The 57191-nt window shown below is 69.0% G+C and carries 45 protein-coding genes and 13 pseudogenes; 31 read left to right on the top strand and 27 right to left on the bottom strand.

What is annotated here, in order from left to right; translation table 11 throughout:
* Positions 1-301: 301 nt before the first annotated feature.
* Positions 302-664: a transposase gene (locus ACH4NX_RS36555; protein ID WP_398130181.1), complete on the top strand. Its 363-nt coding sequence runs from the start codon at positions 302-304 to the stop codon at positions 662-664.
* A 25-nt stretch (positions 665-689) separates the two neighbouring features.
* On the opposite strand, the pseudogene ACH4NX_RS36550 reads toward ACH4NX_RS36555, so the two are convergent.
* A pseudogene (locus tag ACH4NX_RS36550) lies at positions 690-1016 on the bottom strand (hypothetical protein); the annotation flags it as partial.
* Positions 1017-1152: 136 nt separating this feature from the next.
* Positions 1153-2436, bottom strand: coding sequence for an MFS transporter (locus ACH4NX_RS36545; RefSeq protein ID WP_398130180.1), 1284 nt, complete (start codon positions 2434-2436; stop codon positions 1153-1155).
* Positions 2437-2834: 398 nt separating this feature from the next.
* Here ACH4NX_RS36545 and ACH4NX_RS36540 point away from each other — a divergent pair, with 398 nt between their 5' ends.
* The 4 genes from ACH4NX_RS36540 to ACH4NX_RS36525 all read left to right on the top strand — a co-directional run bounded on the left by ACH4NX_RS36540 (position 2835) and on the right by ACH4NX_RS36525 (position 7688).
* On the top strand, positions 2835-3887 hold the full coding sequence (locus ACH4NX_RS36540) for a FecCD family ABC transporter permease (RefSeq protein WP_398130190.1): 1053 nt from the start codon (positions 2835-2837) through the stop codon (positions 3885-3887).
* 1 nt (position 3888) lies between these two features.
* Positions 3889-4662: an ABC transporter ATP-binding protein gene (locus ACH4NX_RS36535; protein ID WP_351400314.1), complete on the top strand. Its 774-nt coding sequence runs from the start codon at positions 3889-3891 to the stop codon at positions 4660-4662.
* 14 nt (positions 4663-4676) lie between these two features.
* Positions 4677-5687, top strand: coding sequence for an ABC transporter substrate-binding protein (locus ACH4NX_RS36530; protein WP_351400315.1), 1011 nt, complete (start codon positions 4677-4679; stop codon positions 5685-5687).
* Positions 5688-6461: 774 nt separating this feature from the next.
* Entirely contained in the window at positions 6462-7688 is a 1227-nt protein-coding gene (locus ACH4NX_RS36525; RefSeq protein WP_398130179.1) for a condensation protein, read from the top strand.
* Positions 7689-7995: 307 nt separating this feature from the next.
* Here ACH4NX_RS36525 and ACH4NX_RS36520 read toward each other — a convergent pair.
* Positions 7996-8291: pseudogene (locus tag ACH4NX_RS36520) on the bottom strand (XRE family transcriptional regulator); the annotation flags it as partial.
* An 88-nt stretch (positions 8292-8379) separates the two neighbouring features.
* Here ACH4NX_RS36520 and ACH4NX_RS36515 point away from each other — a divergent pair.
* The 3 genes and pseudogenes from ACH4NX_RS36515 (at position 8380) to ACH4NX_RS36505 (ending at position 10162) form a co-directional block, all read left to right on the top strand.
* Positions 8380-9013: pseudogene (locus ACH4NX_RS36515) on the top strand (SAM-dependent methyltransferase).
* Positions 9010-9087 carry a DUF664 domain-containing protein gene (locus tag ACH4NX_RS36510; RefSeq protein ID WP_398130189.1) on the top strand — a complete coding sequence of 26 codons (78 nt, stop codon included), beginning with the start codon at positions 9010-9012 and terminating at the stop codon, positions 9085-9087. Before ACH4NX_RS36515 ends, ACH4NX_RS36510 begins: the two are co-directional and overlap by 4 nt.
* A gap of 25 nt (positions 9088-9112) precedes the next feature.
* Positions 9113-10162 carry an alpha/beta fold hydrolase gene (locus ACH4NX_RS36505; protein ID WP_398130178.1) on the top strand — a complete coding sequence of 350 codons (1050 nt, stop codon included), beginning with the start codon at positions 9113-9115 and terminating at the stop codon, positions 10160-10162.
* A gap of 185 nt (positions 10163-10347) precedes the next feature.
* Here the strand turns inward: ACH4NX_RS36505 and ACH4NX_RS36500 are convergent, their stop codons facing one another.
* On the bottom strand, positions 10348-10674 hold the full coding sequence (locus ACH4NX_RS36500) for a hypothetical protein (protein ID WP_398130177.1): 327 nt from the start codon (positions 10672-10674) through the stop codon (positions 10348-10350).
* A gap of 99 nt (positions 10675-10773) precedes the next feature.
* Here ACH4NX_RS36500 and ACH4NX_RS36495 point away from each other — a divergent pair, with 99 nt between their 5' ends.
* Positions 10774-11562: an FHA domain-containing protein gene (locus tag ACH4NX_RS36495; RefSeq protein ID WP_351400319.1), complete on the top strand. Its 789-nt coding sequence runs from the start codon at positions 10774-10776 to the stop codon at positions 11560-11562.
* 67 nt (positions 11563-11629) lie between these two features.
* Here ACH4NX_RS36495 and ACH4NX_RS36490 read toward each other — a convergent pair whose 3' ends face one another.
* The gene (locus ACH4NX_RS36490) at positions 11630-13588 is read right to left on the bottom strand and encodes a serine/threonine-protein kinase (RefSeq protein WP_398130176.1); all 1959 of its coding nucleotides are present in this window, start codon (positions 13586-13588) and stop codon (positions 11630-11632) included.
* A gap of 1043 nt (positions 13589-14631) precedes the next feature.
* Between ACH4NX_RS36490 and ACH4NX_RS36485 the strand changes: the two genes are divergently transcribed.
* Positions 14632-18369 carry a chondroitinase-B domain-containing protein gene (locus ACH4NX_RS36485; protein ID WP_398130175.1) on the top strand — a complete coding sequence of 1246 codons (3738 nt, stop codon included), beginning with the start codon at positions 14632-14634 and terminating at the stop codon, positions 18367-18369.
* A gap of 48 nt (positions 18370-18417) precedes the next feature.
* Here ACH4NX_RS36485 and ACH4NX_RS36480 read toward each other — a convergent pair whose 3' ends face one another.
* Positions 18418-18744, bottom strand: a complete 327-nt coding sequence (locus ACH4NX_RS36480) for a hypothetical protein (RefSeq protein WP_351400322.1) — start codon at positions 18742-18744, stop codon at positions 18418-18420.
* A 541-nt stretch (positions 18745-19285) separates the two neighbouring features.
* Positions 19286-19450 (bottom strand): PAS domain-containing protein, encoded by a 165-nt coding sequence (locus ACH4NX_RS36475; protein ID WP_351400323.1) that lies wholly within the window; start codon positions 19448-19450, stop codon positions 19286-19288.
* Between the two features lie 119 nt (positions 19451-19569).
* Between ACH4NX_RS36475 and ACH4NX_RS36470 the strand changes: the two genes are divergently transcribed.
* On the top strand, positions 19570-21114 hold the full coding sequence (locus ACH4NX_RS36470; protein ID WP_398130174.1) for a fused MFS/spermidine synthase: 1545 nt from the start codon (positions 19570-19572) through the stop codon (positions 21112-21114).
* Between the two features lie 1051 nt (positions 21115-22165).
* Here ACH4NX_RS36470 and ACH4NX_RS36465 read toward each other — a convergent pair.
* Together ACH4NX_RS36465 and ACH4NX_RS36460 are read right to left on the bottom strand one after the other, a co-directional pair.
* Positions 22166-22750 (bottom strand): annotated as a pseudogene (locus ACH4NX_RS36465) (N-acetylmuramoyl-L-alanine amidase); the annotation flags it as partial.
* Positions 22750-23028 (bottom strand): hypothetical protein, encoded by a 279-nt coding sequence (locus tag ACH4NX_RS36460; protein ID WP_398130173.1) that lies wholly within the window; start codon positions 23026-23028, stop codon positions 22750-22752. The gene ACH4NX_RS36460 and the pseudogene ACH4NX_RS36465, both read right to left, overlap by 1 nt.
* A gap of 504 nt (positions 23029-23532) precedes the next feature.
* Between ACH4NX_RS36460 and ACH4NX_RS36455 the strand changes: the two are divergent.
* Positions 23533-23724: pseudogene (locus ACH4NX_RS36455) on the top strand (transposase); the annotation flags it as partial.
* A gap of 4 nt (positions 23725-23728) precedes the next feature.
* Here ACH4NX_RS36455 and ACH4NX_RS36450 read toward each other — a convergent pair.
* Both ACH4NX_RS36450 and ACH4NX_RS36445 read right to left on the bottom strand, forming a co-directional pair.
* A pseudogene (locus ACH4NX_RS36450) lies at positions 23729-24106 on the bottom strand (helix-turn-helix domain-containing protein); the annotation flags it as partial.
* Between the two features lie 236 nt (positions 24107-24342).
* Complete coding sequence (locus ACH4NX_RS36445; protein WP_351400326.1) at positions 24343-25338, bottom strand: aldo/keto reductase; 996 nt, start codon at positions 25336-25338, stop codon at positions 24343-24345.
* A gap of 593 nt (positions 25339-25931) precedes the next feature.
* On the opposite strand from ACH4NX_RS36445, the gene ACH4NX_RS36440 reads away from it, so the two are divergent.
* From ACH4NX_RS36440 to ACH4NX_RS36410, 7 genes are all read left to right on the top strand, one after another.
* On the top strand, positions 25932-26969 hold the full coding sequence (locus ACH4NX_RS36440; protein ID WP_351400327.1) for an NAD-dependent epimerase/dehydratase family protein: 1038 nt from the start codon (positions 25932-25934) through the stop codon (positions 26967-26969).
* 248 nt (positions 26970-27217) lie between these two features.
* Positions 27218-28081 carry a UbiA prenyltransferase family protein gene (locus ACH4NX_RS36435; RefSeq protein WP_398130172.1) on the top strand — a complete coding sequence of 288 codons (864 nt, stop codon included), beginning with the start codon at positions 27218-27220 and terminating at the stop codon, positions 28079-28081.
* A gap of 270 nt (positions 28082-28351) precedes the next feature.
* A complete protein-coding gene (locus ACH4NX_RS36430) occupies positions 28352-29380 on the top strand; it encodes a glycosyltransferase family 2 protein (protein ID WP_398130171.1) in 1029 nt (342 codons plus the stop codon).
* A 146-nt stretch (positions 29381-29526) separates the two neighbouring features.
* Positions 29527-30711 (top strand): endonuclease/exonuclease/phosphatase family protein, encoded by a 1185-nt coding sequence (locus tag ACH4NX_RS36425; protein ID WP_351400330.1) that lies wholly within the window; start codon positions 29527-29529, stop codon positions 30709-30711.
* Positions 30708-31841 (top strand): glycosyltransferase family 2 protein, encoded by a 1134-nt coding sequence (locus ACH4NX_RS36420; protein WP_398130170.1) that lies wholly within the window; start codon positions 30708-30710, stop codon positions 31839-31841. Before ACH4NX_RS36425 ends, ACH4NX_RS36420 begins: the two co-directional genes overlap by 4 nt.
* A complete protein-coding gene (locus ACH4NX_RS36415; RefSeq protein WP_398130169.1) occupies positions 31838-33055 on the top strand; it encodes a lysylphosphatidylglycerol synthase domain-containing protein in 1218 nt (405 codons plus the stop codon). The genes ACH4NX_RS36420 and ACH4NX_RS36415 overlap by 4 nt, the downstream gene beginning before the upstream one ends.
* A complete protein-coding gene (locus tag ACH4NX_RS36410; RefSeq protein ID WP_351400333.1) occupies positions 33045-33830 on the top strand; it encodes a polysaccharide deacetylase family protein in 786 nt (261 codons plus the stop codon). The genes ACH4NX_RS36415 and ACH4NX_RS36410 overlap by 11 nt, the downstream gene beginning before the upstream one ends.
* Positions 33831-33992: 162 nt before the next feature.
* Here the strand turns inward: ACH4NX_RS36410 and ACH4NX_RS36405 are convergent, their stop codons facing one another.
* From ACH4NX_RS36405 to ACH4NX_RS36390, 4 genes and pseudogenes are all read right to left on the bottom strand, one after another.
* Complete coding sequence (locus ACH4NX_RS36405; RefSeq protein WP_398130168.1) at positions 33993-34238, bottom strand: hypothetical protein; 246 nt, start codon at positions 34236-34238, stop codon at positions 33993-33995.
* 113 nt (positions 34239-34351) lie between these two features.
* Positions 34352-34489, bottom strand: a pseudogene (locus tag ACH4NX_RS36400) (transposase); the annotation flags it as partial.
* A 68-nt stretch (positions 34490-34557) separates the two neighbouring features.
* A pseudogene (locus ACH4NX_RS36395) lies at positions 34558-35751 on the bottom strand (IS256 family transposase).
* A gap of 245 nt (positions 35752-35996) precedes the next feature.
* Positions 35997-36596 (bottom strand): NAD(P)H-dependent oxidoreductase, encoded by a 600-nt coding sequence (locus ACH4NX_RS36390; protein WP_351400335.1) that lies wholly within the window; start codon positions 36594-36596, stop codon positions 35997-35999.
* Positions 36597-37049: 453 nt separating this feature from the next.
* Between ACH4NX_RS36390 and ACH4NX_RS36385 the strand changes: the two genes are divergently transcribed.
* Positions 37050-37544 carry a hypothetical protein gene (locus ACH4NX_RS36385; protein WP_398130167.1) on the top strand — a complete coding sequence of 165 codons (495 nt, stop codon included), beginning with the start codon at positions 37050-37052 and terminating at the stop codon, positions 37542-37544.
* Positions 37545-37817: 273 nt separating this feature from the next.
* Here ACH4NX_RS36385 and ACH4NX_RS36380 read toward each other — a convergent pair.
* Positions 37818-38036 (bottom strand): annotated as a pseudogene (locus ACH4NX_RS36380) (helix-turn-helix domain-containing protein); the annotation flags it as partial.
* Positions 38037-38197: 161 nt separating this feature from the next.
* Here ACH4NX_RS36380 and ACH4NX_RS36375 point away from each other — a divergent pair.
* The gene (locus tag ACH4NX_RS36375; protein WP_398130166.1) at positions 38198-38929 is read left to right on the top strand and encodes an alpha/beta fold hydrolase; all 732 of its coding nucleotides are present in this window, start codon (positions 38198-38200) and stop codon (positions 38927-38929) included.
* 315 nt (positions 38930-39244) lie between these two features.
* On the opposite strand, the gene ACH4NX_RS36370 is transcribed toward ACH4NX_RS36375, so the two are convergent.
* Together ACH4NX_RS36370 and ACH4NX_RS36365 are read right to left on the bottom strand one after the other, a co-directional pair.
* Positions 39245-39622, bottom strand: coding sequence for an ASCH domain-containing protein (locus ACH4NX_RS36370; protein WP_398130165.1), 378 nt, complete (start codon positions 39620-39622; stop codon positions 39245-39247).
* A gap of 390 nt (positions 39623-40012) precedes the next feature.
* Complete coding sequence (locus ACH4NX_RS36365; protein ID WP_351400340.1) at positions 40013-40591, bottom strand: phosphopantetheine-binding protein; 579 nt, start codon at positions 40589-40591, stop codon at positions 40013-40015.
* Positions 40592-40747: 156 nt separating this feature from the next.
* Between ACH4NX_RS36365 and ACH4NX_RS36360 the strand changes: the two are divergent.
* A pseudogene (locus ACH4NX_RS36360) lies at positions 40748-41213 on the top strand (ATP-binding cassette domain-containing protein); the annotation flags it as partial.
* Positions 41214-41750: 537 nt separating this feature from the next.
* Here ACH4NX_RS36360 and ACH4NX_RS36355 read toward each other — a convergent pair.
* Positions 41751-41912, bottom strand: coding sequence for a fumarylacetoacetate hydrolase family protein (locus tag ACH4NX_RS36355; protein ID WP_351400358.1), 162 nt, complete (start codon positions 41910-41912; stop codon positions 41751-41753).
* Between the two features lie 48 nt (positions 41913-41960).
* Here ACH4NX_RS36355 and ACH4NX_RS36350 point away from each other — a divergent pair, with 48 nt between their 5' ends.
* Positions 41961-42428 (top strand): hypothetical protein, encoded by a 468-nt coding sequence (locus ACH4NX_RS36350; protein ID WP_398130164.1) that lies wholly within the window; start codon positions 41961-41963, stop codon positions 42426-42428.
* A gap of 75 nt (positions 42429-42503) precedes the next feature.
* Here ACH4NX_RS36350 and ACH4NX_RS36345 read toward each other — a convergent pair whose 3' ends face one another.
* From ACH4NX_RS36345 to ACH4NX_RS36335, 3 genes and pseudogenes are all read right to left on the bottom strand, one after another.
* Complete coding sequence (locus tag ACH4NX_RS36345; protein ID WP_351400341.1) at positions 42504-43169, bottom strand: hypothetical protein; 666 nt, start codon at positions 43167-43169, stop codon at positions 42504-42506.
* A gap of 10 nt (positions 43170-43179) precedes the next feature.
* The gene (locus ACH4NX_RS36340) at positions 43180-43623 is read right to left on the bottom strand and encodes a hypothetical protein (protein ID WP_398130163.1); all 444 of its coding nucleotides are present in this window, start codon (positions 43621-43623) and stop codon (positions 43180-43182) included.
* 360 nt (positions 43624-43983) lie between these two features.
* A pseudogene (locus tag ACH4NX_RS36335) lies at positions 43984-44127 on the bottom strand (IS110 family transposase); the annotation flags it as partial.
* A gap of 246 nt (positions 44128-44373) precedes the next feature.
* Here ACH4NX_RS36335 and ACH4NX_RS36330 point away from each other — a divergent pair.
* Both ACH4NX_RS36330 and ACH4NX_RS36325 read left to right on the top strand, forming a co-directional pair.
* On the top strand, positions 44374-44556 hold the full coding sequence (locus tag ACH4NX_RS36330; RefSeq protein ID WP_398130162.1) for a hypothetical protein: 183 nt from the start codon (positions 44374-44376) through the stop codon (positions 44554-44556).
* A 44-nt stretch (positions 44557-44600) separates the two neighbouring features.
* Positions 44601-44993 carry a DUF6415 family natural product biosynthesis protein gene (locus tag ACH4NX_RS36325; protein WP_398130161.1) on the top strand — a complete coding sequence of 131 codons (393 nt, stop codon included), beginning with the start codon at positions 44601-44603 and terminating at the stop codon, positions 44991-44993.
* Between the two features lie 165 nt (positions 44994-45158).
* Here ACH4NX_RS36325 and ACH4NX_RS36320 read toward each other — a convergent pair whose 3' ends face one another.
* Positions 45159-45845, bottom strand: coding sequence for an alpha/beta hydrolase (locus ACH4NX_RS36320; RefSeq protein ID WP_351402367.1), 687 nt, complete (start codon positions 45843-45845; stop codon positions 45159-45161).
* 147 nt (positions 45846-45992) lie between these two features.
* Here ACH4NX_RS36320 and ACH4NX_RS36315 point away from each other — a divergent pair.
* The 3 genes and pseudogenes from ACH4NX_RS36315 to ACH4NX_RS36305 form a co-directional block, all read left to right on the top strand.
* Positions 45993-46439 (top strand): annotated as a pseudogene (locus tag ACH4NX_RS36315) (transposase); the annotation flags it as partial.
* Positions 46426-46665, top strand: a pseudogene (locus tag ACH4NX_RS36310) (transposase); the annotation flags it as partial. The pseudogenes ACH4NX_RS36315 and ACH4NX_RS36310, both read left to right, overlap by 14 nt.
* Before the next feature lie 116 nt (positions 46666-46781).
* Complete coding sequence (locus ACH4NX_RS36305) at positions 46782-46934, top strand: hypothetical protein (protein ID WP_351402369.1); 153 nt, start codon at positions 46782-46784, stop codon at positions 46932-46934.
* A gap of 9 nt (positions 46935-46943) precedes the next feature.
* Here ACH4NX_RS36305 and ACH4NX_RS36300 read toward each other — a convergent pair whose 3' ends face one another.
* Both ACH4NX_RS36300 and ACH4NX_RS36295 read right to left on the bottom strand, forming a co-directional pair.
* Entirely contained in the window at positions 46944-48038 is a 1095-nt protein-coding gene (locus ACH4NX_RS36300; protein WP_398130160.1) for a hypothetical protein, read from the bottom strand.
* A 101-nt stretch (positions 48039-48139) separates the two neighbouring features.
* On the bottom strand, positions 48140-48670 hold the full coding sequence (locus ACH4NX_RS36295) for a transposase (protein WP_398130188.1): 531 nt from the start codon (positions 48668-48670) through the stop codon (positions 48140-48142).
* Positions 48671-49006: 336 nt separating this feature from the next.
* Here ACH4NX_RS36295 and ACH4NX_RS36290 point away from each other — a divergent pair, with 336 nt between their 5' ends.
* Entirely contained in the window at positions 49007-49843 is an 837-nt protein-coding gene (locus tag ACH4NX_RS36290; protein ID WP_351402374.1) for an alpha/beta hydrolase, read from the top strand.
* 154 nt (positions 49844-49997) lie between these two features.
* Positions 49998-51437, top strand: coding sequence for an NF041680 family putative transposase (locus ACH4NX_RS36285; RefSeq protein ID WP_398130159.1), 1440 nt, complete (start codon positions 49998-50000; stop codon positions 51435-51437).
* A 31-nt stretch (positions 51438-51468) separates the two neighbouring features.
* Here the strand turns inward: ACH4NX_RS36285 and ACH4NX_RS36280 are convergent, their stop codons facing one another.
* Together ACH4NX_RS36280 and ACH4NX_RS36275 are read right to left on the bottom strand one after the other, a co-directional pair.
* Positions 51469-52359: an NAD(P)-dependent oxidoreductase gene (locus ACH4NX_RS36280; RefSeq protein ID WP_398130158.1), complete on the bottom strand. Its 891-nt coding sequence runs from the start codon at positions 52357-52359 to the stop codon at positions 51469-51471.
* The gene (locus ACH4NX_RS36275) at positions 52352-53248 is read right to left on the bottom strand and encodes an NAD(P)-dependent oxidoreductase (protein ID WP_398130157.1); all 897 of its coding nucleotides are present in this window, start codon (positions 53246-53248) and stop codon (positions 52352-52354) included. The genes ACH4NX_RS36280 and ACH4NX_RS36275 overlap by 8 nt, the downstream gene beginning before the upstream one ends.
* Before the next feature lie 152 nt (positions 53249-53400).
* Between ACH4NX_RS36275 and ACH4NX_RS36270 the strand changes: the two genes are divergently transcribed.
* Positions 53401-56514 (top strand): BTAD domain-containing putative transcriptional regulator, encoded by a 3114-nt coding sequence (locus ACH4NX_RS36270; RefSeq protein ID WP_398130156.1) that lies wholly within the window; start codon positions 53401-53403, stop codon positions 56512-56514.
* Positions 56515-57191: the final 677 nt, after the last annotated feature.

The following is a 57191-nucleotide window of genomic DNA, read 5'->3' as shown; positions in this document are numbered from 1 at the left end:
TCATCTGCACGGACGGCAGCACCTGCGAGGGCTTGTACCGCCTGGCAACCACGCTGCTGGGTGCCGCCGCGACCGCGTAGTGCACCTCTGCCACGAGCGTTGGGAACACGGGAGCGCACAACGCGCTCCGTCACACCATCCCCTGAGGTGGCACGGGACATGCGACCCAGCCGCTGGTGGGCGGGAGGCTTCGCGGGGCCCGGTCGTCCCGGCGAAGCCGGGGCACCGCCGGCAGCCGCTCCGGCGAAGGCTCGTACCCAGCGCGTGAGGCGGCTGATCGCACAGCCGAGGCGGTGCCGATGTGGTTCCAGGCGCCGCACCGGCTGGTCGTGCGGACCGCGGCCATGTGCGTACGTCCTGCGTTCGAACGGTTCGCCGACACGTGGGGCCGGACGCGTCCCGCGATCGTCAGACTCTGGGAGAACGCCTGGGAGGAGTTCATTCCCTTCCTCCGCTTCGTCACCGAGCGATCCGCCGCACCGTCTGCACCACCAACGCGATCGAGTCCGTCGACGCCCGCGTCCGGAGGGCGGTGAAAGCCCGTGGACACGTCCCCAACGAGACCGCAGCCCTGGAGTGCGTCCACATGGCCCGATCCGGGGACTCGCCGGTAGCCCGCGCAGGTCCGCCCACGCGCCGTACAGATCGACGTCGGAGTCGGTGAGGAAGCGATGGAGAGCGGGGTCGGTGGAGGAGAGGCCGTCGACGAAGGCATAGGCGTCCAGCGCGAAGGAGTCACCTCCGCGAGGTGCCGGCCGGACGCACTGGACGAGGACGAGAACCTCGGCGGGGTGTCGACGCCGGTGGGGCACTCCGCCGATGTCGACGACGATGTCGAGGCTGTCCGCGTGCAGGTGGACGGGAGTGCCTTCGCGTGAGGTGCGGACGCGGTGCTGGTACAGCTCACGGAGGCGGTCGCCGTTGATCTGGGCCGCCGCGACCACCAGGGCGTCGGAGGTGTTCTCGTGTCCGGTGAGCACCACCGCCCCGTCGCGGCCGAGCAGTTCGCGTGCCACCCGAGCGCGTTCACGAGGGACGCGGGTGAGGGAGACGCCCGGTCCGGAAGCGAGTTTCTCCCCTCGGCGGCTGGATTGCGCGTGTGTGCATGACGTCAGTCCGTTCCCGTCAGGGGTGGATTCTTCGCTGTGTCCGTCAGTGGGCGTCGCTGGACTGCCGTGCGGTTGAGAAGGTGCGGGCGCTGGGGGCGAGGGCGGCGGTGGCGGGTGCCGCGAAGCAGATCAGCGCGCAGCCCGCCAGGACCGCTGTGGCGCCGAAGGCGTCGATGGCGGGGGCGATGACGGCGAGTCCGACCGGGGCGAGGCCGTAGGAGAGCAGGAAGTCCAGTGAGGAGACACGGGCCAGTTTGTCCGGGGCGACCTCGCGTTGGCCGGCGGTGAACCACGGCACGTTGAACAGTTCGATGCCGATGCCCGCGACGGCGTAGGCGGCCATCACGAGAACCGGGTGCACCGGGAACACCAGGCTGAGCGGGGCGAAGCCGTAGGAGGCCAGGCCGGCGAGCGCGGCCCAGCCGGGGGAGCGTGGGCGCCAGCGGGCGATGAGCAGTGCACCGCCCAGTGCTCCGGCGGTGTAGGCGGTCATCGCGCCCGCGAGAACGACCTCGGTCCCGTATTCGTCGCGGCTGACCATGGGGAGGGCGACGCCGGTCGCGGAGTAGCCGGTGGCTATGACGGCTGTCAACGCACCGAGACCGGCGAGGAACCAGGGGTGCCTGCGCGCCTCGCGGACACCCTGCGTGAACTCGGCGAGGAAGGACGCCCGGCCCGTCCCGGTCAAAGGTTCCGACGCCTCCTTCGCAGCGCCGGGCCGTGCCCCGCGTCCGGGGACGAAGGCCGCGACGAGCCAGAGCAGGCCGATGCCCACCAGCAGGGTCCAGGTGTCCAGGAAGACGGCGAGGAATGCGGCCAGGGAGGGGCCCACGAGTGTGGTGACCCGTACCGCCAGGGTCATGGCGGCGTTGGCCTGCTGCCTGCGACCGGCGTCGACCACCTCGGCGGTGAGGGCCTGGTAGGCGGGTCGGCAGGCGCCCTGGCCGGCTCCCGTCATTGCGGCGGCCGCTGCCATCAGCAGCACCGAGCGGTCCAGCCCGGCGGCGAGCACCGGTGCTGCGGCTCCGGCGGTAAGTCCCGCCCAGAGTACGACGCCGCGGCGGGAGTGCCGGTCGGCAAGCACTCCGGCCACGGGCACCGCGGCGAGGAACCCAACGGTGCGTGCGGCGAGCAGCAGGCCGAGGTCGGTGGCGGTCAGGGTCCGGTCGAAGACGGCGAGACCGAGGACGAAGGGCAGGGCCCAGGTGGCCAGCCCCGAGGCGGTGGCGCCTGTCCAGAGGCGGAGGAAGGGGAGATCGAGCAGGATCGAGCGCTGCTTCGTGGGAGGGGACGAGGCGGCGCTCGAAGGGGCGGGCGGGGTGGGCACGAGGGAGTACTCCTGTCCTGTTGGCGGCGACGGATAGGACGCGAGCCGACTGCAACCTCCAAGTGTGGAAGTGAGGTTGTGCGACGGATGCGGCGTGGCACACGGCGGCAGGACGGCGCGGGCAACACACTATCGCAGTGATAATCATTTCCATTAGAGTCCTACCGGCCGCCCCTTCGCGATGGGCGTCGCGGCCGTGCGATACCCGCCGATCCGATTGCCTGCCGGGCCGGAGGGGGTGCTAGGTTCCTGTACATGAACATGATTTTCATTAGTGAGGGAAAGTGAAGGTACCGCACAAGCCTCCGCCCGTGGGCCCTGTGCCCTCGGCCGACACGGGCACGGGCGCGGACGCGGCCGTCCCGGTCGAGGCGTTGGCGCCCCGTCCCGCGGGGGCTGTGCGAGCTCGACTCGCGTCCCGGCGAGTACTGCTACTCACCTGCGTGGTGTTGGCCGCGGTCCTGCTCGCGTCCCTCATCGTTGCCATCGGTCTCGGGCCCGCGGTAGTCACCCCGGGGGAGACTGCCCGTCACCTGTGGGCGGCTCTCAGTGGAGGGCGTATCGGAGCCGACGAGGTGACGACGTATCAGATCATCTGGCAGATCCGTACGCCGCGTGTGCTGCTGGCGGCGCTGGTGGGGGCCGGGCTGAGCGCGGTCGGAGTGGCGATCCAGGCCATGGTTCGCAACGCTCTGGCCGATCCCTTCGTCCTCGGTGTCTCGTCGGGCGCCTCCGTCGGTGCCGTCGGTGTCACGGTCACCGGAGGATTCGCGGTACTCGGCATCTACGCCGTCTCCGTCGGCGCCTTCATCGGCGCACTCGTCGCCTCGCTCCTGGTGTACGCCGCCTCCTCCAGCCGGGGCGCGCTGTCACCGCTGCGCCTCGTGCTGACAGGCGTGGCCATGTCGCTGGGTTTCCAGGCCGTTATGAGCCTGATCATCTACTTCGCTCCGGACAGCGAGGCGACGAGCATGGTCCTGTACTGGACCATGGGCAGCTTCGGAGCTGCGACCTGGGGCGCGCTGCCCGTCGTCTCCCTTGTGGTGCTGTCCGGACTCGCGGTCCTGTACCGGTACGGGCGGGTGCTCGACGTCCTCTCCCTCGGCGACGAGACCGCCGCGAGCCTCGGCTTCGACCCCGACCGGAACCGCAGGGTGCTGTTGGTCCTCGTCTCCCTCGTCACGGGCGTCATGGTCGCCGTCAGCGGCGCCATCGCCTTCGTCGGACTCGTCATGCCGCATGTGGTGCGGATGATCGTCGGAGCCACGCACGCTCGCGTGCTCGCCGTGGCCCCACTGGTCGGAGCGATCTTCATGGTGTGGGTCGACCTGGCGGCGCGGACCCTGGTGGCCCCGCGTGAGCTGCCTCTCGGGGTCATCACCGCGCTCGTGGGGGTGCCCGTCTTCATCGCCCTGATGCGACGCAGGGGCTACACCTTCGGAGGGCGCTGACGTGGACCTGAAACTCGATGAACTCTCCGTGGTGACGGACGGCAAGAGTCTCGTACGCGGGCTGTCCCTGGACGTGCCGGACGGTCAGGTTGTGGGGCTCGTGGGGCCCAACGGAAGCGGCAAGTCCACCGCGCTGCGGTGCGTCTACCGGGCGTTGCGACCCAGCTCTGGAACCGTCTGGGTGGGCGAGCAGGACCTGACCCGGCTCCCGATGCGCCGCAGCGCACGAACCATCGCTGCCATGACCCAGGACGGTGGCGTGGACTTCGATTTCACGGTCGATGAGGTCGTCGCGCTCGGACGCGCGCCCCACCTGCGCGGGAACCAGGCGCTCAGTGGCCGAGAACGCGAGCTGTGCGAGCGGGCGATGGATCAGCTCGACATCGGACACCTCGCGCACCGCGGCGTCATGACGCTGTCGGGCGGCGAGCGTCAGCGCGTTCTGCTGGCCCGCGCGCTCGTGCAGGAACCGGAGATCCTCGTCCTGGACGAGCCGACCAACCACCTGGACGTCCGCCACCAGGTCGACCTGCTCTCGCTCCTGCGCGGGTCCGGTCTTACCGTCCTCGTCGTCCTGCACGACCTCAATCTCGCCGCGGCCGCCTGCGACCGGCTCGGTGTGCTCTCCCAGGGCCGCCTGGTCGCCTCCGGCACGCCTGCGGACGTGCTCACCACACGGCTGGTCGGTGACGTCTTCGGCGTCAGGGCCAGCGTCGTCCCTCACCCGCTGACGGGCGATCCCCAGCTCCTGTACTCGCTCGACTCCACCCGCTGAAAGGCTGCTCACGCATGCGTACAACCCGAATCCTCGCCACGGCCCGCCGACCCGCCGCTCTCGGCTCCGTCCTGGCGGCGGCCCTGGTGCTCAGCGGATGTGGTGCCGAGGTCGAATCGGACGCCAAGGAGTCCGGCAAGGTCACCGTCAAGCGCTGCGGTGAACCGGTGGAGTACACGGTGCCCGAGCGGGCCGTCGCCTACGAAGGCGGCAGCGCGGACAAGCTGTTCGCCCTCGGTCTCACCGAGCATGTGCACGGCTATGTGATGCCTCCCGCGAATCCACCGGTGAGCGAGTCCCCATGGGCGTCCGAATACGCGAAGGTGAAGATGCTCAGCGACGACCTCCTGAACAAGGAGGTCGTGGTCGAGGCCAAGTCCGACTTCGTCGTGGCCGGCTGGAACTCCGGCTTCAAGGACGAGCGGGGTATCACGCCCGAGATCCTGGACAAGCTCGGCATCCAGAGCTTCATGCACACCGAGAGCTGCTTCAACTACCCAGGCCACCCCGAGAAGATGAGCCCCTTCGAGGCCCTCTACACCGATATCGAACGGCTGGGCAAGATCTTCCAGGTCGAGGAGAAGGCCACGGAAGTCGTCGGAGGGTTGAAGGAGCGCGTGGCGGAGGTCAAGACCCAGGCTCCGGCGGGCGACCCGGTGCCTGTCTTCCTCTACGACTCCGGCACCGACCAGCCGTTCACCGCGGGAAATCAGGTGCCTCCCAACGACATCATCAAGACGGCAGGCGGCAAGAACGTCTTCGACGGTCTCGACGAGCGGTGGACCCAGGTCAACTGGGAATCGGTGGCCGAGACCGAGCCCGAAGTCATCGTCATCCTCGACTACGGCGACCTGCCCGCCGAAAAGAAGATCGACTTCCTGAAGCAGTCCCCTCACACCAGAGAGCTCCCGGCCGTGAAGAAGAACAACTTCTTCGTCCTCGACTACAACGAGGGCATCAGCGGCCCTCGCAACATCGACGGCCTGGAGAAGTTCGCCACCTACCTGCGCGACCTCCAGGGCTGAGTCTCCGCACGCCACGGCCGGTCCGACAGGCGTGGACGCCCGCCGGACCGGCCGCACTTCGGCGTGGCCGCGCGCCATCCCGCCACCCGACAAGGAAAGGACCCCACGGACCTGGACCGTGACTCGATCGGCCGGGCTTTCTGGAGCAGTTGCCCCCACTTCTGCCCGCCGACCGGATCGTCGCCCTCAACCGGCCCAAGGCGGACCCGCACACCATTCGCGCCTACGAGTGGAACGGCTGGACGTTCGACGTCCCGCCCGGCGTCTGCGTACCCGGCTGGACCAGCCGCCTGATCCACGAGCGGGCGCTCGACGGCCGTGTCGAGACCCGCGGCCTGCGGTACGCCGCCATGGGCGTCGGCCTGGGCGTCGAGGCCGACGCGGCGGGTATCCGGGTCACATCGTCGGCTCCACCACCGTCGACCACACCCCGCGCATCCGACTCGACACACTCGGCGCCCACCTGGAGCAGATGCCGCTCAGCAGAAGTCCCAAACTCGACCAGATCCGCCGTGTCGCCCGCGTCCGCGAGATCCTGCGGGAACGCGGCCGTATCGGCCGGCTCCGCCCGCAGAGTCTGCCCCGGATCCGCCCTTGGTCCTGGGGCCGGCCGGCAGACACGTACGAATCGTCAGCGGGTGATGCCGGGTTACCTCGGCCGCTCCGTGATCGCCTTTCGGAGCATTCATCCGTTAGAGGGGACATACGGCTCTTCCGCTCCGGAGCGTTACCCCGTTGCGCGATGGTGCAGCGGTCCCACGAGAAGGGTTCTTCATGGAGCGTTTGCTCGCGCCGCACGAGGCGGCCATCGCCGCGGCCGGTGTCCGGGTTGTCTTGTCCTGCGACGTGGAGGGTGACCTGGACGACGCTGTCCTCGCCCAGGCCCTGACCCATCTGCAAGACCGTACCCCGCTGCTCACCGGGAAGATCGCCCAGGGGCCCGGGAAACAGCCGATGGTCCTCATCGCAGACGCGGCCCCAGGGCCGGTTCTGGGGCAGAGTACCGATTTCGACGAGGAGATCAACACCCCTCTCGCATGGGACCAGGGCCCGCTGCTGCGGGCAACGGTGGTGCGCGGGCCGGAACGTACCCGGGTGGTGATGAGCCTGCCGCGGGCGTTCGTCGACGGGATGAGCTATCTGTCTCTCCACCATCGTCTGTGGGACACCTACACCTCTCTGGCCACCGGCCGGCCCGTCTCCGCCGGCGTGATCCAGCCGGTACTGGGACCGGCCCTGGACGACCTGCTCGCCTCGCAGTTCACCTCCGGACAGCTCCGGGACTTCGTGGCCGAACGGGCGCGACTGGATACCGAGAGGCCGCCCGCGCTCGTGCCCGCCCTTGCCTCCCACGACGGAGGCCCCGGAGGGAACTTGAGTTACCGCATCGTCGGTGTCCAGCTCGACGGCGGCCGCTGCGAGAAGCTGGTGAAGTGTGCGAGGGAGGCTTCTCTCTCGGTCAACGCCCTGGTCTCAGGGGCCCTGTTGACCAGCCTGCGCTCCCTGCTGCCGACTCAGGAGGACTCGGTTCGACTGCTGTGCACCACTGCGGTTGATATGCGCCGCCGGCTCGCCCCGCCCCTGTCTGCTGAGGTCCTGCAGTCCGCGGCGACCACCACCTCCATTCGCCTGGAGGTCAGCAAGGAGGCACACCCCGCTGCGGTCGGGCAGGACCTGGCCGCCCGGCTGCGGGCCGACCTGGACAGTGGTGCCGCGGCGATGGAACTGGCGGCCTTCCCCTACATGCTCGACCAGCATCCGCCCAGCCTCGTCATCACCAACGTGGGCACCGTCCCGGAACCCGTCCTGCCCGAGGGCCTGCGGATCAGCAACGTGAGCCTGGCTCCGCTCGGCCACGTACCCATGATCTTCGCCGTCGTCAGCCGCTACCAGGCACGGTTGGCCGTCGATCTCACCTGGAGCCGAGCTTGGTACACGGACGCCCAGATCGCGGCACTGAGCGACCAGGTATCCGCCGCCCTCGACCGCCTCACCACATAGCGTGTCACGGCGCACTGGCGCCGCAGCCTGCCCACGCCCTGCCCGCCTCCGGGCGTCCAGCTCGACGAGCCGCTTGTTCGCGAGGTCGGCCAGCATCAGAAAGGTGTTCACCGACTTCACCGCGGCCAGCGGCACAGTGTGCTGCCTGTCCGGCACTGGCGACGGTGCCCCGCTCTCCGTCGTGAACCGAGCCACGCCTCGGGTGTGACGGAGAGCTCGTTGAGAAGGGTCGGCTCCTTGCTCGGCGATGCCGGTTACGCCGCGTGAAGGATGCGACTGTGCTCGATGGGGACGGTGGCGTCCAGCGTGCCGCCCGGCACCAAGGACGGGGTCTGGATGCCCGGCACCGAGGCGCCTCACCGGGCGGCAGCGTCAGGTCGCGCTCGCCGCTCACGAGTCGCGGGCATCCGTTGAGCACGTAGAACCACTCAAAGCCTTCGTGGGTCTGCGGGGTCGGTTCGATTGGTTCCGGCCGGCAATGGATGCTCTCCGACACCCCGGTCATCGCCGAGAGACCAGCGAGGGTGATCCGTGGTCACGACGCAATGTACGGAGCCGCGGCCCCACCGCGTCGAGTACGTCGTCGTCCGTCTTGGGATCCATGAGGCCCACCTTGCCATTCACGCAAGATTTCGTGCCAGGTCGTGGTGCGCCTGGCAAGACTGAGTGCGTACCGACACAAGGAGTCCTGATGAGCACCACTGATGCGGTCGCGTTCTGGGACGGCGTCTACGCGGCCCGGCCGGCAGCGGCCAACCCGCAGCCGAATGCCCGCCTCACCGAGACGGTGACGCGCCTGCCGCCCGGTGACGCGTTGGACCTCGGATGCGGTGACGGCGGCGACGCGCTGTGGCTCGCCCGTCTGCGGTGGCAGGTCACCGCCGCCGACATCTCGGCCGTGGCGGTCGAGCGGCTCGCCGCCCTCGCCCACTCACGCGGCCTGGGCGACCACGTCACCACCGTGCGGGCCGGCTTGCGCAAGGCTTTCCCGCCCAGCGGATTCGACCCGATCTGCGCCCACTACCTGCACAGCCCCTGTGACCTGGACCGGGTAACCGTCCTGCGCTCGGCCGCGCACGCACTGCGCCCGGGCGGGCGGCTGCTGGTCGTGGAACCAGGATCCCGACATCCGTTACCCGAGCCCACGGGAAGTCGCCGCGGGTTTCGACCTGGCCCCGGAGACATGGACGGTCGAGCGGACCGACGCACCCCGCCGGATCGCGACCGGACCGGTCGGGCGCACCGCCGAGGTCGCCGATCACGTCCTCCTCATCCTCGATCGCCGGGAAGCGCTCCCAGCATCCGGTGGGCACTCACCCACATGATCGAGGAGACCGGCCGGCACGCGGGCCACGCGGGCATCCTCCGCGAACTCGTCGACGGCACGACCGGCCGCTGATCCACCTTCTCCAGGACGGAAACACATGACCACCGCACCACGGCCGTTGCCGCGCCGCTTCCTCCGATCCGCATACACGGTCGCAACCGTGATGCTCGCCCTCCTGCTCACGATCGTCACCGCAGCCTGTTCCACGTCCACGTCCACATCCACGCCGACAGCCGGCGACGATGCTCCCGCCTACACCGCCGTCACCCAGGACGATCCCCGGTTCAAGGGCACCTTCCGACACGAGTTCGCCGACGTCGACGGTGTCCGTATGCACTACGTGACCGGCGGCAGCGGCACGCCAGTCGTGCTGATACACGGTTGGCCACAGACCTGGTACGGCTGGTGGCCGGTCATGCCAGAACTCGCCAAGCACCACACCGTCTACGCCATCGACCTTCCCGGACTGGGCGACAGCAAGGGCTCACCGACCGGCTACGACAAAGCCACGCTGGCACGGTACGTGCACACGCTGATCGCCGATCGGCTCGGGGTGAGGGACGCCCGTGTCATCGGGCACGATCTCGGCGCCGCAGTGGCATTCCAGTACGCCAGCCAATTCCCCGACGACACCGCACGCCTCGGCTACCTCGACCTGCCGCTGCCTGGACCCGCGATCGACGCACCCACCTACCGCTCACTGAGCTGGCACATCGCCTTTCACTCCCAGCGACGGGTCCCCGAGGCGGTCGTAGGCGACGATGTCCGCGAGTACCTGGCACTGTTCTACCCTCAGGTTTCGTTCGGCGGCACGGCGTTCGGTGGCACCTCTGACCGGTCCCCGTTCACCACCACCGAGATCAACGAGTACGCACGAACCTACAGCCGACCCAAGGTCCTGGCGGGCGGCTTCGAGCTCTACCGCGCCCTCGACAAAGACGTCCGCGACACCGTGGCAGCGGCACCGACACGTGTCCCGGCCCTGATCATGACCGCTCAAGGGCAACTCGACGCGATCCAGGGCACAGTGGCCCCGCGCATGACCAACATCGTGCGGGCGGTGGACGTGCCGAACGCCGGGCACTGGCTCGTCGAGGAGAACCCACAGTTCGTCGCCGCCGAGCTGTTGCGTTTCCTCGACGGATGACCACGCCACCAAGGCGGCGCGGGACACAGCCTCGGCGATCCCGCGCAGCGCAAGGCCCGCGCGAGTACGAGAACCGCCTCAGCGCCCCTCGGCCAGTGACAGGCCCGGGCCCCTCGCCAGGCCCTACACTCGCTGCGGCAGTCCTGATCCACCCTCTGAGCTGGGCCGCAGCTGCTTGGCGTTGTCTATTCGCGAGTACGGCTGACCTCCCCTTTTGACCACACGGTGGACGTCGCCGGCGGCATCACGACCAGGTAGTACCCCTCCTCGTTCAGCAAGGTCGGGTCGTCACGCTCGATGTCCAACTGCAGCCACCGCACCCCCTCGGCGCCGGCGTGGGTGTTGTGGCGGTTGAGCCAGCGGAACGAATCGAGGAGGGCCTCGCGCTTGCCGGGCCAGTGCTTGCGGCCCTGGAGCGTCTCGCGTTCGAAGGTCGCGTCGAAGAACTCGGCGAGCGCGTTGTCCGCGCTGGAGCCGATCCCCCAGCAAGTCGTCGGCGCCGGGTCACGCACGGGATCGTCCGCCCGGTGCTCCGGGACCCCTCCCGGAGGGAACACTCCATCGTGTAGGCAGGCACCACAGGAGAAGCCCATGAACGGAGGAGACCAGCGATGCCCCTCTCCGCCAGCCTCGCGCGTGGTGTCGCGCCCACCACACCCGGCATCCTGCACGCTCGGACGGTCATGGGAGAGCTCACCGCACCGCCCCGCCCGGGGCTGACGGTCCGTTTCGGGCGAGGTGAGAAGCCTGACGTGGATCTGGGAGTGGGTATCGACGACCTGCGGGTGAGCCGTCGGCACGGAGAGCTGACGTACCGAGCGGGGCAGTGGTGGCTGCGCAACACCGGACAGCAGCTGGTCCGCCTGCCCCGCGGCCGGATGATGCACCTCAGCAGCGAGCCGATCCCGCTCGCCACCGGTTACACCCCGCTGTTCGTGAAGGGCTCCGGCTACCGGGAGCACTTGGTCGAGCTGTACATCGCGAGTCACGACGACCAGGGGCCCGTGTCGCGGCGGCGCGCGGAGACCGCACGCCCGGAGACCTGGGCGCTCGACGACGACGAACGGCTGCTGCTCGTCGTTCTCGGTCAGCGGTATCTGTTGTACGAGGAGGACCCGCGCCCTCTGACGTACGCGACGGCCGCCAAGCAGTTCGCCTACCTCTGCCCGGACGCGGGCTGGAACGAGCGCAAGATCGAGTACCGTATCGAGGCTGTGCGCCGTCGCCTGCACGGCACCGGCTTCCCGTACCCGCTGATCCATGACACGTCGCAGGGCCGGCCCGGCGACAACAGCCTGCTGCACAACCTGATCAAGGGCTTGGTCGCGTCGACGACGTTGGTGCCGCCGGACCTGGAACTGATGGAGGACGACGCGGCCTGGCCGGACTCCGCTCCCTGATGAGGGCGCGACGCCCGGTGCGGCGTCGCCCGCTGCCGTGTCGCGTGCGGTGTCGTCGCGCGCGGTGTCATCGCGCGTGGAGTTCGGCGGCGGCGGATGCCGCGAGGTCTCTGGCCATCGTGCAGAGCCTGTCCATGGGCTGCCGTCCGGCGACGTCCAGGCGCACCATCTCGGCGGCGGTCTCCGCGTCCCGACCGCTGTACCTGCGGTACTCGACGAGGGCCGTACAGGTGTCGTCGTCGTCCGGTCCGACGACGGAACGGTATCCGCTGAGCGTGAGCGCGGCGGCGCTGTCCACCGCGGACTTGGGCTGATCACGGAAGAAGGCGATCTCCGCATGCAGCTCGTCCACGTCACTGGACCACTCGCAGCTCCAGTTCGCGACGCCGACATCGGGCACGTCGGTCTTGAGGCCGGGAACGACGGACAGCGCCTCGGCGTCGAGAAGCTCGCAGGCGCTCGCCCAAGCCAGCGAGGCGCGCGGGTAAGCAGGCGAACGGCGGGGGACCGGGCCTCGGTTGAGGACCTCGGCCGCGCTCGTGGCGGCCTTGTCGGCGACTGTACACAGGGTCGCGTTGCCGCCGACCACGGAGCCCTTGCCCATGTTGACACGGACCTCGACCCGGGCGTCGGTGTCGCTGCCGGACGTCAGCAGCAGCTCGCACGCGTCGTTCCCGGCCCGCTCCTCCCGGATGCCGATCCGCCCGATGGTGCGGAAGGGTTTCGATCCCTCGGGCGGCAAGCCGCGCAGGACCCGGACCGACACGTCGATACGGGTCCTGTCGTCGATGCCCACGAGAACGTCGCAGCGATCGAAGTTCCCATAGTCCACGTCCACGTGCACTTCCCCGTTCCCGAACCGGTCGAGGGCGGCAGGGTCGGTCAAGGCGCACACGTCGGCCGTGTGCGGATCGCCGATCAGGGCCCCGGGTTCGTCGTCCGGGGCATCCTTCTCGAGTCGGCTCCGGGCGGGCTGGCCTTCGGCCTTCCCGCCGTCCCCGTGGTCCTGGACGACGACTGGCCCCAGGCCCAGTACGGCGCTGATGCCGAGCGCGGCCGCGAGCAGCGACCGGCGTCGCCGTCGGCGCCCGGTGACGGCGCCGGCCGTGTCCCGGGAGCGCTTCGGCTCGCTCTCGGCGATGTCCTCCAGGAGCCGCTTGGCCTCTGCGGCGTCGGGGCGTTCACGGGGATCGCGTCGAAGCATGGCGGTGAGTACGGGGTACAGCGGTCCCACGGCCGCGGCGTCCAGCTCGACAACACCCTGCTCGGCCTTCCAGTACCTCAGACGGTCGTCTTCCTCGGCGTGGTCCGCGTTCCTCGCGGGGAGCGCGTCTGCCGGAGGTATGCCACCGCGCGGCGGCGCGCCGGTGACCAGCGCGCAGAGAGTGGCGGCCAGGCAGAACACGTCTGAGGCCGGCCGGGGGATGTTCCCCCGGGCCAGCTCAGGGGCGGCGTAGTCAGGGGTGAAGCTGGACGGGCCGTTGACCGTGATGGTTTCGGTGCCACCGGCCCGGTAGGCGGCACCGAAGTCCAGTAACTTCACGCTTCCGTGACGGGTGAGGCCGATGTTGGCGGGCTTGACGTCACAGTGGACGATGCCCGCCTCGTGCATGGCGGCCAGTGCGTCGGCGAGCTGGGCACCGATGCGGGCCGCCCGCGCGGGCGGGACCGGGGTCCGCAGCTCCAGGCCGCCGCCGGGCACATACTCCATGACGAACCAGAACGTCTGCCCCCCGGCCCGGTCGTGCGATCCGGCCCGGTCCTGCGCCTGGGCTCCGTCCTGCGGCGCGGTCACGACGTCGAACAGGGTCACGACGTGGGGATGCCCGCGGAACTTGGCCATGGCACGAGGTTCCGCCAGCAGCCGCCGCACCGCGGTCTCGCCCTCACCGTCCGTCCGCTCCGGTTTCAAGGCCACGTCCTGGCCCAGCACCGTGTCATGGGCCAGCCACACGTCGCCGCCGCGACCCGCGCCGATGACCTCCTTCAGGACATAGCGGTCGGCGAACTCGTCCCCGGAACGCACCAACCCTCTCCCTCGGTCGAGTCCGGAACGCTCGCGGCTTCGAACCGCGCGCACGGGTACCCACTGTGTGCGGTGAACCGAACACAGCGTCTGCTCAGGGCCGTCATCGGTCAGGCTCTCGCGTGGAAGTGCTGAGAACGAGAGCTTCGAGACCGGCCCCGACAGCGAGGAAACTCCTCGTCTGCTCCCCCCCAGTACACCCCGTCGGCATTTGTTCAGCAGCACCTTCAGCAGCGTGAACAACTCTCACGGCACCCTCGAAGCTCTCCTCGACGCGTGCGGCTGCCCAGGGTCCTCGGCGGAGTCGGCAGTCAGACCTCCACGGCGTCGACATGGCCGGTCGGTGAGTGGTTCGCGACCTGGCCCGGCATGTGGGCGCCGTCCGGCGGAAGACACCGTGGGCGCCCTTGCCCCGAGGTCGGCACGCACACCCTGCCGACGCACTTCGGCAGGGTGCCGGACCCCACCCCATGCAGCGGCCTCCCCGTCTGCAGTTCGTCCCGCCTGACGCGGGGGAGAACGACCTCCTGGTCACAGGGAGGGCCCTCGTCAGCCGGTGCGGTCCCGGACGACATCGATGACGTCCCGCACGGCGCGCACGCCGTCGGCGGCCTCGTCGCTGATACCGAAGCCGAATCCCTCCTCCAAGGCCAACCCCGTCTCGGCTTCGATCACCTCGTGGCAAGGAGGTCCGCGCCGAGCCGCGCGAAGGGGAACGAACAGAGCTCGATCGCCCTGTCGATCTGGGGGACCCCGCACGGGCTCGTGACGCTCGAACTGGCCGGGGCGCTCGCCACCGCCACGGCCGAGGCCGCATTCAGCACAACGCTGCACGCCGCGTTGCGCCGAGGGCCGATCCGCGTGGTGCTCCGCTGTCTTCGCCGAGCCGAGCGATGTCGGGAGATTCGACCACCGGCGGACCGGGACCCGTCCCGAGACGGGGCTGACACAGTACATCCGGTTTTTGACCACAACCGTCCGGCCCCGGCCAGCCGTCTCGGTGGCCCCGGGGCCGTCAATCGAAGCGAGGCCCTGTGAGACGCATGTTTCGTGCGCTGTTAGTGGGTGCGGTCGCCGTCGGAGTCTCGGGAGCGTTCCACCCGGTCGCGTCCGCCGGCACCTCTCCGCTGGAGGTCAGGAGTGTCACGGCGAGTGCCGATGACGGCAACGTTCCCGCCAACACCCTGGACAACGACCTGAGCACCCGTTGGTCGGCCGAGGGCGACGGGGCGTGGATCCGCTACGACCTCGGCTCGGCGCAGACCGTCGGGTCGGTGTCGGTCGCCTGGCACCAGGGGGACATCAGGAAGAGCACCTTCGACGTCCAGCTGTCCGCCGACGGATCGTCGTGGACCACGGTCCTGAACCGAAAAGCCGGCAGCGGCACCACACGTGAGCAGCAGAGGTTCGACTTCGCCGACGCCTCGGCCCGCTACGTGCGGATCGTCGGCCATGGCAACACGGTCAACGACTGGACCAGCATCACCGAGACCGACATCCACGGAGCCGACGGCGGCGGAGACGACGGGGGCGGCGGTTCCTGCGCGTACCCGGCCGACGTGCTGGACCTGACGAACTGGTACGTCGGGCTGCCGGTGGGGGAGGAGGAGTCCCCCACCAACGTCTACCAGCCCGAGCTCGCCACGTACTCGGACGACCCGTGGTTCACCACGGCCGACGACTGCGCGGCCGTCCGGTTCCGTGCCCCGGTGGACGGGGTCACCACCAGCGGCTCCAAGTATCCGCGCTCGGAGCTGCGGGAGATGACGGACACGGGGGAGAGCAAGGCGAGTTGGTCGTCCACCTCCGGCACCCACACGATGGTGATCGACCAAGCCATCACGGACCTCCCCGAAAAGACCCCGAACGTCGTCGCCGGCCAGATCCACGACGCCTCCGACGACGTCAGCGTCTTCCGCCTGGAAGGCAGCAAGCTCTACATCACCGACGGTGACGAGGAGCACCACAAGCTGGTGGTCGACGACTACGTGTTGGGCACGAGGTTCCAGGCGAAGTTCGTGATCGGCGACGGCGAGGTCAAGGCCTACTACAACGGCGAGTTGCAGACCACGCTGTCGAAGGAGTTCTCCGGCGCCTACTTCAAGGCGGGCGCGTACACGCAGGCGAACTGCGACAACTCGGACCCGTGCAGCGACGACAACTACGGCCAGGTGAAGATCTACGGGCTGAACGTCACGCACGGAGATGACGGGGGCGATGAAGGCGGCGGGGGCGACGGAGAGTCGGCCGAGGCCGCCCAGCGGTACGACTGGGGCACACCACTGCCGATCTCCGACGAGTTCGACTACACCGGTGCGGTCGACCCCGACAAATGGGCGGTACCGACGGGCGAGGTCGGCGGCACGAAAGGATGCTGGGAAGGACACGACGAGAACGGCCGCCGGTGCGCCAAGAACAGCACCGTCGCCGACGGCATGCTCAGCATGCGCGGCGAGGCGAACGGCGACACGGGATGGCTCAGGCAAGAGCGTGACGCCCAGTACGGTCGGTGGGAGATCCGCTCGCGCTCACGGAACACCGGCTCGGACGGCGAGCTCTACCATGTGCTGCACCTGATCTGGCCCACCGCAGGCAACCGGCTCGAGAACGGGGAGTACGACTGGGTCGAGAATTCCGACCCCGAGTCGCAGTGCCTCGGCGCCTTCCTGCACTACCCCAAGAGCCCTTCGGACAAGAAGGAGCACCGCGAAGTCTGCTCCGTGGACATGACGCAGTGGCACAACTTCGCCTTCGAGTGGACGCCGGACGCATTGGTCGGCTACGTCGACGGCGTCGAGTGGTTCCGGGAGTCGGGCGGCGCGGACGCCGACCGGGGGGACATCCAGACGATGCCGTCGGGGCATCTGAACATCCAGCTCGACAACTTCACCGGCGACAGCGGTCTGCGCCCGGCCGTGCTCGAGGTGGACTGGGTCCGGACCTACGACATCAAGCCCGCGGGCGAGGACCCCACCGACCCCGGCGGGGATGCCCCGGTCCAGGTCGCGAACGTCTCCGCGAGCGCGGACGACGGCAACGCTCCCGCCAACACCCTGGACAACGACCTGAGCACCCGTTGGTCGGCCGAGGGCGACGGGGCGTGGATCCGCTACGACCTCGGCTCGGCGCAGACCGTCGGGTCGGTGTCGGTCGCCTGGCACCAGGGCGACAGCAGAAGGAGCACCTTCGACGTCCAGCTGTCCGCCGACGGATCGTCGTGGAAGACCGTCCTGGAACGAAAGACCAGCAGCGGGGGTACACGTGAGCAGCAGAGGTTCGACTTCGCCGACGCCTCGGCCCGCTACGTGCGGATCGTCGGCCATGGCAACACGGTCAACGACTGGACCAGCATCACCGAGACCGACATCCACGGAGCCGACGGCAGCGGCGGCGGTGACGACGATGGGGACGACGGTGACGACGGGGAGCAGAGCCCCGTCCGCACGGTCGGTGTCGCGGACTCGGACGAGTTGAAGAGCGCGTTCGAGGATGCTCGGGCCGGGGATCGCATCGTGCTCGCGGACGGGACGTACTCGATCGGCAAGATGAACGGCAAGAACGGAACGGCAACCGAGCCCGTCACCGTGATCGCGGAGAACCGCGGCAAGGCGGTGGTCGACGACGGGCAGCTCGAAGTGGCGGACTCCTCCTACGTCACCTTCGAAGGGCTGAAGTTCACGAACAGCGACACATTGAAGATCACCGGCTCGAACCACGTGCGGTTGACCCGCAACCACTTCCGGCTGACCGAGGAGTCCTCACTGAAGTGGGTGATCATCCAGGGTACGAACAGCCACCACAACCGGATCGACCACAACCTCTTCGAGGAGAAGCACCAGCTCGGCAACTTCATCACCGTTGACGGCTCCGAGACCGAGCAGTCCCAGCACGACCGCATCGACCACAACCACTTCCGTGACATCGGCCCCCGCGCGGAGAACGAGATGGAGGCCATCCGGGTTGGCTGGAGCGGAATCTCCCAGTCGAGTGGATTCACCGTCGTCGAGTCGAACCTCTTCGAGAACTGCGACGGTGACCCGGAGATCGTCTCGGTGAAGAGCAACGACAACGTCGTCCGCTACAACACCTTCCGCGCCTCGCAGGGCGTCCTGTCCCAACGGCACGGGAACCGAGCCGAGTTCTACGGCAACTTCTTCCTCGGGGAGGGCAAGGCGGGAACCGGCGGGATCCGCATCTACGGCCAGGACCACAAGGTCTACAACAACTACTTCGAGGGCCTGACCGGCACCGGTTACGATGCCGCACTGCAGATCGACGGCGGCGACGTGGACACCTCGGGCGCGCTGAGCGCACACTGGCGTGTGTACCGGGCGACCGTCGTGAACAATACCTTCGTGAACAACGTGTCGAACATCGAGATCGGCGCCAACTACAAGCTCGCCCCGGTCGACTCGGTCATCGCCGACAACGTCGTCGCGGGCAGCCGGGGCAAGTTGATCAATGAGGTCGAGGAGCCGGAGGGGATGGCCTACGCCGGGAACATCGCGTGGCCGACCGGATCGGCGACCGTCGGCGTGTCCTTGCCCTCCGACTCCGTCAGGGCAGTCGACCCGCTGCTTGCTTCCGACGGATCGCTGTACCGACTCGGTGCGGGCAGCCCGGCGATCGACAGTGGCACCGGCGGCCACGCCTTCGTGACGGAGGACATGGACGGCCAGGCTCGCGTCGGCGGTACCGACGCCGGCGCCGACGAGCGGTCGTCGTCCACGGTCACGCGGGCACCGCTCGGCGCGACAGACGTCGGCCTCGGCGCCGTGTAGGACGCGCCGCGCGAGAGGACCGGTGGCGGGCCGACGCCGCCACCGGTCCTACGCGCTCCCTGGTCTGACCGACCGGTCGGCTACCGCTTCAGTCCGGTGGGGGAGTGCTCCGGCGTGCCGAACACCCATCGCACCGAGCGGTGTGCGTACCCGCGGGTCCGGATGGTGGCACTGACCGACTTCGCCCTCCAGCACCTCGTTCGCCAGGTCGACCATGACCGTGGTGGTGAACTCCGGCACCGCCACCTCGGTGATCTTCTGGGCTATGACCATCACGTCGAGGGTGCTTCCGATCCCGAGGCCCGCCTCGACGAGCAGCGCCGGCCGCCGCTGTGCCTTGTAGCGATCGGAGATGTCGAACGCGTCCTCGCACACTCCGACGACGTGGCCGTCAGCGTCCTGCAGCCGGTAGTAGGCACAGGACGAGAGGCGGACCGTATCCGGATCGCTGGGCGGCCGACCTTGGGGCGTGCAAGTCCGGAAGCAGTTCTCCGGTATCCAGGACGTGGTGCATGACCGCGTCCCAGGTGGGCGGATGCCCTTGGACACGAATCGCCCTTCCGCGTACAGCTCATCAGCCCGAGGTCCGCGGAACTCGGGGAACGGTCGTCCGATTTCCCGTTCGAACGCCATATTGCACCAGGTCACACACAAATCGGTGTCGTAGATGGCCAGACCGACGAGTGACTGGGTGGCCTGCCCGTTCAGCAGGGCCGGCCGGGAGTCCGGAGTCGGAGATCCTTGAGCTCGGCCGCGACGAGCACGCACGCCGCCGTGCCGGCGCCTGGCAGGGGGCATGCCATGGCGACGTTCGCCTCCACCCCGTCCTTGTGCCGGGCTGTGCGGATGTCCTTCCCCTGCAGGGGAGGAGTGAGAGAGCGGACGGAGGGCGTGGAGCCGGCCGGCAGGAGCATGCTCAGGGGTGGCCGACGATCTCCTGGGGCTGATAACCGAGCAGCCGCTCCGCCGCCGGGCTCCACCCGATCACCGTGTTGCCGGCGTCGATGACCACCGTGGCCGCCCTGGCGACATCGAGAGGGCCACGGAAGTCAGCACTGTCGTCCGTGTTCCACACAGTCATGGCGCCACACCAGCCCCGTTCGTCCCCTACAGGTTCCGGGTGAGGTTGCCTCCGTCGAGCCGAGAGCCGGAGCGACCGGTTTTCCTCAACTCCTGTCCGAAGGTGAGCCGCGTGCAAGGATGTTGCCCGTGACAGGACCGTCTTCCTCGCCTCCCGCCGAAGACATGCCCCGCCACTACGGCCTGGGCCCCCGTGCGGCTGCCGTGCTCGTGTTCGGGTCGTCGGCAGCGGTCCTGGTGGTCGAGATCATCGCTCTGCGGCTACTGGCTCCGTACCTCGGCCTCACCCTCGAGACCAGCACCACGGTGATCGGCATCGCGCTCACCGCGATCGCCCTGGGTTCCTGGCTGGGCGGGCGCATCGCCGACCACGTCGATCCGCGCCGGCTGCTAGGCCCCTCGCTCGGGGTGTCCGGAGCGGTCGTGGCACTCACCCCCGCCGTGCTGCGCTCCACCGCGGAGTGGGCCCCAGCGCTGCTGTTGCTGATCGCGTCGCTGACAATTCTCCTGCCGGGGGCCCTGCTCTCCGCGGTGACGCCCGTCGTCACCAAGCTGCGTCTCACCAGCCTCGCCGAGACCGGAACGGTGGTCGGACGGCTGTCCGGCGTCGGCACCGTCGGCGCCATCGTCGGAACCGTTCTCACCGGGTTCGTCCTCGTGTCGCGGTTGCCTGTCAGCGGCATCCTGATCGGGCTCGGCGCACTGCTCGTGGTCGGCTCCGCGCTGATCGAATGGCGAACGCGTCGGTGGATCAGCACTGCTGTCCTCGTCTTCGTCGTCATCGCCGGCGGCCTCGCCACCAGGGTCGCGCCCGGTGCCTGCGACACGGAGACCCCGTACCACTGTGCACGGGTCGTCGCGGATCCCGACCGGCCCAGCGGCCGCACGCTCGTGCTGGACGGCTTGCGGCACTCCTACGTCGACCTCGACGACCCGACCTTCCTGGAGTTCACCTACGTACGCGCGATCGCGTCGGTGGTCGACGCCGCTTTTCCGGAGGGCGAGCCGCTCACCGCCCACCACCTGGGGGGCGGCGGGCTCACCTACCCCCGCTACCTCGCGGCCACGCGGCCCGGTACGCGCAGTCTCGTGTCCGAGATCGACAGCGGAGTCCTGCGCATCAACCGCGACCAGCTCGGTCTGCGAGCAGAAGCCGGAATCGACGTACGTGCCGAGGACGGCAGGCTCGCCCTGCGGCGACTGGACGCCGCCAGCCGTGACCTCGTCGTCGGCGACGCCTTCGGCGGCGTCAGCGTCCCGTGGCACCTCACTACGGTGGAGGCGATGACGGACGTACGGCGGGTGCTCGACGAGGACGGCCTGTACGTTGCCAACCTCATCGATCACGGTGCTCTGGCCTTCGCGCGGGCCGAGGTGGCCACCCTCGGCGAGATCTTCGAGTATGTGGCCCTGGTCGGTGAGCCGACCGATGTCGGCTCTACCAAGACCACGACCTCCCGGGGCGGCAACATGGTGGTGCTCGCCTCCGACCGACCGGTCGGCCCACGCGCGACCCAGGAAGCGCTGGATGCCCGGCAAACCGGCTGGAAGATCACCACCGGCGACGACCTGACCTCCTGGATCGGCGACGCCCGACCGCTCACCGACGATTACGCGCCCGTCGAGCAGCTCCTCCAGCCCTACAGCCCACCGAGCAGCCACTGACCAAGCCGGTTCTCGGCGCTGGCTGGGCCGCAAGCTCGGCATGCGGACGGAAGGGACGGCACAGCACCCGGTCCACGGCTACGACCCTGCGATGCTCGGCCTCGCCCTACGCAGTACCAGGATCAGCACCGTACGACTGACTCCAGGACTCGTCCTGCGGCAGGCGCGGCGGTGCTCCCCTGTCAACGAGCGCTCATCACACCCGAAGCGTGGCGCTGTTCACGAGGGAGGGCTCTGGCTCAACTCTCACAGCCCCGGACAACGCGCTGTGAAAGCTCGGTACGGAGTTGGCGTCGAGCCGACCTGAGCGCCGACCAGCCACATTGTCAGTTGAAGCCTCCTCTCTGACCTTGGACCCTCGTTCTCTACGAAATGCCCCCTTCCGCTTGTGCCTTCGCCGCCCACCCCCGCACGGCCGGCCCACTCCCGCACGGCCGGCCCATCCCCGCACGATCCGCCCGGGCCGGTGCCCGGCTGGCTGCGTTCCTTGGTGTCTCCGCCAGCCGGAGCACGATCGTGCGCCTGTCCGACGCGCTGGTTGAACCGGAGGTACAGGCGCGGCGGGTGGTCGTCGTCGATGAGTACGCCACCCCCCTCGGGATCAGAGGGGCCAGACATGAGCCCTCAGCGCGGCCCGCGCGATGGTGATCGGACTGGGACCGAAGTGGCAGAGCTGGATTTTCGCGCGCGTCCCGGCGCCTACAACGCCCAGAACGGGGACGCCGCCATAGGTGCCGCCGCTGGTGCCGACCACCTCGATCGGGTCGAACGTGCGCACCGTCGGGCCGCCGCCGTCCTCATCCTCGGCAATACGGACCTGGATCTCGTCGCCGCGCGCGACCCCCTCACCCACGAGGGTCAGGAGACCGTTGTAGTGGGCGTTGTGGGCGAAGGTCTGCCCGCCTTCGAAGTGATTGTCGGCCTGGTCCGCGTACTCCTCGTTCCAGGCGATGGTCTTCCACTGGCCTGGCTGAAGGGTCAGCGGGTCCGTCATGCCGAGCGACAGGTACTTGGGCACGTCTTCCTCCTCCGGGCGGCCGGGTGTGTCGGCCAGCCTGCTCCTGATCCGGTTCCGCATCGAGTCCATCGTGAACCCGCGCGGGTCGACCTTTCCGGGCTGCCATTCAAGGTGGCCGATGACAGACCGCTCGGACCATCGGTGGTGCCGGCACACAGCGGCGGCGGCGCGCTCGATGGCGTCCAACTGGACGGCGGGCCAGGGGTCGTCACCGTCGCCCAGGTTCTCGCACTCGAAGCCGTAGAAGTGCCGGTTGCCGTCGGTGTTCGCTTCGTTGTCGGCCGGTGGACTGGTCTCGTTGATGACGGCGCGGAGAACGTCGTCGTCGCCCAGGCCTGCATGGTTGGCGCGGCCGTAGCCGATCAGGTGGACGTGTCCCTGCTTACAGATCACGCCGTGGCAGAGCGGCCCCGGCAGGCCGTCGTACCCGCGACGGCAGATGTCCACGGTGTGCTCGTGGCCACGGGTCACGGTGTGGTGGATCATCACGCCGTGGACGGGCCCCCAGGGCCCTATGTGGTCGCGGTTGTGGTCGCGCCAGTCACCATGCTCGATGACGGTCAGGCCCTCGGCGCGTAGCGCCTGAAGGAATTTGTCCGCAGTCGCCGGGGCGGCCATCACACACGCTCCGGCCTCGGCCAGATGCCGGGCACATCGCCCCGGAGGCGCGGCATCGCCCACAGCGGCGGGACCTGACCGTCCAGGAGCACACACAGGTTGCGGGCGTAGTCGGAGTTGCCCGCCCACAGGCGGCCGTCGACGGCCGGGTACCGCTGTCCGGCGTCCACGTGGTTGTCGGTGATGCCGGACAGCACGCGCCGGCGGGCGGTGTCCCGGGCAGCGTCATCGGTGATCCGGTACGGCACGGTGCGGCCCGGGCCGGGTGGTTGGGGCATGGTCAGTCTCCCGTTGTGGGGTACGGCGTCTCTGCGTCAGAGCACGGTGATCGTGTCGGCCTTGCGGATGCCCTCGACGGGCCGGGGGGCAGACGCCCCACGGTCTGTACGAGGACTCACTCTGATGGATACCCGGTGCGAGGGCCAGATCCGCACCGACGCCCGGGGCGAATAGCGCCACCACATCGATCACGCCGTCCTCGGCCGGCTGCCCGTCCGGGTTCACGACGCCGCCGACACGCTGCACGATAGTGATGTCATGGGCCTTAGAGGTCACTTTCACCTGAACTGCCCGAGTATCGGGTAGTTTTCAGGCCGGCAGCGTGGGGTGTTCGTGCGGCTGGAGGTCTGGGGTGGTTCTTGCTGGTCAGGTGGGGTGGCAGGTGAGGCGTGACGTGGCTTGCGCCTGTCTCGTCCCAGGACGCCCGGTCTTCGCAGCCGAGTGCTTCCGTTGTCGTCGCTGTACGCCTGGGCGCACTCAGTCCGCAGCGGTACGCCCGAAGCATGCCGACGCGACGCCCGTACCCGAGCGATCTGTCCGATGCAAGCTGGGAGTTGATCGAGCCGGTGCTGTCTGCCTGGCGCTTCGAGCGCCGGGGCAGGGCCCTGGACTTCGGCCGGCCGCCGGAGCACGACCTGCGCGACATCATGGACGCGATCTTGTACGTGGACCGCACCGGGGTCCAGTGGCGGTACCCTCGGTCGGCCGGGCGATCCAGGACAGACGGTTCAGCCGATGACGGGGAGGACCGGTGAACGGTCGAGGCCGGCAGCCCCAGGACCGGGCCGGTCCAGGCTGGTTCAGGCCGTTCCGGGCCGGTCCCAGCTTGCGGTCGGTGCGCAGCCGGCAGACACCAGCCTGGCGTCCGCCGGGGTCCGGTGCGGTGCCTCAGGGCCTGCTGGAGCGGTCGGTCAGGTCTGTCCCGCCCCCGGTCCGCCAGCGGCGCAGCCACTTGCGGACCATTGCTCGCGAGATCCCCATCTCGGCCGCCACATGCGCGACAGGGCGGCCGGAGCAGACGGGTGTGGCGAGCGGGCGCCTGCCGAAGACGGTCAGCCGGGCATGACGGTGGGACACGAAGACCTCCGCGCGGTGAAGACTCGACACCTCCACCACACCGGAGGTCTCCGCCATGACCAAGCCCGGCCTGTGTCAACAAGGCTCGTGAACAATATGGTTCCCGCTCGCCCACACCGTAAGGCGATACCGGGGCCCCTCAAAGACTCACGAACCTCCCCCTTGGGGAGCGCATCCGCTCATCCGGCCCAACAGGGTTTCTCGGCGCGCCACGACACGTGCCGGGCACACGGCCGTCAGCCGTTCAGCAGCTCCTCGACCTCCTTCATCTGGTCCTCGCTCAGCGGCCCGTGCGTCACAGCAGCCGCGTTCTCCTTCGCCTGGGCCACCGAGCGGAACCCGGGGATCGGCAGACTGTGCGGGCTACGTGCCCACAGCCAGGCCAGTGAGCCTTGGGCCAGTGTGCGTCCACCGCTGGTCAGCACCTCTCGGACGGCCGCCACCCGCTCCGCCCAGGCGGGAGCGGGCACTGCGCCCTCGCCGTACCAGGTGAGCCAGGCCGGGGGGACCGCGCGGATGTCGCCGGCGTCGACGCGTCCGCCGTCGCCCTGCGTCTTTTTGGCCAGCAGCCCCATCGCGAGAGGACTGCGGTTGACGCTGGTGAGGTCACGGTCGGCGCAGAGCGCGAACATCTCCGGCGCGTCCTGCAGCACGTTGGCAGCATGCTGGACGGCGAAGCAGTGCGGGCCGTCGGCGAACAGGGCGGCTCTCTGCGGGTCGTCCGTGCTCCACGCGTAGCTCCGTATCAACCCTTCCTTCACCAGCTCCTCGCAGGTGTCCCGCAGTTCGAGGGCCCGGTCGAGGGGCGTGTCGGACAGGTGGAGCTGGTACAGGTCCACGTGGTCGGTGCCGAGACGTTCCAGGGAGGCCGTGAGCGCCCGGCGAACATAGGGGGGCGATTCGTCGGTGCCCGTGAGGGTCCGGGTGCGTTCGTCGAAGGTGTTGCCCCACTTGGTCGCGATGACGACCTCGTCTCGTCGCCCCCGTAGAGCTCGCCCGAGGACGCGTTCACTGTGACCGGCGCCGTAGGTGTCGGCCGTGTCGAAGAAGGTGATGCCGAGATCCAGTGCCCGGCGCACCGCGGCGACGGACTCGTCGTCGTCGACCCTGCCCCATCCGAGCGGATTGCCGTCGGCGTCCTGCCATTCACCACCGATCGCCCAGCACCCGAATCCCAGTGCTCCGATCACGATGTCGCTGTGTCCCAGCTTTCTGCGCTGCAAGGCGTTCATGCGAGGAGACATTAGGGGCTCGGCGATGCCTGCACACAAGACCATCCTCACCCCCGGTGATCACATAGACCCTTTCCGGTCACTTCTTGTATGCCCGATACAGGGAGTTGACATGCGGCTTTCGTGCCCGCATCAGTGACGGGGCCGACATCGTTGTCCATCAAAACGGGCCAAGTCATGGAATCGCTCCCACGCCTGTCGCGAAGTCGACATCCCCGCGTCGCCCGCACGACATCCGTCCGGCGCGGCCGGCGGGCGATCAACTTCGGCTGCATGCTTTCGCTGACGGCTCGTCAGATCATGATGCTTCTTCACCAGTCACCTGACTTCGTGTCATCGTTCCGGTGAGACGGCCCGCCAGCGCCGACGGGTGTCCCGCTCCAGCGTTCATCGATCTCTTCGCACGACGCAACGAACGGAACCAGCGTGAAACAGCCTTCTCCCCCCCACGTGCTTCCAGCTCTGTCATATGCCGGAGGCGCATGTCAGGACGTTCCCGCCGTCGACAGGCCGATGCTGCGGCAGTCGTCTCTCTCCGTGAGCCACGGCGCGAACCACCGCCTTGCCGGCGCCACACAGAGGGAGATGCCGACGTGCTTACCCGCGTAGTGGTCACGGGCAGCAGCGGCATGCTCGGTACCGCGCTGGTGCGGCGGCTGGCCGAGAGCGGCTGCGAGGTCGTAGGACTTGATCTGGCGCACCGTACCGACTCACCCGCCACCTGGCTCGTCACGGGCGACATCCGCGACGCCGCTCTGCTGCGGCAGACCGTCAAGGGCGCCGACCTGGTGGTGCACAGCGCCTCGGCCCTCCCCAGCTACCCCCAGGCCCAGATCGACTCCATCGTCGTCGAGGGAACGCGCGCGGTGCTCGCCGCGGCGGCGAGCGAGGACGTGCCGCGCGTCGTTCATCTGTCGACGGGGTCCGTGTACGGACTGCCCACCCAGGTGCCCACGCCGGAGACCCACCCCCGCCGGCCGATCGATCCCTACGGCACGGCGAAAGCCCGGGCGGAGGAGCTGGTGGAGAAGGCCCGCGCGGACGGCATGGTCGTCCCCGTGCTCCGCCCGAAGACGTTCCTGGGGCCGGGACGTCTCGGCATCTTCGCAATGCTCTTCGAATGGGCCGACGGGGGACACCACTTCCCCGTGCTCGGCGACGGCCGCGTACGCAGCCAGATGCTGGACGTCGAGGACCTCATCGACGTCATCCTGCTGGCCGCCGAGGCTCCCGCGGAGGCGGCCAACACGGAATTCAACGTGGGCTCCGCGGAGTTCGGCACCCTTCGGGAGGACTTCCAGACGGTGCTCGACGCCGCCGGGCACGGCAAACGTGTCATCGGACTGCCGATGAAACCCGCCGTGGCGACCCTGGAGCTGCTCGCCCGGGCAGGTCTTTCCCCCGTTTACACACGTCTCATCCACAAGCTGCGCATGGACTCCTACATGGACATCACCCGCATGCGCGAACGGCTGGGCTTCACACCGCGGCACTCCAACCGCGAGGCCATTCTGCGCAGTTTCGCGTGGTGGCGGTCGCAGGCACACCGCGGTGGTGTTGGAGCGGGCGGCAGGACCAGCCGCGACGCCTGGGGACAGGGAGCGCTCAAACTGGCGAAGGCCGTCTTCTGAACCGTTGTGAGACCGGCTCGAGAGCATCCGCGCACCGCCCGCCCCTCACATCGGTCCTGAGGAGAGTCATGCCCGGCGTCAACTCCACGGTGTCCCACCCCCCTTCACCCTCCGCTCCCGCCTCGTCCGCGCCTGCCGTCCCCGGTGCCCCCGCTGCCACAGCGTCCACCCCCTCCGTCGTTCTCCCGGCGCCTGCCGCGCACAGCACTTCCCCGGGGGCGCAACCACCCGCGGGCGCCCTGCACCGCGTGCTGCGCGTCCCCCGTGCGCTGCTGCGTCTGTCCCGGCCCTACCAGTGGGCGAAAAACCCGGTCGTCATCGCCCTGCCGGCAGTCCTCCTCCACCGGAGTACGGCGCAAGCGGTGCTCGCGGTGCTGGCGGCGACGGCTCTGTTCACCCTGGCTTCGATAGCCGTCTATGTGCTCAACGACATCCTCGACCGGGAGCGCGACCGCCTGAACCCCGCCAAGAGCCACCGCCCGCTGGCCTCAGGCGAGTTGTCCCCGGGCACGGCCTGGGCCTATCTGGCCGTGGTCTGCGCCGCCCTCGCGGCGGGCACCGCCCTGGCCTCCCTGGAAAAGGCCTGGCCGGTGCTGGTGTACCTGGCGCTCAACCTCGCCTACAGCTACCGGCTGAAGCACGTGTCACTCGTCGACGCCTTCGTGGTCGCCGTGGGCTTCGTCCTGCGCGCCGTCCAGGGCTACCTGGCGCTGGACGCCGGACCGTCGTCCTGGTTGCTGCTGACAGTGCTGACCGGCTGTCTGCTGCTCGCACTCGGCAAGCGCCGCAGGGAACTCCTCGATGTCGGCGGGGGCCATCGGCCTGCTCTCGCCGGGTATTCGGTACAGTTCATCGATTATCTCACCCTGGTCAGCGCCACCTTGTCCGCGGTGACCCTCGGGACCTACCTGACGGCCCCTCCCGACGAGAGCCCCGAAGCCACGGCTCTCGTCTTCCTGACCCTGGGCATCTCGGTGTTCGCCGTCTTCCGCTATCTGCAGTTGCTGCTTGTGGGTGAGGGCGGCGCCGACCCGGTGCGCACGCTGTTCCGGGACCGGTTGATGGTCGGCTGCGGCCTCATGTGGGCCGGCGCTTTCATGCTGCTCTCCTGAGGCCCGCGCGACGCCCCATGGGTGTGCCGCCCTCGTCTCCCTGACCCCCGGGCGCCACAGCCCCTACTGCTCCTTTTCCCTCTCTCGTGTCCGCTGTGTTTGTGTGTCGCGCTGTTCCCGGCCGTGTTCTGCCCGGTCGCGAGGTCTCTTCGCGACCGGTGTGAAGAACGCGGGCCCGGTGCGCGGTGACAGCACGGGCTGTGCGGCGCCGGGACGCGGAAGACCGGCAGTCGACGGCACGAACCGAAGAGCCAAGAAAGTAAGGACCTCATGGAAGAACCACTGGTCTCTCTGATCATTCCCAACTACAACTACGGGCGCTCTCTGAGCCTGTGCATCCAGTCCGCCAAAGACCAGGGCTACCCGAACCTGGAGATCATCGTCGTCGATGACTGCAGCACGGACGGCTCCGCGGAGATAGCACGGTCCCACGGTGTGACCGTGGTGAGTACCGGAACCAACAGCGGAGTCGCCGTCGCCCGTAACACCGGAGCCGCCCGGGCCCGCGGCAGTATCCTGTTCTTCCTCGACTCGGACGTGGCGCTGAGCCCCGGTGCCGTCCGGGCCGCCGTCGACCTGCTGCGGGACAACCCGGGGATCGGCGCGGTGTGCGGCATGTACGAGCCCGAACCGCTGATCCGGGACAGTCTCGTCGAGGAGTGCCGCTGCCTCCAGGCGTACTACTGGAGGACCAGTTCCGAGGGCACGGTCAGCTTCCTGATATCCGCCATGTGCGCCATGCGCGTGGAGGTTTTCGAGAAGATCGGCCCGTTCAACCCGAAGCTGCGGCAGACCGAGGAGGTGGATTACGGGCAGCGGCTCAGCCAGCACTACGATCTGCTGCTCACCCCCGCCGTCCGGGGCGCGCACGACGACGATCACGAGATGTGGCCGCTGGTGCGGAAGATCTTCACCCGGGGGCGCCTGCGTGTCCCGCTCTACGCTCGGCGCAAGCGGTTCGCCAAGGGCTTCGAGACGGCCTCCCGCTCCTGGGCAAGCCTCGCCTCCGCGCTGGCGGTGGTGTCGCTGGCGGCTCCGGTCGTGCTGGGGCCGGCCGGATGGGCGCTGCCGGCCCTGCTGTTCGGTGCTGCCATCGGCCTCGATTTCGGCATGTACCGTTTCGTCGCCGCGCGGCGCGGGCTGCTGTTCATGCCTGCCTTTGCCGGCGTGCAACTGGCCTTCAACCTGACCGTCGTGGCGGGAGTGGCCTTCGGCGCGGCGCACTGGCTGTTCTCCCCGTCGTTCCGCAGGCTGTACGACCGCGACGGAGCGGTCCCGTCGGCTGCGGTCGCTCTGTGACCGCCCCCCGTGGGCCGGCTTCCGGGGACACCCTCCTTGAGGAGCCGGGCCCCGACAGCACAGAACGGGCTCGTACCAGCCGTCCCGGGCAGGGCCGTGCGGTTCGCTTCCTGGTGATTCTGGCCGTGCTGTGGGCCTGTTACACAGTGCTGCAGCGTCTGATCAGCGGCCGGTGGTGGGTGATGCTGGCCCCCGATCTCTTACCGCCCGTAGCCTTCCTGCTGGTGCCGGTGCTGCTGATCGCGGCAGCCGGTGTCCTGGCACTGCGGCGGAGCGGGCGGCGCAAGCGGGGAGCCGACACTGCGGTCGCGAGCGGAGCTGAGGAGGGCTCCGACACGTCGGCCGGCGTGGCCCCGGCGAGCGCCGGCACACCGGCCTCCGGTTCCGTTACGGGTTCTGTGCTCCGCGGGCGTACAGCGTCAGGGCGCCGCCCACGCGGTACGGCCCTGCTCCTGGTGTGCTGCCTGGCGCTCGCCTCGGCTGCGGTGAGCTGGCCCCGCAACGGGATACGACTGTCCGCACTGACCCACCAGAACTCGTCCACCACCGGTGACCTGCGCATCGTCTCCTGGAACACCACTTGGTGGGGCCAGGGCGTCGACACCGACCGGTTCTGGGCGACACTGCGGGCCCAGCGGGCGGACGTCTACCTGCTGCAGGAGTACGTGCACGGCATCGACCACCGGCAGGAGAACCTGAGGCCGGTCGACGACCTGGCACGCATCGGCCGTGAGTTCCCCGGCTATCACGTCGTCTCCCGGGGTGAGCTGATCACGCTGTCCCGTGTCCCCGTGACCGGATACGAGCTGGTGGGCCCGGGCAGCACGGTCGCCGGCCGGCCCGAGGCGCCGTGGCTGGAGGTGTATCGCGCGGTGAAGACGCTCCGCGTCGACATCCAGGTGAACGGTCGGCCCCTGTCCCTGTACAACGTCCACATCCCTGTGCAGATCGATCCCGGACTGCACCTGGTCTCCCCTTCGTTCTTCGGCATGCTGCGGGAGCGGCAACGCACCCGGACAGCACAGTTCGAAGGGCTCGAGGCGGAACTGCGCAAGCAGCGCCGACGTGGCGCCGCCGCCGTGATCGCGGGGGACTTCAACAGCAGCCCCGTGATGGGAGAGATGGACGAGCTGCGCGCCACCCTGCGCGACGCGGCGGACAGCGGCGGCGGCCTCTATCCCCGTACCTGGAACGAACTCGTCCCGGTTCTCGGACTGTGGCGGCTCGACTGGGCGTTCTCCACCGGGCCGGTCACCGTGGACAGCTACCGCACCGACAACATGAACCGTTTGTCCGATCACCGAGCGCAGATACTGGAGGTGTCCCTGTGACCGGCACCGACTCCGCGGCGGCAGCCGTTTTCGGCGACGGCGCGAGCGATCCCGGTGGCGCCCCCGACCGGGTGTCCGTCGTCATCCCCAATTACAACTACGCGGGGACGCTGGAACTGTGCCTGGCCTCCCTGCACTCGCAGACACTGCAGCCGTTCGAGATCATCGTGTCGGACGACGCGAGCACCGACAACTCCGTCGCTGTCGCGGAGCGCTTCGGCTGCCGGGTCCTGCGTGCCGACACCAACCGCGGTGTCTCCACCGCACGCAATGCCGGGGCCGCCGCCGCACGGGGCGACATCCTGTTCTTCCTCGACTCCGACCAGGCCCTGTCGCCCGACTCACTGGAGAACGCCGTACGGCTGCTCCGGGCGGACCCCGGACTCGGCTGTGTGCACGGCATCATCGCCCCCGTACCCCTGGTGGACCACGGGCCAGTCGAGTGGTACCGCACCCTGCACGCCCATCACTGGCGGCTCAAGGGAGTGGGCCCCACCTCCACCGCGTTCTTCGCGGCGGCGGCCGTACCCCGCCGGGTCTTCGAAGAGATCGGCCCCTTCCATCCCGCGCTGCGCGACAGCGAGGACGTGGAGTACAGCGAACGGCTCTCCGCCCGGTACCGCATCCTGCTCACCGATCGGGTGGTAGCCGCCCACGATGAGGAGCACCGGCTCGGTCCCATGCTGCGCGAGCAGTTCCGGCGTGCCCAGTACCTGCTCCCCTTCGCCGCCGCCCACCGCCGCCGCCCCGGAGCGCTGCGGGCGAACAGCATGGCGGGGGTGCTGGCGGCCACGTTCACCGTCGCCACCGTGCCGGCCGCCGTCTTCGCCGCACCCCTCGCTGTGCTTCCCGTCCTCGGGGTCATGGCGTTCGCCTGCGCCGATCCGTCCCTGCTGCGCTTCGTACGGCGCCGGCGGGGGCTCGGTTTCCTGCCGCTGTTCATCGGGCTGCACCTGCTGGTCAACCTGCAGATCGCGCTCGGCGCCGGCACAGGCTGGCTGCGCAGCAGGTTCGACCGCGGCTTCGGCAGGGTCGCCGACGGTCCGTCCCGCGGGACGGACCTCCCCGCCGGGCCCGGCACGGACCCGGGCGTCGGCAGGCCCGACGTACTCGAAGGACGCACGGGATGACCGAAACCGTGCACAACACCAAGGACGCACCCGTCATGCACCCGGGCCGGACGGGAAGGCCCCGGCCCGGAGAGTCGCACGGAGCACCTGGGGCAGCCGCCGGGGAACCGGACCGCGGACATCCCGCGGTACCGGCCCTCCCGGCCCAGGAGCCCGCCACCCAGGACGACGTGCGCGCACCGGGCGTGCGCGAACGACCCCGGCCGTCGAACGACGGTACGCCGCAAGGCCCTGACGCGACGCCGGCAGGCAAGCGCGGCTGGACCGCGCTGCTCCGGCCCCTCCTGGCGGCATCGCTGATCGCCGTCGCAGGGTACGGGATGTGGCAGGCCCTGGAGGGCAGCGGTCACGTCATCGGGGGACTGCTCGCCCGGGACGGCGCCGCCCCCTGGCTGGTTGGCTCGGCAGTGGTCAATCTGGCGGGGCTGGCCTTGAGCATGGCCTCCTGGCGCAGCACGGTCACCGGTCTGGGGAGCCCGCTGTCCTGGGGTCCCACGTGTCAGATCTTCGGTGGGACCATCCTCGGGAAATACCTGCCCGGCCCCTTCTGGAGCGCCTTGGCCGGAGTGCATCTAGGGCGCCGCCACGGCGTTACCGCACAGCGCATGGTTACGGCCTACGTCCTCAACTCCGTGGTGGTGCTGCTGACCGCCGCGGTGGTGGGAATGCTGGCGGCACCGCGTGTGATGGGCGATGGCGCCTGGTGGCTGCTGCCCGTGGCCCTCGCCCTGGCAGCACTGCTGCGGAAGCCGGGGGTCATCGTAGGGGCAGCCGGCCGGGCGGCCCGGCTTCTGCGCCGCCCTGCACCGGACCTGCGGATCGCGGACGGCGACCTGCGCCGTGCGGTCGTCTGGGAAGTGCTGTCCTGGCTCGTCGGCGGCGCACACCTGTGGATGATCGCGGTGGTGCTCGGGGCGCCCCTGACGGATTCTTTCGCTCTCTGCGTGGGGGGCTTCGCCCTGGCCGCGGCAGCGGGAGCAGCCGTCCTGGTGGTACCCGGTGGTGCGGGCGTGCGCGAGGTCGTTCTGATGGTGGTCCTGACGGCCGACCTGCCCTGGGCGCAGGCCGGAGCCGTGGCCCTGGCCAGTCGGGTGTGCTGCACGGTCACGGAGATCGCCGGTGCGGGTGCGGCGCTGCTCGCCGCCCAGGGGGCCCGGCGCGGCCGGGGCCGGGTTACGGCCGGGGCCGTTGAGGAGGTGTCACGTGTCGCATGACCCACGGTCCCCGACCCTGCGCGCCCTGAGTTCCCAGGTGGCGTGGAGCGTCGTCCGCCGCGCCGAGGCACTGCGCTGCGGGAAAGCGGGTTCCCGCGGGAGGGAACCCTTCTTCACGCGCGGTCCGGTGTTCCGCGTGCCGCGCGGGAACGCGGTCGCCGGAGCGGTACCCGGCAGGTGTACGGGAACGGATGCCGACGCCGGTGAGTCGTGGAAGGCGGTGACGCCCGTCGCGCTCACCGTCGACGACGGTCCCGACCCCACGTGGACGCCGGCCCTGCTCGACGTACTCGCCGCCCATGCCGTGGAGGCCACGTTCTTCGTGATCGGCGAGCGTGCCCGGGAACACCCCGCACTGCTCCGGCGTCTTCTGGCCGCTGGCCATCGCCTGGGCAACCACTCGTACTCGCACTTCCAGCCGTTCGCCACACTGCCGACGGCGGACCTCGCCCGGGAGATGTACGAGACCCAGCGGGTGGTGACCGGCGAGACCGGCGTCAGCCCCACGCTGTTCAGGGCTCCGGCCGGAGGCTGGTCGCGTGGTGTGCTGGCAGCCGCACGCGACCACGGTCTGACGCCCGTGGACTGGACCGTCGACCCCAAGGACTGGCGGGAGCCTCCCGCGGACCGTACAGCCGAGCGGGTGGCGCGGGCTCGCCCGGGCGACATCGTTCTCTGCCATGACGGCGGCGGCGACCGCTCCCGCACCGTGAAGGCGCTGGACCTGGCACTCACCCGGCTGCGCGGACGAGGCACCCTTTTCACCACACTGTGACGTCCCGGCCCGGCGTCGGCACGGACCGACGCCGGACCAGGCGACGGTGGCGCTCGTCACCTCTCCACTTGACCGTTTCAGGGCCTCCCCGGAGGGGGCCGGCCACCGCAGTGCGGTACGCGCCGCCGACGTCGAGCGGGCGGTCTCCCCGTACGCGTGCCATCACAGCCGCACCGACAGGCGCAGCAGGCGGCGGCGCAGGACGGCGCTGTCACGGCGGCGGGCCACGGCGAGCGCATCGCAGGTGGCGCTCCAGGCGTCTTGCCCGCGCATCACGTCGTCGGGGAATCCTGCGGCGTCCATACCGGCATCGGATCGCTTGTTCGGATCCGCTGTCATCTCGAACACGCCGCCGCTGTCCGTCTGACCAGCCGTGGCCGGGGCTGCGCGCCCTGCGAGCGCAGACATGGTCGCCTCGTGGCGGGGGCGCGCGGTAGTCATGTCGCGCTCGGCTTGTCCTCTATCTCGACGACGTCTGGCTTCTGGTTCTGGATCACCTTCAATGCTGGAGCCACAGAGGGTCACCACAACCGCGATCGTGGACGGCCTCGCGCGGTGAGGAGGACCCGCTTGCGGAGCAGGTCGAAGTTGGCTCGGCCGAACATCTGCCGTTTCAGCATCTTGATCTTGTTGTTCTGGCCCTCGACGGCTCCAGGGCTGTAGAGGGGATTGAGGCCGGCGACGACGGGGTCTGTCAAACGGGCGGTGCAACTGGAGTTGTTGTGACCTACTGACGGGCTGCGGAGAGGCGGCCGTAGAAGGTGATGCCGAAGGCGTTCAGTGCGGTCTTCCAGCGCATGGTCCACCGCGCTTGACCCTTGCCGGTGGGATCGAGCGACGTGATCGCCATGTAGACGCACTTCGACACGGCCTGCTCGTTGGGGAAGTGACCGCGGGCCTTGACCGCCCGCCGGATCCTGGCATTGACGGACTCGATCGCATTCGTGGTGCAGACGATCCGGCGAATCCCGGTGTCGAAGCGGAGGAACGGGTGAACCCTTCCCACGCGTTCTCCCAGAGCCGCACGATCGCCGGCTACTTCCGGCCCCAGGCGTCGGCGAACTCCGCGAACCGGTTCAGGGCGGCCTCCTCGGTGGCGCCGTGCAGACGGGCTTGAGGAGCTCGGCGCTCTTGTCCTGGTCCTGGCGGCATAGCGGAAGGAGCTCCGCAGCAGGTGGACCACGCAGGTTCTGCACGATCGTCTTCGGCCAGACCGTCTCGACCGCCTCGGGCAGGCCCTTGAGCCCGTCGCAGACCAGCATCAGCACGTCGTTCACGCCACGGTTCTTGATCTCGGTGAGGACGTGCATCCAGTGCTTGGCGCCCTCGCAGCCGTCGCCGGCCCACAGTCCGAGGATCTCCCACCGGCCCTCAACGGTGACGGCCAGCGCCACGTAGATGGGTCGGTTGGCGACGGCGCCGCCGCGGATCTGCACATGGATCGCGTCGATGAAGAGCACCGGATAGACGGCGTCGAGCGGCCTGTTCTGCCACTCGGCCATGCCGTCCATAACCTTGTCGGTGATCGTGGAGGTCGTCTGGCGGGATACGTCGACGCCATAGACCTCCACCAGGTGAGCCTGGACCTCAACGGTGGTCGGGCCCTTCGCAGCGAGCGAGACGACCATCTCGTCGACGCCGGTCAGGCGCTTCTGCCGCTTCTTACGATCCTCGGCTCGAAGCTGCCTTCCCGGTCGCGAGGAACGGCTGTCGCGACCGGGCCGACGTCAGTGAGCACGGTCTTGGCACGGGTGCCGTTGCGTGAGTTGCCGCCGTTCTTCCCGGCCGGATCGTGCTTGTCATAGCCGAGATGGTCGGTGATCTCGCCCTCGAGGGCGGACTCCAGGAGCCGCTTGGTCAACTGCTGGAGCAGCCCGCCCTCACCGGTCAACTGGAGGCCCTCGGCCTGAGCCCGACCCATCAGCTCGTCGATAAGCTGGTCGTCCACAGACTTCGCCGGCGCCGCTTCAGACGGCGCGACAGACTCGGCCATGTTGTTGCTGGTCATCGATGCATCTTCCATGACCGGGAGTTACACCGAACGTTTTACAGTCCCGATTCGGGCGGTCGGCTCCGTCGGCGGATGTGATCAGCCGCCGACGGGCACCGGTCGCGAGAGGTCTCGCCGCTACCTCGGCATCAGGGCTGTATCGGTGACGTGGACTGCTATGCGGGGCGGAGGAGCGCTGCCGCTTGCTCGCGTGCGTCGGCCAGCCAGGTGGCGCGTTCTTCGGGGAGCGAGCCGGTGACGGTGCGGAAGACGACCCTGCGTACGTCGGAGACTCCCACGTACGGCAGCACGCATGCCGCCCAGACACTCTGCAGTGGATCACCGAATTCGCTCTCCTCCCGGTCGGCGGGAGTGTCGGAGGTGTTCAGCACGAGGGCTCGGCCGGCCTTCAGCAACCCGGCTGGTTCGCCCTCCGCCGTCTCAAGCTTGTACGCGACCCCCGGCGCCAGGACCCGCTGTACCCAACCCGTGAGGACAGCGGGCGGCATACCCCACCAGTTCGGGTGCACGAACACCATGGCATCCAAAGAGGACAGCTCTTCCCGGTGCAGCGCCAGCTGCGCGTCGTGGGAGTGCCCTGCCGATTCGACCGTTCCCGTCTCGTTGGCGGAGAGCAGGGCCGGGAACCCTTCCGCGTAGAGGTCGTGCGCCACCACCTCGGCTCCTCCCTCCCACAGCTCTTCAACTACCGCGTCGAATACGGCGTGGTTGAAGCTCCCCGGACGCGGGTGAGCAAGATAGACCGCTACGCGCATGGTCCCCCCAGTCGACACAGACGACGTCGGCCCCGTCGGACGGGAGCCAGACACTAGAGCGCCGCAAGGCGCCTACTCACCATTATCCGTACCCCCTTGCCGACGAGGCCGTGCGGAGACCTCGAACTGCCAAGACCGGGCGGGCGCCTACGCCGAGGGCGCCCAACGCGGCGTTCCCGACGCTCCGCAGGTCGCCGACCGGTTCCACCTGTGGCAGCGCCTTGGCTGAGCCGTGGAGACCTGCGTCGCCGCCCACCGCGACTGCCTGCGCAGCCCGACGCCCAGCGGCATGCAGCCGGAAGCCACCGGACGGGCTTCCGGTCGGCAGGACGATCAGCCGCCCGTCGGTCGGCGGGCCGAACGGAGAAGGCCGCACACGCCCTGGTCCACGAGCTCGCTCAGGGTCACGCACGCCGGGCGATCGCCCGGCACCTCGGCTGGGGCCTGAACACCGTGCTCCGGTACGCGAACGCCGCACGCTGGCAGGGCGCCATCCGTGACAACCGTCCTCGGCCCAGCGGACTGGACCCCTACAAGCCTTACCCGGAGCGACGCTTCGCCGAGGGATGCACCAGCATCACCGGGCTGCACGGCGAGCTGGTCGCCGAGCAGGCTCCCGTCGCCTACGGCATGGTCCGCGCTCACATCGCCGCCTTGCGCGGGGCCCTGTCCGCCGCACCGCCGCGGCCGCCGACAGTGCGGCAGCTGACCGGCTGGATCACCCGACATCCCACTACCCTGACCGACGAAGACCGGGCCGGCCTGAAGGACGTCCTGGCCCGCTGCCCCGAACTGAACACAGCTGCCGGACACGTCCGCGACTTCGGCGAGATATTCACCGACCGCCTCGGCTCCACACTCCCCACCTGGATCGACGCCGTCGATGCCAGCCGGCTGCCAGGCTCACCGGTTTCGCACTCCACCTGCGCCGAGACCTCAACGCCGTGACCGCCGGGCTCTCTCTCGGGGAGTGTCTACCGGTAGTTCGTCAAATCCGGAGGTAGAGGTCAATGCCGTGTCCGGTGGTGGCCGCGTCGATCAGTGCCTGGAGTTCGGAGGGTGGGTCGCTGCCCGTCCAGGCTCGCCACCATCGGTTGAGGGTGACGGTGAGGGTGAGTCAAGAATGGTGGCCTGTAACTCCTTTGGCTGGCAGAGCTGTTGGGCCTGGCGAGGTGTGACTGGGCCCCTCTCTGGCCCCTGCTCCAGATACCCGGCGAGCTACTCCAGGCAGCGCGGCGACAAACGGCATCGCGACCCGCTCGGACCACGGGAGACCAAAGCCTCACGACCGCCGTCCCGCCACATCTGGTGCCACCGGTAGGCCGACTTCATGCTCACCCGCAGGCGCCGTGCGACCTCCGGCGGCTTGATCTTCTGCTCGAACAGCTCGGCCGCCTGCATCCGCACCGACTCCCGGCGCCGACGTCCCACAGCGGTCAGCCCGCCCCCATCCGCACACCTCGCACACCACGGGATACAGCCACCGCTCCAGGCCCTTCAGGGACTTCTCGAAGATTCACCCTGACGAGCCGACGTCAGTAAGCGCCGGGGACCGCCCGCAAGTAGAGTCAGTACGAAGAGAGCGCGGATCTGGGGGATTCATGACGGCTGCGGATGCGCCGCCCATCATCTTCGTACACGGGACTCGGCTCAGCGCGGGTCAATGGAGCCCACAGCTGGCCGCGCTCCAGGAGGACTTTCGGGTAGCCGCCGTTGACCTACCAGGCCACGGCGCGCGCTCTGCCCAACCGTGGAGCCTGCACGCGGCGACGGAGATTATAGCTTCTGCGGTGGACTCGCTCGACCACGGGCCGGCTCTGGTCGTCGGGCACTCGCTTGGCGGATACGCCTCGCTGGAGTGCGCGCGACGCTGCCCGGAGCAGCTACGGGGGCTGGTTCTTGCGGGGGCCAGCGCCTCGACGTGTGGTCCGTGGGCAACACCGTATCGGTGGGTTGCCGGGCTTGTCCCTCGTATACCGGCGGACCGGTTGACCCGCTGGAACGACAGGTTGCTACGTCGGCTCTATTCCCCCGAAGTGGTGGACGCCACCATCCGCTCTGGTTATGCCTTCCACACGCTGCCGGCCGCCTGGGGCGAGGTGCTGGGCCGCTTCGACGCGGATGCGATGCGTTATGTGGCGGCTCCCGTGCTCATCCTGAACGGCGAGAAGGACACCGTCTTCCGGTCCGGCGAGATGGACTTCGTCCGCGCGCATCCGCAGGCCCGCATCGAGTTGATCCCGCGGGCGAGGCATCTCGCGAACTTTGACGATCCAGACGCCTTCACCGATGCCATCCGCCGCTTCGCCCTGCAACTACCTGCTCACAACTGAGCGCGCCAGAGCGGGTCCACCAGGTGTGCCCGAGCCCAGGGGGACCGCGAACGCTCGGGCTGGCCAAAGTCGCGTGCCCACTGGCCACCTGCCGTGCTCAATCAAGATCGCAATAGGGCAAACGTTGCCTGATCCGGCACTAGCGGGTGGAGAGGTCGGCGGCCGTGGCGGTGCTGTGGTGCGGGTGCCGGCCAGGTTCCGTTGACCTGACCTGACCTGACCTGACCTGACCTGACCTGACCTGACCTGACCTGAGCAGAGACGTCTGTCGGCAGCAGCCGACGTCTGTGGCGGTGGCGCCGGTTGAAGGCCGAGCTAGGAAGGTGCGACGAGCCGGAACCGCAGGCACACCATCGGAGTGTTCTCATCCACCGGAGTGTCGATGCCTTCCCAGAAGCGCCTGTGTCCGGTCCGCCACTCATCCAGCGATCGGTCACCCTCTCCTTCGGCGGCGGCGTGTTCCCATGTGACGCCGCCGAAGGGGGTCAGCTCCACGCCGGTGATCTCGATCGTGGCGACGCTGTCTCCGTCGTTCCCGAGCAGCGCCAGACGCTCACCCTCGAACTCCAGACCCTCGGTCTCCTCGACGTACTCGCTCAGCAGTCCGGTGGTGGCGGTCTTCCTTTCGGCCAGGACGAGAGCGTTGAGCCGCTCCCGTATCTCACCCGCCGTACCGAGCTCCAGTGCCCGCATGCCGTTCACCCGTGGCCACACGGTTCCACCACCCCTTCCGGCACCTGCCACTCACCGACAGTGCCGTACGGATTGTAGACGTCCGCCATCACGCCACCTGCGTCCTGGACCGGATGCGTCCGGTGCCCGCCGGGCGCCCTCACGCCGCGCCGTACACCGGGACGCGCCACGTAGACAGCGGCCGGACTCGGAGACCTCGTTGGGTTCGGATACACCCTTTCGCTCGGCACTTCCGTTGCTGATGATGCTGGGTCGCCGCCATCGAGAGCTGCTTCGCGTGGCAGGGGAGGGCGCCCGTGCCGGCAGGTGTGGGAGGGGCCCTTCCTCTCACTCGTCAGGCTGACGAGGCGATGAAGCGCCGCAGCAACGGCATCGGGTACTCTGCGGCAATCAGATGCCGAGGAAGCCGGTGGACCCGGTGAGCAGGATGTGCGTCGGGTCCTGCCAGGACGCGGGGGCGGACGGGGAGCGTCGCACCTCCACGCCGAGCTGGGCCTCGGCCGCGAAGTCCACCCGCCCGGCGTCTTTCTCGAGCCTGCCCGCCCTGGCCGCTTCGACGGCGGTGGCGAAGCCGCGCAGGGAGGCGTGGTCGAGCAGGAGCCGGATCAGCGGCCGTCCCTGAGTGATCATGATGCCGACCGAGGCACGTACCTTCGCCAGCAGCTCGGCGGCCAGGAACGAGTTCCCGCCCAGCTCGAAGAAGTTGTCGTCCGCCCGCACTCGCCGTACGCCGAGCACCTGGCGCCAGATTCCGGCCACTGCTTGCTCCAGCGGGCTGAAATCCTCGTCCTCGGGCTGGAGATCGTCGGCCTCCCGCGAAGGCTCGCCTCCGGTCTCGGCGCACAGCTCCGGCACCGGCAGGGCCACCATCTCGACCTTGCCGTTGCTCTTCACCGGTATCTCGGGCAGGGCTACGAGCGCCGACGGCACCATGTACGCGGGCAGCCGTCCGGTGAGGTGGGCGCGCACGTCACGCGAGCCGAACTCCAGCCCGCCCCCCCCGGAGTCGTCACGTAGTAGGGCCGGCGCTGGATTGTGCGTAACTCGCGGCGGAGTGCGCGTCGAGGTCGTCGGACGTCTCGAAGGCGGTGTTGGCCATGGCTCTGCGCACGAGGGACCGGGCTGCTGCGCGGCACGACCGTCGCGTACATCCCGCAGGAGCCCATGAGCAACCTCGACCCGGCCTTCACCGTCGGCAGTCAACTGGCCGAGCCGATGCGGCAGATCCTTCGTCTGTCCTGCAAGGAAGCCCGCCGAATGGGCCGTCGAACTGATCCGCCAGGTCGAGATCCCGGCGCCCGAGCAGGTCGTGCGCCGCTACCCGCACGAGATGTCCGGCGGCATGGCCCAGTGCGTCCCCGTCACCGGCGCGATCTCCTGCGACCCCGCCCTGCTGATCGCCGACGAACCCGCCACCGCCCTGGACGTGCGTGTCCAGGCCGAGATCCTCGACCTGCTGCGTCGACTGCTCGAGGAGCGCGGCCTGGGCGTCCTGCTCGTCACCCACAATCTCGGTGTGGTCGCCGACCTCCGTGACCGGGTCGCCGTGATGAACCAGGGCCGCGTCGTGGAGACCGGCCCCGCCGAGCAACGCAGGCGCCGGGAGTCGCGAAAGGCTCTCGCCAAGTCCTGACAGCCCCGGACGGTTCATGGCCGCCTTGCGCGATCGTGGTCGCGCCGGCCGGTCGCACTACCTCCGGACCGGATACCGGCTCCGCGGTCTCGACGACGGCCGGCCCGGTAACAGCCGCGCACTTACGCCCGACTCGTCATGGCCAGGCACATCGATGCGTCTCCATCGGCGGGAGGAGCTGTACCGGTGGAGGCGCTGTGCAAGCAGGGTGGCCATGACGCGCCGGATTTCCGGTGCCGAAACCACGTAGGGCCGTGCCGCTCATCTGACGCTCCGGGCGCGCGGCGGCCCTCACTTCGCGGGGAGATCACCGGCACGGTGCTCACCGCGCTGGAAACCGCGCGTTGCCGTGGTCTGACGTCTGGTCAGGGAGCGGCTGTGACGGTCTGGTGTCGGCTGCCCAGACCGTTTCCGCCGCAGGCGAGGTGTCACCGGGGGAGAGGTACTGCGGAGGGTCGAGGTCTTTGCCCGCGCCGAACGGGGTGCCGGTGTTGATCAGATCCCGGACCTCCAAGACCATGAACTGGCTGAGAGCCGGATGAGGTGGGCCGGGCTGAAGATGATGTCCGCGGTGGTGCCGTCCTGGCGGCGGGTGCCGTTGTGGTCCGGCCACAGGCGCAGGTCCGTGATGTCGCCGAGTTCGTCGGGCGTGGCCAGCCACGGGCCGCAAGGGTTGAATGTGAGAGCGGACTTGCCTGTAAGTCATTGGCCTCCGCGCTCCTTCTGGGACGCCCGCCCGGTGATGTCGTTGACGAGGACGGGTACTACAAGGGCGATGAGGCGCAGAACAACCGTTCACGTAACCGGATCTGCCCCACCGGGTGGGCCGCGAACAACGGTGATGCCTCGGCTCTGGCTGACGCGGCGGATACGTTGAACTGTGACGAGTTCGCGTTCGCTTCTTCCGGCACCTACGCCAAGAAGCACGGCAGCATGGTCCACCTGTTTTCCCTGAACGGCACCGACCTCACGTTCAGCGAGGTGTGCGGCCGGTCGGTGATCTCCGGCATGCACAACCAGGAATCCATGGGCGGACACTTCGCAAACTCTATGAAGCAGATGCGTATCAAGGACAAGGATGCGTACTGGCTGGACACGCGGATGGATGACGGCGGTACCTGCCATCAAGGTGTCGGCGGTCAGCCGGTGATCTGCCAGCTCGCAGCGCAGTAACACCCCCGCTTCAATCGGCACCGGTCCCCACCCTCATAGAGGGTGGGGACCGGCCGCTGTATGCGTGGCGGGAGATCAGGGCTGGAGGATGAGCAGTCCGGGGAGGTCACCGGCGGTCACGGCGGCCTGGTCGATACTCACGCCCGTGTAGGCGCCCACGGCGGTGAACACCAGCTCGGGGAGGCGCTCGCCGTGTTCCTCGTAGTAGGCCACCACCTCATCCGCGCTGGCGTCGGGTATCGAGGGGTACACGGCACCGGCGGAGGCGAGGGCCTGGTCGAGGGCGCTGCCTCGGCTTGTGGTGGTGCCGAAGTCGGCGCGGTAGGCGCTTCCGTTGCCGGGGGCGTGGATGATCAGAGCCGGGGGGCGAAACCGGTTGAGGGTCAGGCAGAGAATCTCTTCACCCTCGCAGGGCAGCATCGACGTCACCTTGCCCTGGTAGCCCATGGACCAGGTGGCCATGCCCCAGTTCTCCAGCACATATGTCCATTCCCCCCATGTGCCGTACATGACGGCGTTCACCGAGGGGCTCGGCCGGCCGGGCACTATAGCCGGGGCGCGTAGTTCGGTGTAGAGGGTGCGGGCGTCCAACTCGTCGAGATCGGCGCCCAGGTTGATGAGGAACTCGTCTTGCTCTACTCCTCTGGCCAGGGTGAGGGAGATCCCGCCGCGCATGCCTCGCACGCTTGGGGCGTCGGGGGCGTGGTGGTGTGCGCCTATCCACGCGATGCCGTCGCTCATGGCGGACACGCTATCGGCCTGAGGCGCGCGACACAGAGCGGGGTGGTGAGTGTCGGCGTAGGGCTGTAGCTTGCGGCTGGTTCTGCGTACCAGCCGCAAGCGTGTCCCCTTTGTCTGGTGTCGTGTTGGTGTTTACCGGAGCGGAAGGAGATAGGACGATGACGCTGGAGGCCAGAAGCGCGCGCGTGGGCAAGATCCGGGTGATGGTGTGCCGCTGCTTGCGCGGCGCGTCCAGGTCCGTCCGCAGCATCTCGTCGATCACCGGTTTGTACGGATTCAGGGCGGTTGGCCGCGGCGGAAGCTCATTGCGCGGCTCCGGCCAGACCGAGCCCACGGCCTTCTTCACCGTCCGCCACGACACGTTGTACTTGCGCTCAAGCTCGCGCATCTTCATGCCAGCACGGTGATCACGTCGGATCGCCGCGTACAGCTCGACCTTCGACATCTGCGGCATGACGAGGACCTTTCACCAGGAGCACCCCGATGCTGCCCTGGCAAGTGCCCCAGTGCTGTCGAAACTCGGTTCTGGTTCAACTTCTGTGGTGTGCGTACTCCCTGTGACTGTTGATCTTGCTGGTAGATCTCGCGAGATCGTCTGGAAACTGCTGGTGCCGACACTGTTCGGGCTGATGGTTCTGGGTTGTGCGCGAGGTGCTGCTCCGGCTGGAAGCGCTGCTCTTCCTGGCGGATCCGGGGATCAGGGTTGGAGTCGGTGCTGGACGATGGCGAGGCGATTCGGGTCGGTGTCAGATACCGGACGGCCGGGGCTCGGTGCCCGGGACGGTCTGCTCGTCCAACGCAGCGAAGATGTCTGGGCCGGTGACCCGAACCGTTCCAGCAGGGCGAGGACGGCCGGGTGCTGCAACCGCGGGCCCAGGATCCGCTCCAGCGACGGATGGATCTGGGTCAGCAGGCCGTGCAGCCGGTTCGCGACCCGGGTGGCCTCGCCGGCCAGGTCGTGCTGGCATGGATCCCCCCGGTTGGCCAGATGAAGAGAGTGAGCGTAAACGCCAGCCAGCCCGGACCACCAGAGCCGACACCTTCCCCGATTACCTCTCTGAACAGGCGAAACGCCGAGCCCTGCTGCCGGACGACGCCCTGGAGTGAAGTTCCGCAATTCTCCGCTACTTCGTTGAGTGTCCGGACCACAGGTGCCTAGCGTCAACGGCACCGACGGACCACCAGCCGGAGAGGCGGGGCCTCCATGCGCGCACACATCGACATCACCGCCCCGGCCTTGGAGGGCCGCGGCCTCCAGGTGCCTGCCTACAGCGTCCCCTCTCCGGCCCTGCCGGCCCGCGCGGACCGCGGCTTCGCCCGGTTCCTCGGCCAGCACGACCAGGACCAGGACGACGGAGCCGACGGCGTCGAGGACTCCCAGCGGTGACCGCCGGCCACCCGCACACGACGCTCCCGGCATCGAGGCCCGCCATGCACACCAGCACCCACACGGTCCTGCACGACCCCGACGGCCTGATCGAAGCCGGGCTCCCGCTCGATCGCGAAGCGTACGAGTGCCTCGTCACGGCCGTCCTCGCCTGGACCGACGAGGACAACCTCACCGACCGCGACCTGGAGCAGATCGCCCTCCAGCTCACCGGCCACGCGTGCGCCGTCGCCTCCGACGTCCGCCGCCGCGCCGACCAGCTGCCCAAGGACAGCGGGCCCCGTGCGCTCGCCGACGTTGTTCTGCGCGAGGCGGAAGGGCGGCTGTCCGTGCCGATCGAGGGCGCCGTGCGCTGCGTCCAGAACCGCGCCCGCCTCGTCCGCGCCCTCTACGAACGCCTGGACCGCTTGGAAGCGGCCGCCACCCCGGCCGTGTGACGCCCGAAAGCGGGAAGTTGGTCCCCCGGCCATCAAGGGGCGGAGCCCTCAGCTTGTTCTTTATCTACCGAGCTCGAATGGATTCGAACTGGGGCGCTCGCCTGGGCATTCGCCGGAGAGGTGGACGGTCCTGCTGTGTCCCACGATGGGAGGCCAGGCTCTGCCCTAGGTCTGCGAGGTTCCTACGGAGTCGATACGGCGGATAAGGTCCAGGACGAGGTCGGGCCGGCTGAGGTACGGGGAGTGGCTGGTCGGCCAAGCCAGGGCCTCGCCGCAGCGGGCTGCGAACTGTTCTTGGATTTCGGGGCGTACCGCGCGGTCCTGCTGGCACTGCACATAGGTGCTGGGCGTGACATCACGGTTGACCCGTGTCGGAGTCCATTGTCCGATGTCGTCCCGCTCGGGGCGCAGCAGCTGCGCGGCTGCCTTCGCGTCTTTAGGGCTGCAATCGGCGTAGAACGCTTCTCTTGCGCTCTCCGGATCAACATGTGTGTACCTGTCCGGACCAGGCCTCATCACTGCTAGCAGGGGATCAGGCGTGCCTGTCTGCTCGATCGCCCGGACAGCGACGTCCGTGGCGGTCTCACCCGGGTCGAGCACGTAGGACGCGAGATGAATGATGTGCCGGACGCCGGTAAGCGACTCAGCCACCAGGCCACCGAAGGAGTGCGCGAGCACGAGCGGCGGTTTTGGGCAGGAGTCGACAGCCTCCTGGGCGGCGGCTACGCGGTCCGGCAGCGAGTCCTTGTCCAGGTCGGGGGCGAGAACGTCGATTCCGGTGTGCGTGAGGCGGCTGGTGAGGTTGGCAAAGTGCGCGGGCTGATGCCACGACCCATGTAAAACGATCAACATGTAGTAAGGCTACACACCTTTTATCGCTGGACTCGAACGGGAAGTCGAACGACGTCGCTCACCTGGGGGTTCACCCGACGTAAGGACGCCTTCGTCTGATCATGTGCTCCGACCAAGGTGCACGTGACCACAACGAAGGCCGTGAGGGTGAGTCTGCTGCCTGATGCTGTCCGGAGGGAAGCGTTCGCGGAAGCGTCGCGCTTCCGGGGCGAGTTCTACGCGCCTGACCGCACGGTGCGACGAATTGTTCGAGTTGGTGGACGCGGTGCTCTGTGGGGACGGCCCTGGGAAATCGCCGGTGGATCTGACGCTGGTGCCCGAGCATCGCCGGGGGCACGGCGCGTTGTATGGCGCCCTCAACCGCGGCGGGATGGATATCGACCGCCTACGGACGATGCTGGCCGGGTTGCCAATGCCACGCTTCGAGGGCGGGCGCCTGGTGCTCGCCCTCGACGTGTCGCCGTGGCTGCGCTCGGACGCTCCGTGCTCTGCCAGCGGCTGTTGTGCCATGTCTACGGGCGGGCGAAGTCCGCGTCGCAGTTCATTCCGGGCTGGCCGTACTCCTTCGTTGCAGTACTAAAAATGGGGCGAACACACAGGCCCGAGCCTCGTGGACCGGGGCAAGCCGGGTTCCAAGATGCACATCCTGTCGGACACGAACGGACTGCCCCTTCTCGTCGGCGTCTCGGCCGGCAACACCCACGACAGCGAAGGGCTGAAGCCGATGGTGGAGGGTCACCAAACGAGACACGACCCCCATCGCGGCCGGTACTTCGAGCCCCAGCGCCTGCACGCCGACAAAACCTACGACCGGACTGACAGCACTTGCTCGCCGTTCAGGTACAGGGTGAAGTCGTCGTCGGCACTGGCCACGATCTGGGCGGCGGATATCTCGGTGCCTGATGGGAGTTCGAACGGGGCCAGGCCCGTTGAGCCATGCGCTGGAAGACCACGCTGAACGCCTCCGGCATCACCTTCGACGGCCGGCTTTCCGCAGCCTCAGCAACCCCAACCAACCTGGTTGCGCCGTTCGCTATGGCAATGGTGTCGTTGGCCATCTACGTGACAGCGGTGGTCCCGGCCGCTTGAGGTGCTGAGTCAGCCATGGGGCACCAGCATGAAGGCGCGTACCGGAGCCGTCTTGTCGGAGGGGCAGTTATGGCTGCATGTGGTTCCGATGACGGTTCCGTCGTTGCTGATCGCCCGGGCGTCACTCAGCAGGACATCGGCGGGCAGGTTCGCCACCCGCTCGTTCAGATCGATCATCCTCTCGCCGTTCCACAGGAACGCCCGCGCCGGTGCTGTGAGCGTCTGCCCGGACTGGCCGACCACCTGGCCGCGGTCGTTGACCCCGAAGGCGTAACTGCTGTTCTCCTTGTCGCCGAGCGCCCCCAGGTCACGCATCCCGCCCTCCTTCCACAGAAAGGCGTGCATGCGGCTGTCAACGGTCTGGGAGTTGCCGACGATCTGACCGGCGGTGTTGATGTCACGCGCTTCGGTGGCCTCAGTGTTGCCACCCAGGGTCCCGAGGTCCCGCATGACGCCGTTCTCCCACACGAAGCCGTGCAGCGGGTGCCCGGACTCCGGCAGCGCCGCCCCGACGACCTGGCCGCCGTCGTTGACGGCGTAGGCGACGCTCTCCGTATCGTAGGGACTCCCGGTCCGGCCGCCGAGAGTGCCGAGGTCACGTATGGTCCCGTTCTCCCAGAGGACCGCCCGCCGGGGCGCCTCCGGGGCAGCCGACCGGACCCCGACGACCTGGCCGGCGGAGTTGATGTCCTCCGCACTGCTCATGCTGCCCGGCCCGTACCCCGTCCCCAGGTCGATCGTCGAGCCGTCGCGGCGGAGGAACGCGTGGGACGGGTCGGTGGAGGTGACGCTCGTATGTCCGACGACGTGGCCGGCGTCGTTGAGGCCGTTGGCGGAACTTCCGGCGTACGGACTGTCCAGGATCGGTACGAGGTCGCTCATGGTCCCGGCCTTCCACGTGAACCCGTGGCGGGACGGCCCCGCGGTGGTGGAATGGCCGACGGCCTGTCGTGAGTCGTTGACGTCCACGCCGACACTGATACTGACGCCGTACCTGTTGGTGCCCAGCACTCCGAGGTCGACGTACGTGTACGTCGTGACGCCCGAGGACACCGGGAGCGCCGCGTGAGCGGCCGGGGCCGTGGTGAGCGTCGCCGACGCCATCGTGAGCAGGGCAAGAAATCGAGATCTCCGTCGCATGACCCCAGCCTTCAGCAATACGGTCGGCGCGCACAGGGGTTGATCCCTTACGAAAGGCTTACCGCTCACGTAGGAATACCGCCGGGCGGTTTCCGTCGGTCCGCGGAAAACACCGGCGTTACCCCGAGGGCCTGCCCGGTTCGGCTCGTAAGGGGACACCTGGACGGGCCCCGCTGCCCGGCCGGCTGCCCTGGCCAGCAGGCCCCGCTCGGTGAGGGGGACAGTAAATCGTTCGGGTCTGTTCCGTAGTCGGTGGTGACGGAGGGTGCGGTCAGCCCAGGAGGATGCGGTGGCGCAGGAGGGGGGAAGCTCGCGCGGCCGTACATCTGGCGCTTGATCACCTTGGTCTTGTTGTTCACGCCTTCGGTGCCGCCGTTGTGGTGCGGCAGGGTGAAGGCGGCGTCGACCGCGGCGCGGTCCTTCTCGAGGCCCCGGGTGAAGGCACGCAGGTGGGGCAGATCCTCGGCCTGGGCCGAGGTGATCCAGGTGCTCAACAGGGCTGCATTGCCGTCGCCGGGATCCAGCAGCACGGCGAAGCGGTGGATGAGGTCGGCCAGAGCGGTCATCTCGTGGCAGGCGGTGCGGGCGGCCTCGATACGTTCCCGTTGGTGGTCCTTGAGGCGGTCGGGGCGGGTGAGTAGGTAGCGGGCCGGGCGTCGGGGCGAGAGGGCGGGCCGGTCGGCCTCGACGCGGCCCTGGTTGATGTAGCGGACCAGCAGGTTCGAGCTGCCGGTCCAACCCAGCTCCCTGATCTCCTGGAGGAGATGGGTGACGGCGACGGGTACGGGCGGATGACCACGATGACGGGGGCCACGGCCGCTCGGCGCACGAGGTTCAAAATGCGAAGCTGCGGGACCGATGAGTTTTCCGCCGAGCCGCTGTCACATCTGCATCAGAAGTACGGCACCTCCATGTGAAGCGGAGAGAAGAGCATGTCAGCAACTCGCGAGTCGGCGGACACCGTGAAGTCGACGGTTGTCTCGAGCGACGGAACCCCCATCGCGTTTGAGCAGTCCGGCAGCGGGCCTACGGTAATCCTGGTGTCCTCGGCGCTGGCCGACCGCTCCGACACCAAGAAGCTCGCCGGCCTCCTCGCCCCGCACTTCACCGTCGTCAACTACGACCGCCGCGGCCGGGGCGCCAGCGGCAACAGCGCCGACTACACGGTGCGGCGCGAGATCGACGACATCGCGGCGCTGATCGAGCATGCAGGCGGTTTTGCCTCGGTGTTCGGCAGTTCGTCCGGTGCGGTACTCGCCCTGCGCGCCGCCGCGGCCGGCCTGAACATCAAGCGGCTCGCGCTCTACGAGCCGCCCTTCGCCGTCGCCCCCAGCGACTTCGGACCGCCGAAGGACTTCGCACGGCGCATCGACGGTCTGATCGCCGAGGACCGGCGCAGCGAGGCGGTCAAGACCTTCATGACCAAGGCCCAGGGTATGCCCGCGTTCATGGTCGGATCTATGCGGCTGATGCCCGGAGTGTGGTCGAACCTCAAGGCAATGGCCCACACCCTGCCCTACGACATCGCGGTCATGGGCGACACCCAGCAGGGCAAACCCCTCACCGCCGAGGTGTGGTCGCCCGCGACTGCACCGACCCTCGTCATGACCGGCTCCAAGAGCCCAGACGGCTTCCAGAGCGCCGCGCGAGCGGTCACGGAGGTGCTGCCCGACGCCGACCATCACACGCTCCAGGGCCTCAATCACGGAGCGGTGGTCATGGCGCCCAAGAAACTCGCGCCGAAGCTCATCGAGTTCCTTCAAGGCTGAGCTTGTTCTTGATCTTCTGGCTTCGAACGGCGTCCCGAACTTGTTCACCCAGGCGGGGGTCCGGCGGATACGGGGGCGGCCTTGGCGTGATCCTTCGTGCTGACCAGAGCGCGAGTTTCACCACGTCGCAAGACGCCGTCCAAGGCCGCCAGAGGTGAGCCTGCTGCATCACGATGTCCGGCGGGAAGCGTTCGCGGAGGCGTCACGCTTCCGGGGCGGCTTCTACGCATGTCTGGCCGCCCGGCGTGACGAACTGTTCGGACTCTGTGACGCGATGCTGTGCGCCGACGGGCCGGTCATCTCTCCGGTGGACCTGACCATGCTGCCTGAACACTGCCGTGGTCACGGCGCGTTGTACGGCGCTCCCAACCGCGGCGGGATTGACGTCGACCGTCTGCGGACGGTGCTGGCCGGGTTGCCGCTGCCACGTTTCGAGGGCGGGCGCCTGGTCCTGGCGGTCGACGTCAGCCCGTGGCTGCGTTCGGACGCGCAGTGCTCGGCGGATCGACTGTTCTGTCATGTCTACGGGCGGGCGAAGACCGCGTCGCAGTTCATCCCGGGCTGGCTCTACTCGTTCGTCGCCGTCCTGGAGCCCGGCGCCACGTCGTGGACCGGGATCTTGGACGTGGTCCGGCTCGGGCCCGCCGACGACGCGACCGCGGTCACCGCCGCCCAGCTGAGGGCCGCGGTGGTACGGCTCGTCGGGGCCGGCCAGTGGCAGCCCGGGGCCCCGGACATCACGATCGTCATGGACGCCGGCTACGACGTCACCCGCCTGGCCTGGGTGCTGCGGGATCTTCCCGTCGAGTTGGTCGGCCGGATCCGCGGCGACCGGGTGATGCGCCTGCCGAAGCCGCCCCGCGTCTACGATCCCAAGGGCGGCCGCCCGCCAAAGCACGGGCCGGAGTTCCGCTTCACCAAGCCCGAGACGTGGCCCGGACCCTCCGTGAGCACGGCCACCGACACCACCAACTACGGCAAGGCCGCAGCCCAGGCGTGGGACCGGGTCCACCCGAGGCTGACCCACCGTTCGGCCTGGCTGGAGCACGACGGTGAACTCCCCGTCGTCGAGGGCACCCTGGTCCGGTTGAAGGTCGAGCAACTCTCCAAGGAGCGGGAGGCGCCACCGGTGTGGCTGTGGTCCTCGAAGACCGGAGCCGTCGCCGCGGATGTGGACCGCTGGTGGCAGGGGTTCCTCCGGAGATTCGACCTGGAACACACCTTCAGGTTCGCAAAGCAGACGCTCGGCTGGACCACCCCGAAACTCCGTACTCCCGAGGCGGCGGATCGGTGGACCTGGCTCCTGGTCGTCGCGCACACTCAGCTCAGGCTTGCCCGCCCGCTGGCGGCCGACCTCCGCCGACCCTGGGAGAAACCGGCCGAACCTGCACGGCTCACCCCGGCCCGGGTCCGCCGGGGGTTCAGGAACATCCGCGCTCACCTGCTCTGCCCGGCCCGTGTTCCCCAACCCCGCGGCGCCGGCCCCGGACGGCCACCCGGCGCCAAGAACCGACGCCCGGCACCCCGCTACGACGTGGGCAAGACCGTCAAGCGTCCAGAAACCCTCAAGGCCATCGGCCGACCCGGAAGATAAAGACCAAGCTCAGTCGTCCCGCGCTCTGCGTTCATTGCGCCGCAGTGCCTCGTGCTTTCAGCAGCTCGAACACGCTGGAGAAACTGTCCTGCCCGTGGCCGTCGGCCGCCCGTCTGTCGAGCAGGGCCTTCAACGGCTCATGGACGTCGGTGGCAATGCCCCTGGCTCTGCTGAACTGGATGAGGCTGTCGACCCCGGCCCGGTTGAGGTCGACCGTGGAGACCCCGCCTGCATACGCCGATTTCCCTGCCTCGCGCGCCAGTTCGGGCAGGAACTCGGCCATCCCGTACAGCCATCGGGCCGCCAGCGGGGCGAACACCTCAGGGGTGGTACCGGCCTGTTCGAGCAGTGCTGCGGCGTGCAGAAACCCGGTGAGGGCCGCGTACCCCGTACCCAGCAGGGCCAAGTCGTGGATCTCCGCAGAACCGGGGTCGATGCCGAAGTAGTGGGCCGGCGCCATCACCTCCAGCTCGCGCCGGTACGTGGTGTAGGCGCGCCGGGAACCGCTGTAGAGGAAGAAGCCCTCTGGAGTGGCGACGGTCTCAGGGAGGGCCATCATGGCGCCGTCGAGGTAGTCGGCGCCGTGCCCGGCGGTCCAGGCGGCCAGGTCACGGGCGTGGTCGGGGGTGCTGTTGGCGAGGTTGACCAGGGTGCGGCCCCGCAAGGTGGAGGCGGTGGGACCGAGGGCCTGTCGGACCGCGGCGTGGTCGAGGAGTGGGGCGATCACCAGTGAGCCGGCCGCGACCGCCTCGGCCGTAGTGGTCGCGCGGATCGCGCCTCGTGCGACGAGCGCATCGGCCTTGGCGGCGGTGCGGTTCCATACGGTGGTCGGGTAGCCGGCGTCGAGGAACGCGGAGGCAATCGGAGCGCCCATGCGGCCGAGGCCCAGGACCGTGACGTGGGGCTTGGTCTGTTCAGGCATTCCGCTCGCCCTTCGTGATCGTCTCGATGACGCTGGCGATGCCGCTGGAGCCGTGTCCGGTGGCCGCCGCCCGTTCCAGCAGGCTCCCGATCAGCTCCGGAACGTCGGTGCCGAGGCCCGCGGCCCGGCTGGTGTCCAAGAGGTGCTCCATCGCTGCCGCGTGCACCTCCACCGTGCCGTCGTCGTCCGGGAAGTTCCCGTTCTCGATCTGGCGGGCGTGGTCGGACATCAGTGAGGTGACGAACGGCATGTGCCCCGTCGCCACCGCCGTGAAGGCGGCCGGGTCGACGCCCGCCACGCCCGCCAGGGCGACGGCGTGGTAGAAGCCCGCAAGCGCACCCCAGGCCAGACCGAAGAGCGCCGTGTCGTACACCGGGGCCAGCGCCGGATCGGCGCCGAGGTGGACGGAGTTGCCCAGGCTCGCCAACACCGTCCGGTGGGTAGCGAAAGCCTGTGGGGAACCGCTGAAGACGAACAGCGCCTCGGGCCGCCCGACAAGGCGGGTGCCGCTCATGGCAGCGCCGTCGAGGTAGCCGGCGCCGTGCCCGGCCGCCCAGTCGGCCATCCCTGCGGCGTCCTCCGGAGTGCCGGAGGTCAGGTTCACCAGGACCCGGCCGTGCAGTCGCGGCGCCACTGGCCCGAGCAGATCGCTCACGGTGGCGTAGTCCGGCAGACTGACCACGACCAGGGGACTCGCGGCGACCGCCTCATCCACGGTCGTCGCATGGACGGCGCCCTGGGCGACGAGTGCGTCGGCCTTCGCGGCGGAGCGGTTCCATACGGTCGTGGCGTAGCCGGCGGTGAGGAACGCCTGGGCGAGCCGGGTCCCCATCTGTCCCAGGCCGATCACGGACACCGTGGACTGCTCGTGGTTCTCGTTCTCCGACATGAAGTGTCTCCTGGTTCCTTGCTTCTTCGGCTGGGGGCACCGGACGGTTCGTTCGGTGTGTCCTCACTGTGCCGACCGGTGCTGGCGGGGCTCTGTCGGTGCGCTGTCGGCCCCCGGACGGCGGCTGTCAGCCGGCCGGATACCTTGCAGCCATGTACTTCTCGGTGCTCGGCCCGCTCACTGCCCGGACAACTGACGGCCAGGCGGTCGACGTGCCTGAGGCGAAGGTGCGCGCCTTGCTGGCCGCTCTGCTCGTCCACGCGGGACAGCCGGTCTCGGCCGACCGGCTCGTGGACGATCTGTGGGGCGAGCGGCTGCCCGGAAATCCAGCCGGTGCGCTGCAGACGAAAATCTCGCGGCTGCGCCGCGCCCTGGCGCGGGCCGAACCCGGGGCCGAGACACTGGTGGAGTCGAGGCCCCCGGGATATCTGCTGCGTACCGGCCCCGGAGATGTGGACTCCCACCGGTTCACCGACCTGACCGCCACCGCGTACGGCACCGAGGACCCGCGCACCAGGGCGGATCTGCTGACCGAAGCGCTGGAGTTGTGGACGGGGGAAGCCTTCGCCGGCCTGGGCGACCTGAAGTTCCTGCGCGCTGCGGCCGGACGCCTTGACGAGCAGCGCCTCACCGCCCAGGAGGCGCTCGCCGATACCCGTCTTGAACTGGGTCAACACCACGCGCTGATCGGCGAGCTGGGGGAGCTTTCGGCCCGTCATCCGTTGCGGGAGCGGCTGCGCGCCGTCCAATTGCGTGCGCTGTACCGGGCTGGGCGGCAGTCCGAAGCGCTGTCCATGTACGACGAACTGCGCAAGCAGCTGGCCGACGAACTGGGCGTGGACCCCGGGCCGGAACTGGCCGCCCTGCACCAGTCGATCCTCGAACACGATGCGGCCCTTCAGGCGCCCCCGGCCTCCCCGAAGAGGAGGTACGGCGACCTGCCGGCTCCGCTCACCGAACTCATCGGCAGGAAGGAGGCGCTGTCCGCACTGGGTGAACTTCTCGCCGCCCACCGGCTGGTGACACTCACCGGCTCCGGCGGGGTGGGCAAGACCCGCCTGGCGGAGGAAGCGGCCGGCCTTGCCGCCGGCGCCTACCCCGACGGCGTACGGATGGTCGGGCTCGCCGGATCCACCGCGGTGACCGAGCAGCTCAGCGCCGCCCTGGGCGTACGGGAAGAGGGGACGGTAGGGCTGGAGGATGCACTGCGTTCCAGGCGACTCCTCCTGCTCCTCGACAACTGCGAGCACGTGATTGACTCGGCGGCCGACGTCGTACACCGGGTCCTGGCCGCCGCACCCGGGCTGAGCGTCCTGGCCACCAGCCGGGAACCTCTCGGCCTGGCAGCAGAGATGGTGTGGACCGTGCCACCTCTGCCGCAGGCCGACGCCGAGGAGCTGTTCACCGCGCGGGCCGCAGCCCATGCACCCGGATTCGCCGTCATCGAGGACAACGCGGAGGCCATCGCGACGATCTGCCGCCGCCTCGACCGCATACCCCTGGCCCTGGAACTGGCCGCCACCCGCGTCCATGCGTTGGGAGTACACGAACTGTGCTCCCGCCTCGACGACAGGTTCCGTCTCCTCGCCGGCGGCCGACGAGGCGTGCCACCGCGCCAACGCACACTCCGAGCGGTGATCGACTGGAGCTGGGAGCTGCTCAGCGACGACGAGCGAATCCTCCTGCGTCGTCTGGCGGTCTTCGCCGATGGCTGCACCCTCGAAGCGGCCGAGGCGGTGTGCGGTGGCGATGACCAGGACCTCCTCGGCCCCCTGATCCGCCTGGTGGACCGCTCACTCGTCACCGTGACCGACGGCCGTCGCTACCGGCTGCCGGAATCGATCGCGGCCTACGCCCATGAACGCCTGACGGAAGCAGGCGAGACCAGGGCCCTCGAACTGCACCACCAGACCTACTACACCGAGCTCGCCGAACAGGCTGCAGCCAGACTCCGCGGCCCTGAGCAACAGAGCTGGCTGTCGCGCCTCGACCACGAAAGCGCCAACCTGCGCACGGCCCTGGAACGCGCCGTGCAGCGGAAGGAGGCCACCGGGGCACTACGCATGGCACTCGCCTCGACCTGGTACTGGTTCCTGCGTGGCCGGCTGAGCGAGGCCCGGCGATCACTGGGGGAAGCCCTACACATCAGCGGCGACACGCACCCGACCCTCCGTTCCCAAGCCGCTGTCTGGTGCGCCGGATTCACCCTGCTGACCGGGGAGGGACAGAACAACACGGTCCATCCGCCCGACGAAACAGTCGACGGCGAGACCGGTGACGCACGTGCGGCATGGTTCCTCGGCTACGCCGCGCTCAACGCGGGTGACGATCTGGCCCGCAGCGAGACTCTGGTGGACCACGCCCTGACCGACTTCCGCACAGCAGACGACCACTGGGGCATCGCCGCAGCACAGAGCACCCGGGCCACCCAGGCCCTGCTGCGCGGCGACCTTGCCGCACTGCGCCACAGTGCCGAGGCCGGCCACGCGCTCTTCGCGGAACTCGGCGATCGCTGGGGACAGTTGCAGACCACCTATCCACTGGCAGCACTGGCCGCGATCACCGGCGACTACACGCGCGCCGCACGCCTGCACCAGGACGGTCTCCGCCTGGCCGAGGATCTGGGCTTCTGGCCGGATGCCGCCGACCGGCTCACCGGTCTTGGCAGGGTCGCCCTCCTGACTGGTGACTTCCCTCAGGCCACCGAGCTCCACCGCAAGGCGATGGCCTTGGCTGCCGAACACGGCTACGCAGCGGGCGAGATCCACGCCGAAATCGGCCTCGCCCTCACAGCCCGACGCGAGGGCGACTTCGACCGCGCTGAGAAGTACCTCCGCAAAACCCTCGCTTGGCACCGCGAAGTCGACTTCGGCCCCGGCCCCGCACTCCTCCTCGCCGAACTCGGCTTCCTCGCCGAACAACGCGGTGACGCATCTGCGGCTCTGTCCCTGCACCACCAGGGCCTCTCCGTCGCCCGTGACAGCGGCGACCCCCGGGCTCTGGCTCTCGCCCACGAGGGCCTCGCCGGGGCATACGCCCTCGCGGACCAACCCGTGCAGGCCGCCCGCCTCCTGGGCACAGCTGCCCGGGCCCGGGAGTCCTCGGGTGCCGCGCTCCCGGAGGCCGAGCGCGGCGATGTCGAACGCATCACAACCAAGGCCCTCGCAATGCTGGGCACAGAGATGTTCGCTGCTGAGTTTTCTGTCGGCATCGATGACGATCGCAATCTGGAACGCCCTGACGGGGCGACGGGTAGAGAGGGCTGAGGATCTGACACGATCACCATGGCCGAGGTCGAGTACACGAAGGCGGCTCGGTCAGCATCTCCCATAAACGACCCTTTCCCGGAGCAAGATCAAGAGCGGTCGGCGGAAGCGGTCCGGATCGCGGGATTCACTGTCACAACTCGTTCTCACTCGAAAGTGGAGCCGGGCGCGTTCTGGGAAATGTTTGTGACAGCATCTGAACTCGTGACGGACCCTCAGACCGCACTCGTGTCCGAAGCGGACGACGTCGAGCGCCATCCCTGCCCACGCTGTGACGCAACGCCAGGTTAACCCTGCCGCTCGCGCTCCGGCGCGGTCGCCGGCACCTATCACACCGGCCGCTTCACCAAGGTGCCCCGGCTCGCGGAGCTCCTGCGCGTGCCGACCCCGGCCGACCGGGGTCCGGGACAACTGTGGCGGCCCGGCACGCCGGTGCCCACCCCGGTCGACCCGCAGGCCCCGAGTGCGGACATCCGCATCGGGTACGCCCGATGCTCGACCTTGGCCCAGGAGCTCCAGACGCAGCTGGACGCGCTCGCCGCGAAGAATATCGCCCGGACAGGATCTTCGCCGAGAAGATCAGCTAAGGCTCGGAGGGGGGTTTGTTGGTGTACCGGGCGCTTGCTGGCCTGGAGTGTTGTGGGTTCGCTGAGAAGCCGGGGTGGGTGGTTGGGCCG

Origin of the sequence: Streptomyces sp. NPDC017225, from assembly GCF_044331465.1 — a bacterium.
GTDB lineage: Bacteria > Actinomycetota > Actinomycetes > Streptomycetales > Streptomycetaceae > Streptomyces.
The sequence above is the reverse complement of the archived record's forward strand: the minus strand, read 5'-3'. Positions and strand labels throughout refer to the sequence as shown.

What these genes read in the sequence shown, in the direction of transcription:
- ACH4NX_RS36530 (WP_351400315.1), top strand. Translation starts at nt 4,677, where the DNA reads ATGCGTACAACCCGAATCCTCGCCACGGCCCGCCGACCCGCCGCTCTC.
- ACH4NX_RS36525 (WP_398130179.1), top strand. Translation starts at nt 6,462, where the DNA reads ATGGAGCGTTTGCTCGCGCCGCACGAGGCGGCCATCGCCGCGGCCGGT.
- ACH4NX_RS36510 (WP_398130189.1), top strand. Translation starts at nt 9,010, where the DNA reads ATGATCGAGGAGACCGGCCGGCACGCGGGCCACGCGGGCATCCTCCGC.
- ACH4NX_RS36505 (WP_398130178.1), top strand. Translation starts at nt 9,113, where the DNA reads ATGACCACCGCACCACGGCCGTTGCCGCGCCGCTTCCTCCGATCCGCA.
- ACH4NX_RS36495 (WP_351400319.1), top strand. Translation starts at nt 10,774, where the DNA reads ATGCCCCTCTCCGCCAGCCTCGCGCGTGGTGTCGCGCCCACCACACCC.
- ACH4NX_RS36485 (WP_398130175.1), top strand. Translation starts at nt 14,632, where the DNA reads ATGTTTCGTGCGCTGTTAGTGGGTGCGGTCGCCGTCGGAGTCTCGGGA.
- ACH4NX_RS36475 (WP_351400323.1), bottom strand. Translation starts at nt 19,450, where the DNA reads ATGACTGTGTGGAACACGGACGACAGTGCTGACTTCCGTGGCCCTCTC.
- ACH4NX_RS36470 (WP_398130174.1), top strand. Translation starts at nt 19,570, where the DNA reads ATGTTGCCCGTGACAGGACCGTCTTCCTCGCCTCCCGCCGAAGACATG.
- ACH4NX_RS36460 (WP_398130173.1), bottom strand. Translation starts at nt 23,028, where the DNA reads ATGCCCCAACCACCCGGCCCGGGCCGCACCGTGCCGTACCGGATCACC.
- ACH4NX_RS36445 (WP_351400326.1), bottom strand. Translation starts at nt 25,338, where the DNA reads ATGAACGCCTTGCAGCGCAGAAAGCTGGGACACAGCGACATCGTGATC.
- ACH4NX_RS36430 (WP_398130171.1), top strand. Translation starts at nt 28,352, where the DNA reads ATGGAAGAACCACTGGTCTCTCTGATCATTCCCAACTACAACTACGGG.
- ACH4NX_RS36415 (WP_398130169.1), top strand. Translation starts at nt 31,838, where the DNA reads ATGACCGAAACCGTGCACAACACCAAGGACGCACCCGTCATGCACCCG.
- ACH4NX_RS36405 (WP_398130168.1), bottom strand. Translation starts at nt 34,238, where the DNA reads ATGTCTGCGCTCGCAGGGCGCGCAGCCCCGGCCACGGCTGGTCAGACG.
- ACH4NX_RS36390 (WP_351400335.1), bottom strand. Translation starts at nt 36,596, where the DNA reads ATGCGCGTAGCGGTCTATCTTGCTCACCCGCGTCCGGGGAGCTTCAAC.
- ACH4NX_RS36375 (WP_398130166.1), top strand. Translation starts at nt 38,198, where the DNA reads ATGACGGCTGCGGATGCGCCGCCCATCATCTTCGTACACGGGACTCGG.
- ACH4NX_RS36370 (WP_398130165.1), bottom strand. Translation starts at nt 39,622, where the DNA reads ATGCGGGCACTGGAGCTCGGTACGGCGGGTGAGATACGGGAGCGGCTC.
- ACH4NX_RS36345 (WP_351400341.1), bottom strand. Translation starts at nt 43,169, where the DNA reads ATGAGCGACGGCATCGCGTGGATAGGCGCACACCACCACGCCCCCGAC.
- ACH4NX_RS36340 (WP_398130163.1), bottom strand. Translation starts at nt 43,623, where the DNA reads ATGCCGCAGATGTCGAAGGTCGAGCTGTACGCGGCGATCCGACGTGAT.
- ACH4NX_RS36330 (WP_398130162.1), top strand. Translation starts at nt 44,374, where the DNA reads ATGCGCGCACACATCGACATCACCGCCCCGGCCTTGGAGGGCCGCGGC.
- ACH4NX_RS36325 (WP_398130161.1), top strand. Translation starts at nt 44,601, where the DNA reads ATGCACACCAGCACCCACACGGTCCTGCACGACCCCGACGGCCTGATC.
- ACH4NX_RS36320 (WP_351402367.1), bottom strand. Translation starts at nt 45,845, where the DNA reads ATGTTGATCGTTTTACATGGGTCGTGGCATCAGCCCGCGCACTTTGCC.
- ACH4NX_RS36305 (WP_351402369.1), top strand. Translation starts at nt 46,782, where the DNA reads ATGCGCTGGAAGACCACGCTGAACGCCTCCGGCATCACCTTCGACGGC.
- ACH4NX_RS36300 (WP_398130160.1), bottom strand. Translation starts at nt 48,038, where the DNA reads ATGGCGTCGGCGACGCTCACCACGGCCCCGGCCGCTCACGCGGCGCTC.
- ACH4NX_RS36290 (WP_351402374.1), top strand. Translation starts at nt 49,007, where the DNA reads ATGTCAGCAACTCGCGAGTCGGCGGACACCGTGAAGTCGACGGTTGTC.
- ACH4NX_RS36280 (WP_398130158.1), bottom strand. Translation starts at nt 52,359, where the DNA reads ATGCCTGAACAGACCAAGCCCCACGTCACGGTCCTGGGCCTCGGCCGC.
- ACH4NX_RS36275 (WP_398130157.1), bottom strand. Translation starts at nt 53,248, where the DNA reads ATGTCGGAGAACGAGAACCACGAGCAGTCCACGGTGTCCGTGATCGGC.
- ACH4NX_RS36270 (WP_398130156.1), top strand. Translation starts at nt 53,401, where the DNA reads ATGTACTTCTCGGTGCTCGGCCCGCTCACTGCCCGGACAACTGACGGC.